We start from the raw sequence: 55,586 nt of genomic DNA, 5'->3' as shown, positions 1-55,586 counted from the left end.
ACCGTCGTGCTGCTGATCGCGTCCGGGTTCGACACCGCGCACCTCACCGACCACGGCGGCTTCGCGCCCTACGGCTACGGCGCCGTGCTCTCGGCGCTCGCCGGCGGCGGCATCGTCTACTCCGTCAACGGCTTCCAGGCACCGGTCGACTTCTCGGGCGAGGCCCGCAACCCGCGGCGCACGATCCCGCTCGCGGTCCTGGGCAGCATCGCCGCCGCCGTCCTGCTCTACCTCGGCCTGCAGCTCGCGTTCATCGGCGCGGTCCCCGACGCGGCGCTCGTCGACGGCTGGCAGGGCGTGAACTTCGAGTCCCCGTTCGGCGAGCTCGCCGTCGCCCTGAACCTCGGTTTTCTGGCAGCGCTGCTCTACGCCGACGCCGTCGTCTCACCCTGCGGATCGGCCTACGTCGGCGTCGCCGTGAACTCCCGGCACACCTACGCGCTGGCGAAGAACCGGCTGCTGCCGCGGGCGCTGATGCGGGTCCACGAGGGATCGGGCGTGCCGCGGCGGGCGCTGCTGCTGAACCTCGCGGTGATCGTGGTCTTCCTGCTCCCGTTCCGGGGCTGGCAGGACATCGTCTCGGTGATGGGCACGCTCTACCTGCTGCTCTACCTCGCCGCGGCCGTCGCCGCCGAGGTGTTCCGCCGCCGCGAGCCCGACCGGCTCTCGGGATGGGTGCCGGGGTTGCGCTGGATCGCCCCGATCTCCTTCGTGCTCGCCACGCTGTTCATCTACTGGTCGGGCTTCGAGGACCTCCGCCTCGCCCTGCCGCTGACCCTGCTCGGCGTGCCGCTGTTCGTGGTCCTCTGGCGCAGCGACCGCATCGGCTCGCTCGTCGGCGAGCTGCGCCGCGGGGCGTGGCTCGTCGTCCACCTGCTCGTGCTGACCCTGCTCTCCGGGCTCGGGAGCTTCGACGGTGCCGATCTGATCCCGGCGCCGTGGGACACGCTCGTGGTCGCGGTCTGGGCGCTGGCGGTCTTCCCGGTCGCGGTGCGCTCCGGGGTCCGGGAACCGACGGAGTCGGCGGCGACGTCCACCGCGGGGTCCTAGCGTCGGGGCTCCGGGAGGACGGTCGACGGCGCGCCGACCGGCTACGGGCGGGCGCGGACCTGGCCCCAGCGCTCCCAGTGCACGACCTGCTCGACGGGCTGCCGGCGCGGCGTCGACCAGCGTCCGCGCACGGGATAGCCCAGCGGCACGAGGCCCATCGTCGCCACGTCGTCCGGCAGCCCGAGCAGCGTGTCGATCTCCCGTTCGCCGGTGATGAGGTGCAGCGAGGTCAGCACGCCGCCGATGCCGTACGCCCGGGCGGCGAGCAGCAGCTGCTGCACCGCGCCGTAGATCGACCCGCCGAGCCGCTTGTCGGTCGAGTCCGCGGCGCCGTGCAGCACCGGCACGACGAACACCGGGGCCTCGGCCAGGTGGTACGCGAGGTGGTCGGCGGCGCGGAAGGACGCGGGGCTCAAGCCGTCCGCGCCGCCGTCTCGGGTCGGGTCGAGCAGCTCCTCGCGGCGCACCCCGTAGATCTGCTCCCAGCCCTGGCGGTAGTGCTCGGCGATCTGCGCCTTCACCGCCGGGTCGGTGACCACCACCCAGCCCCAGGTCTGCCGGTTGCCGCCGGACGGGCCGCGGATCGCGGTGTCGAGCAGCTCCCACAGGACCTCGTCCGGGATCGGTGTCTCCGCGAGGTACCGCCGGGCCGGGGTGGTGCGCAGCCCCTCGAGCAGATCGATCGGGTCGGACACGGTGCCTCCCAGCGGGGTGATCGACTCGTCCACCACCCTAGGCGCTGTCCCCCCCGTGGCCGGGGCGCCGCGGACCGGAGCACGGGAGCGGAATTCGGGAATCTCGCTCACACGGGGGAGCAGCGGGACGATGGACGCCCACCACCGCGCGCACGGACGAGGACGACCATGCTCAAGCTCTCCCTCGACGCCATGTCCCGCCAGCAGCTCGCCGCCGCGCGCAGCAGTTCCGCGGGCCGTGCCGCCCACACGGTCGTCGGCGGGCACGCCAACGTCATGCGCCAGACCGTGATCGCGCTGACCGGCGGCCGGGAGCTCGGGGAGCACGAGAACCCGGGGGAGGCCAGCCTCGTCGTGCTGCACGGGCGCGTGCGGCTCGTCTCGGAGAAGGACGCGTGGGACGGGCGCCGCGGCGACCTGCTCGTCGTCCCCGACGCCCGGCACCGCCTCGAGGCCGTGGAGGACGCCGTCGTCCTGCTGACCGTGGCGAAGGTCGGCGACAAGTGAGCGGGCGCCCCCCGCGCACGTGAGCAGTTCGGAGTGCTGCAGCACTCCGAAGTGCTCACATGCGGCGGAGCCGCGCCTCAGAAGTAGCCGTTGGTCGGCAGCGCCTCGCCGGTGACGAGGCGGCGCCCGAGCGCGCTCGCCTTGTAGGCCGCGGGATTGTGCAGGGTGATCGTGCGCAGGTTGCGCCAGTGGCGGTCGAGGTTCCGCGCGCGGCTGGACGCGGACGCGCCGCCGACGTCGAACAGCGCCGTCGCCGCCTCGAGCGCGACGCGGTCGAGGTGGACCTTCACCGACGTGTGGGCGAGCGTCGCCGCCAGGGCGTTCTCCTCGCTCGGGTCGGTCAGGACCTTGTCGATCGCCTCGGCCGCGGCGAGCACCGCCGACTCGGCCACCCACGCGGTCGCGGCCAGCTCGCCCACCTTCTGGTGCAGGATCGGGTCGTCGACGGCCCGCGGTGCGGCGGCGTGCTCGAACGTGCGGCTCCGGGTCCGGACGACCTCGGCCGCGTCGGTGACCACCGAGCGCAGGATCCCGGCGACGAGCGCGTGCAGGTAGAGCTGCAGGAACGGGACGTCGCCCGGCGGGCGCGGCTGGAGGCGCGGGCGCACCGCGAGGACGTCCGCGGGCTCGACCGCGACGTCGGTGAACGAGGTCGTGCCGGTACCGGTGCGGCTCTGCCCCATGCCGTCCCAGTCGTCGACGACGGACACGCCCGTGCGGTCGGCGCGGACCATCACGGTCGCCACCCGGTCGCCCTCGACCCGGGCGGCGACCGCGATCCAGTCCGCGTAGAGCGTGCCGGTGCTGTAGTACTTCGTGCCGTTCAGGACGAGCCGGCCGTCGACCTCGTCGAGGCGGGTGTCGAACTCGTGACCCCCGGCCGCCGAGGGCCCGGTCTCCGAGATCGCGTTGCCGAACACCGTCCCGGCGCGCACCTCGTCGAGCCAGCGGCGTCGCACGTCCGGATCGGGCAGGCGCAGGAAGCCGAGCACCTGGCTGTAGTGGGTGCGCAGGACGTGGGCGACGATCGGGTCGGCCTCGGCGAGGTCGATCACGAAGGCGAGCAGCTCGCGCACCGACGAGCCGGCCCCGCCCTCGTCGACGGGCAGCGACAGCGCGCCGAGACCGGCCTTCGCGACGGCCGCGACCTGGTCGAACGGGCTCTCGTCGCGCCGTTCGCGCTCGGCGGCGCCCGCCGCGATGTCCGCGAGCAGGGCCGTGACCTCGGGCGGGTTCACGCCGGCGCCCCCACCGGCGTCCGCCGGGCCACCTCCGCGTGCACGAGCGGCAGCAGGTCGCGCCCGTAGGCGACGGCGTCGTCGAGAGGGTCGTAGCCGCGGATGAGGAACGTCGTGACGCCGATGTCGTGGTAGTCGAGCAGCGCCGCCGCGACCGTCTCCGGCGTGCCCACCAGCGCCGTCGAGTTCCCGGCCGCGCTGGTGGCGGCCGCGGTCGGCGTCCACAGGCAGCGGTCGTGCAGCTCGCCGCGCTCGGCCGCCGCGAGCAGGCGCTGGGAGCCGGTGTTCGTCGGCGGCTGGTGACCGCGGCGGTGGGCCATCCGCCCGGTGAACGAGCCCGCGCCGCCACCCGCCTCGGTGATCTTCTCGAGGATCGTGTGCGCACGCTCCCATGCCTGCTCCTCGGTGGCCCCGAGGATCGGGCGGAAGGAGACGCTGATGCGCGGGAGGGTCTCGCGGCCGGCGGCGTGGGCGGCGGCGTGCACCGACGCGATCTGCTCGGCGGTCTCGGGCAACGGCTCGCCCCACAGCGCGAACACGTCGGCGTGCTTCCCGCCCACCCGGTACGCGTCCGCGGACGAGCCGCCGAAGTACACCGGGATGCGGGGCTGCTGCAGCGGGCGCGCCGTCGCGTGGACGTCGCGGACGTCGTAGAACTCGCCGTGGTGGTCGAAGGGCTCGGTCGCGGTCCAGGTGCGGGTGACGACGTCGAGGTACTCGTCGGTGCGCCGGTAGCGGCTCTCCTTGTCGAGGTGGTCGCCGTCGCGGGCCTGGTCGGCGTCGCTGCCGCCCGAGATCGTGTGCAGGGCGACGCGTCCGCCGGAGAACTGGTCGAGCGTCGCGAACGCCCGCGCGGCCATCGTCGGGGCCATGAAGCCCGGGCGGTGGGCCACGAGGAAGCCGAGCTGCTCGGAGTGCGCGGCACCGAACGCCGCGACCTGCAGCCCGTCGGCGGTCGAGGCGCTGGCGCCGACCAGCACCTTGTCGAACCCGCCCTCGTCGTGGGCGCGGACGAAGCGGCGGACGACGTCGGGGTCGATCGTCGGGCCGGACGCCGGGTGGATCTCCGACACGTGCTGCGTCCCGATCATCCCGATGAACTCGACCATGCGGACCTCCTGCGGTGCTCGGCGCGATCGTCCCCGGCTACCCCGGGTGCGCTGCGCGCACGTGAGCAGTTTCGCGTGCTCCAGCACGCCGAAGTGCTCACGTGCGCGCCAGCGCACCCCGCCGGGCGAGCTCGGGCAGGACGCCCTCGCCGACGCGGTAGGCCTCCTCGAGGTGCGGATAGCCGGAGAGCACGAACTCGTCGATCCCCAGCGCGTGGTACTCCTCGATCCGGTCGGCGACCTCGCGGTGGCTGCCGACCAGGGCCGTCCCCGCACCACCGCGCACGAGCCCGATCCCGGCCCAGAGGTTCGGGCTGATCTCGAGGTCGTCGGTCGAGCCGCCGTGCAGGGCGCGCATCCGCTGCTGGCCGACCGACTGGCTGGTCGCGAGCGCCGCCTGCGCCCGCTCGATCTCGGCGGGGTCCAGCGCGTCGAGCATCCGCTGCGCCTCGGCCCAGGCCGCCTCGGCGGTGTCGCGCGTGACGACGTGCAGGCGGATGCCGAACCGCGGCTCGCGGTCGTGCTCGGCGGCGAGCTTGCGCACCCGCTCGATCTTCTCGCTGACCAGGTGCGGCGGCTCGCCCCACGTCAGGTAGACGTCGGCGTGCCGGGCGGCGACGGGCAGGGCGGCGTCCGACGAACCGCCGAAGTAGATCGGCGGGACGGGGTCCGGCGGCGCGTAGGTCGAGGCGCCCACGACCTCGTAGTGCTCGCCGGCGAAGTCGGCGGGCTCCGCGCCCCAGGCGCCGCGCAGCACGGAGAGGAACTCGTCGGTGCGCGCGTAGCGGGTGTCGTGGGCGGCCCAGTCGCCGAAGCGGCGCTGCTCGACCTCGTCGCCGCCGGTGACGATGTTGAGCAGCGCCCGCCCGCCCGAGATCCGCTGGAACGTGCTCGCCTGCTGCGCGGCGAGCGTGGGGGAGATGAGCCCCGGCCGGAAGGCGACCAGGAACTTCAGGGTGCGCGTCTCCCGGATCAGCGCCGCCGTCGTCAGCCAGGCGTCCTCGCAGAAGGTCCCGGTCGGCGTGAGCACCCCGTGGAAGCCCAGCCGTTCGGCGGCGTGGGCCACCTCGGCGAGGTAGTCGACGTCCGGCGGCCGCGCCGCGTCCCCGGCCTCGCCGCGGTCGGCGTGCCGCCGGGCGACGATCGTCCGGGCGTCGCCGGAGGTGGGCAGGAACCAGTGCGGGATGATCACGAGCGGTCCTCGAAACGGCGGTCGACGATGTCGGCGAAGCGGACACGGCCGGGGATGACGCCGGCCTCGGTGAAGGCGTCGGCGAGCTCCTGCTGGGAGCGCACCAGGCGGTCGTCCAGGGCCACGGGCAGGTCGGGGCCCCGCGACGCGGCGAGCTCGGTGACACGCAGCGGGAGCCGGGTCTCCTGGGCCCAGGCCCGCGCGCGTTCCTCCCGGTGCTGGTCAGAGAAGACCATCGCCCGGCGGAGCCGATCGGTGAAGTCCGCGAGCGCCGCCTGGTGGACGGGATCGGCGAGGGCGGCGTTGCTCGCGACGAGGAACGAGTAGCCGTTGGCCGTGCCCTCGCCGTCGGCCAGCACGCGCGCACCGGTCTCGAGCTGCGCCTGCGCGGTGTACGGGTCCCAGATCGCCCACGCGTCGACCCGGCCCTGCCGGAATGCGGCGTACCCGTCAGCGGGCTGCAGGTAGGTGAGGTCGACGTCGTCGAGCGTCAGCCCGGCGGCGCGCAGTGTCGACAGCAGCTGGCCGTGCGCCGAGGTGCCCTTGCCGACCGCGATGCGCTTGCCGCGCAGGTCGGCGACGCTGCGGATCGGGGACCCGGGCGGGACGAGGATCGCGTCGCTGACGACGTTGCCCTGCGACGCCGAGATCAGCTGCACCCGGGCCCGCGCGGCCGCGGCGAAGATCGCGGGCGTGTTGCCCGTCTGGCCGACGTCGATCGCGCCGGCGCGCGCGGCCTCGATGAGCGGCGGTCCCTGGGTGAACGTCGTCCACTGGATGCGGTACGGGGTGTCGAGCAGCCCGGCCGCGCGCAGCAGCGACTGCGAGCCGCCCTTCTGGTCGCCGACCCGCAGTGTGATGCCGGCGGGATCGGCGGGCGGCTGCACCGGCGGCCGTGTCAGCGGCACCGACGAGCAGCCGCCCAGCACGAGCAAGAGACCCAGGAGCAGCAGGAAGCTACGCCGCATCGTCGACCACCCCGAGCTCGCGGAGCACCTCGTGGCGCAGGGCGCCGATGTCCTCGCGGGGGCGCGGGCCCGGCGCGTGGTCGGCGACGATCCGCCCGCCGTCGAGCACGAGCACGCGGTCGGCGAGCACCAAGGCCTCGTCGACGTCGTGGGTCACGAGCAGGACGGCCGGGCCGTGGCGCTCCCAGAGGTCGAGCACGAGACGGTGCATGGCGATCCGGGTCAGCGCGTCGAGGGCGCCGAACGGCTCGTCGAGCAGCAGGAGGTCGGGCTCGCGGACCAGGGCACGCGCGAGCGAGGCGCGCTGGGCCTCGCCGCCCGACAGCGTCAGCGGCCAGGCGTCGGCGCGGTCGGTCAGCCCGACCTCGCCGAGGGTCGCCAGGGCCGTCTCGCGCGCGTCGGGCCGGTGCAGTCCGAGGGCGACGTTGTCGGTGACGCTGCGCCAGGGCAGCAGCCGGGGTTCCTGGAAGGCGACCGACACCGAGCCGGGCACCTCCACCTCGCCGCCGACGCCGTCGTCGCCGGCGTCGTCGAGCCCGGCCAGGACGCGCAGCAGCGTGCTCTTGCCCGACCCGCTGCGGCCGAGCAGCGCGACGAATTCTCCCGGCTCGACGGTGAGGTCGAGGCCGTCGAGGACCGTGCGGTCGCCGAACGCGCGGGTCAGGCCGCGCACCGTCGCCGCGCTCACGGCTCGACGCTCCCGACCCGCCAGGCGAGGGCCCGGCGCTCCAGGCGGCGCACCAGGGCGTCGGTGCCGAGGCCGAGCAGGGCGTAGACGACGAGGCCGACGACGATGACGTCGGTGCGCAGGAACTCCCGCGCGTTCATGATCATATAGCCGAGGCCGGAGTCGGCTGACACCGTCTCGGCGACGACGATCGAGAGCCAGGCGATCCCCATCGCCAGGCGCAGGCCCGTCAGGGCGCTCGGCAGCGCGCCGGGCAGGACGACGTGACGCAGCTGCTCGCCGCGGGCGAACCCGGAGACGCGGGCGGCCTCGAGCAGCCTGGGGTCGACGCCGCGGACGCCGGCGTGGACGTTGAGGTAGATCGGGAAGAGCGCGCCGAGGGCGACGAGCAGGATCTTCGGGGTCTCGTCGACGCCGAACCACAGGATGAACAGGGGCACGAGCGCCAGGTGCGGCAGCGTGCGCAGCATCTGCACCGGCGGGTCGACGAGCACCGCGCCCCAGCGCGAGAGGCCCGACAGCAGGCCGAGGGCGACGCCGACACCGATCCCGAGCGTGAGCCCGACGGCCACCCGCAGCAGCGAGACGACCAGGCCCTCGGGCAGCTCGCCGCTGGCGGTGACGTCGACCGCGGCGGTGAGCACGCGCCACGGGGAGGCGAGCTCGTCCTCGGCGAGCAGGCCGGAGCTCGAGGCGAGCTGCCAGACGACGAGGATCGCGACCGGGCTGATCCAGCGGTGCCAGGCGGCGCCACGGGTGGGACGTCGGGTGTCTGGCGTGACGGATGGTGCGGTGGAGGCGGCGCGCGGGGGCGCGCCGCTCTGGAGGGTGGACACACGGGCTCCCGGGAGGGACGGCGGAGCAGGGCGGCGTGTGTCAGCGACAGGTGGCGTGCGCGAGGCGCATGAGATCGACGTGGCGGCGCCGCGTCAGCACTGCCCCGATGTCCACGTCTCGATCGTGGGCGATCTCCGGCACGGAGCGCAACCGCACTGTGACGCTCACGTACGCCGCCGACCCGTCGTTGCGGCCGATCGGATGCCTGCGGTGAGATGTGTGCATGGATCGCCGCGCCCTCGAGCCGTTCTGGCCGAGCCGGCGCGTCGTGGAGTTCGACCAGTGGTGTCGCCGGGCCGCGTGAGCGTCCCGGGCCGTGGTCACGCGCCCTGATCCGTTCGCGCGGCCGGATCGTCGTGCCCACCTTCCTCCACCGAACTCTGGAGATCCCGCGTGTCCGTCACCGACGAGTACCTGAAGAACAACGAGAGCTACGTCGCGAGCTTCCCCGGCGAGCTGCCCCTGCCGCCCGCCCGCAAGACCGCCGTCGTCGCCTGCATGGACGCCCGCGTGAACCCCTACGGCGCGCTCGGCCTGCACGAGGGCGACTCGCACGTCATCCGCAACGCCGGCGGCGTCGTCACCGACGACACGATCCGCTCCCTCGCGATCAGCCAGCACCTGCTCGGCACCGAGGAGATCGTGCTGATCCACCACACGGACTGCGGCATGGTGACCTTCACCGACGAGCAGTTCGCGGAGATCCTCGAGAAGGAGGCAGGCGAGCGCCCGTCGTGGTCGGCCAACGCGTTCCCCGACCTCGAGGCGGACGTCCGCGACTCGATCAAGCGCATCACCGACAGCCCGTTCGTCAAGAACAAGGGCTCGGTGCGCGGGTTCGTGCTCGACGTCGCGACCGGGAAGCTCACCGAGGTGAGCTAGCGCTCTCGTGAGCACTTCGGAGTGCTCCGGCACTCCGAAGTGCTCACGTGCACGTCAGTGCACCTGCGCCACGAGCGGGCGCCCGACCAGGCCCGCGCCGAGGGTGTCGCCCGCCTGCGTGTCGATCAGCAGGAACGACCCGGTGGCGGCGATCTCGTCGTAGGGGTCGAGCGGCAGCGGCTCGGAGACCGTCAGCGACACCTGGCCCATGTCGTTGATGGCGAGCTCGCCGGGGTCCTCGTCGACGGTGAGCGTGTCCGTGTCGAGCTTGTGGGTCACCGCGCCGACGATCGCCTGCACCGTGCGCGTGCCGTGCTTGAGCAGCAGGCGGGCGCCGGGGCGCAGCGGCTTCTCGTGCAGCCAGGCGAGCGTCGCGTCGAACTCGGTGACGGGCTCGGGCGCGCCCGGCGCGGCGAGCAGCGCGCCCCGGGCGATGCCCAGGTCGTCGGCCAGGCGCAGCACGACGCTCTGCCCGTCGTGCGCGGCGTCGAGCGCGCCGTCGAAGGTGTCGATGCCCTCGACGCGGGTGCGCTGGCCGTCGGGCAGGACCTCGACCTCGTCGCCGACGCGCACCGTGCCCGCGGCGACGAGCCCGGCGTAGCCGCGGTAGTCGGGGTGGTCGTCGGTGCGCGGGCGCACGACGTACTGCACGGGGAAACGGAACGGCGCGGTGTGGTCGGCGCCCTCGACCGGTACTGCCTCGAGGTGCTCGAGCAGCGTCGGGCCCTCGTACCAGGGGGTGTTCTCGGAGCTCAGGACGACGTTGTCGCCCTTCTTCGCCGACAGCGGGATCGCGACGACGTCGTCCTCGGCGTACCCGAGGGCCTCGGTGAGCCCGACGAACTCCTTGGCGATCCGCCAGTACGTGTTCTCGTCGAAGTCGACGAGATCCATCTTGTTCACAGCGAGCACGAGGCGCGGGACGCGCAGCAGGCCCATCACGGCGACGTGGCGGCGGGTCTGCTCGACGATGCCGTTGCGGGCGTCGACGAGCAGGACGCCCAGCGACGCCGTCGAGGCGCCGGTGACCGTGTTCCGGGTGTACTGCACGTGGCCCGGGGTGTCGGCGAGGACGAACGACCGGGTGGGCGTCGCGAAGTAGCGGTAGGCGACGTCGATCGTGATGCCCTGCTCGCGCTCGGAGCGCAGGCCGTCGACGAGCAGCGAGAGGTCGGGGTCACCGCCACCCTGGGTGGCGCGCTCGACGGCCTCCATCTGGTCGGCGAGCACCGACTTCGTGTCGTAGAGCAGGCGCCCGACCAGCGTGGACTTGCCGTCGTCGACGCTTCCCGCGGTCGCGAGCTTGAGCAGGTCCGGCATCAGAAGTAGCCCTCTCGCTTGCGGTCCTCCATGGCGGCCTCCGAGAGGCGGTCGTCGGCCCGCGTGGCGCCGCGCTCGGTCAGGCGGCTCTCGCGCACCTCGTCGAGCACCTCGTCGAGCGTCGTCGCGGTGGACGCGACGGCGCCGGTGCAGGAGCCGTCGCCGACCGTGCGGTAGCGCACGGACAGCGTCCGGACCTCCTCGCCGTCGCGCGGCCCGCCCCACGGCCCGCTGGTGAGCCACATGCCGTCGCGGGCGAACACCTCGCGCTCGTGCGCGTAGTAGATCGACGGGAGCTCGACGCCCTCGCGGGCGATGTAGCGCCAGACGTCGAGCTCGGTCCAGTTCGACAGCGGGAACACGCGCACGTGCTCGCCGGGCTTGTGGCGCCCGTTGTAGAGGTTCCACAGCTCGGGGCGCTGGCGCGACGGCTCCCACTGCCCAAAGGCGGTGCGCAGGCTGAACACGCGCTCCTTGGCCCGGGCCCGCTCCTCGTCGCGCCGTCCGCCGCCGAACACGGCGTCGTGGCGGTGCTCGGCGATGGCGTCGAGCAGCGGCGTGGTCTGCAGCGGGTTGCGGGTGCCGTCGGGGCGCTCGGCGAGCCGCCCGTCGTCGATGTAGTCCTGCACCCGCGCGACCTCGAGGTCGAGCCCGTAGCGCGCGACGACGGTGTCCCGGAAGTCGATGACCTCGTCGAAGTTGTGCCCGGTGTCGACGTGCAGCACCGGGAACGGGATCGGCGCCGGCCAGAACGCCTTCTTCGCCAGGTGCACCAGCAGCATCGAGTCCTTGCCGCCCGAGAAGAGGATCACCGGGCGGTCGAACTCGCCGGCGACCTCGCGCATGACGTGGATCGCCTCGGACTCCAGCGCGTCGAGCTGGTCGGTACCCGTCGTCGGGATGGCGGCGGCGGTCATCCGTGCAGCCCGCACTCGGTCTTCGTGAACCCGGCCCAGCGTCCGCTGCGCGGGTCGGCGCCCGGCGCGGGCTTCGCGGTGCACGGCGCGCAGCCGATCGACGGGTAGCCCTCGCCGACCAGCGGGTTGACCAGGATCGCGTGGTCGCGGATGTAGGCGTCCATCTGCTCGTCGGTCCAGTGCGCGATGGGGTTGATCTTCACGAGACCGTGGCGCTCGTCCCAGGTGACCAGGGGCGTCGTCGCCCGGGTCGGGGCCTCGACGCGGCGCACGCCCGTGACCCACGCGTCGTAGTTCGCCAGCGTCTTCTTCAGCGGCTCGACCTTGCGCATCCCGCAGCACGCGCCGGGGTCGCTCGCGAAGAGGTCCTTGCCGTACGCCGCGTCCTGCTCGGGAACGGTCAGCTCGGGCTCGGCCTGCACGATCCGCACGCCGTAGACCTGGGCGACGGCGTCGCGCGTGCCGAGGGTCTCGGCGAAGTGGTAGCCGGTCTCGAGGAACAGCACGTCGACGCCGGGACGGGCGGCCGCGCCGAGCTCGACGAGCACGGCGTCCTGCATGTTCGACGCGACGATGAGGTCCGCGCCGTAGGTCTCGGCGGCCCACGTGAGGATCTCGCGCGTCAGCTCCTCGTGACCGATCTCGCCCTCGCGGGCGGCGAAGCGCTCGCCCGCGGCGAGGGCCTCCGTGCGCAGGTCGTCCTGGGCGCCGGTCGTGGTGGTCATGCTGGTCCTCTCACCGGCGACTGCGCCGGGGTGACGACGAAGGTGCTGCGGCAGTCGGCGCACTCCCAGGCGCCCTCGGGCTCCTCCCGCGGGCGCAGGTCCTGCTCTCCGCAGTACGGGCAGTACTGCAGGGCCAACCTCATGAGAGCTGCGCCTCTTCCGCACGGAGGACCCACTGGGCGAAGCGCTCGCCCGGCTGGTGCTCCTCGGCGTAGTGCCGCACGACCCGCTCGACGTAGTCGCCGAGCTCGGCGGAGAGCACCTTGTGGCCGCGCAGCTTGCGCCCGAAGCCGGCGTCGAGGCCGAGCCCGCCGCCGAGGTGCACCTGGAAGCCCGCCGCCGGGTTGCCCTCGGCGTCGTTGACGATCTGGCCCTTGAGCCCGATGTCGGCGACCTGGACCCGGGCGCAGGAGTTCGGGCAGCCGTTGAGGTGGATCGACACCGGGTGCTCGAGGGTGTCCTGGACGTCCGCGAGCCGGCGGTCGAGCTCCTCGACGAGCTCGCCGGCGCGGTTCTTGGTGTCGACGAAGGCGAGCTTGCAGAACTCGAGGCCGGTGCACGCCATGGTCGCGCGCCGCCACGGCGTGGGGCGGGCGGGCAGGCCGAGGTGGTCGAGGGTGGTGGTGAGCGCGTCGAGCTTGTCGCTCGGCACGTCCAGCACGAGGATCTTCTGGTACGGGGTGAGCCGCACGCGCCCGGAGCCGGCCTCCTCCGCGGCCTTGGCGACGCCGACGAGCGTCGAGCCGCTGGTGCGCCCCGCCGGCGGGGCGACGCCGACGTAGTGGTTGCCGTCGACCTGGTCGTGGACGCCGATGTGGTCGATGGTGCCGGCGATCTCCTCGGGCGCGGGACCGTCGATCAGCCTGCGGTGCAGGTACTCGTCCTCCATCACCTGCCGGAACTTCTCGGGGCCCCAGTCGGCGATGAGGAACTTGAGGCGCGCCCGGGTGCGCAGCCGCCGGTAGCCGTAGTCGCGGAAGACGGAGGTGACGGCGTGCCACACGTCGGCGACCTCGTCGAGCGGCACCCAGGCGCCCAGGCGCACCGCGAGCTTCGGATTGGTCGACAGCCCGCCGCCGACGTGGAGGTCGAAGCCCGGGCCGTGCTCGGGGTGGACGACGCCGACGAAGCTGACGTCGTTGACCTCGTGCGCGACGTCCTGCTGCCCGGAGATCGCGGTCTTGAACTTGCGGGGCAGGTTCGCGAGCGAGCGGTCACCGATGAAGCGCTCGACGATCTCGTCGACCGCGGGGGAGCCGTCGATGACCTCGTCCTTGCTGATGCCGGCGACCGGCGAGCCGAGCACGACGCGCGGGCAGTCGCCGCAGGCCTCGGTGGTGTAGAGGTCCACGGCCTCGAGGCGACGCCAGATCTCGGGGACGTCCTCGACGCGGATCCAGTGCAGCTGGATGTTCTCGCGGTCGGTGACGTCGGCGGTGTCGCGGGCGAAGGTCTGCGAGATCTCGCCGATGACGCGCAGCTGCTCGGTGGTCAGCCCGCCGCCGTCGACCCGGATGCGCATCATGAAGTGCCGCGCGTCGAGCTCCTCCTCCTCGACGTGCCCGGTGTCGGTGCCGGGGAAGCCCTCGGCCCGCTGGGTGTAGAGCCCCATCCACCGGAAGCGCCCGCGCAGGTCGGCCGGGTCGATCGAGTCGAAGCCGCCGTGGGCATAGATGTTCTCGATGCGGGCCCGCACGTTGAGCGGGTGGTCGTCCTTCTTGGACTGCTCGTTCTTGTTCAGCGGCTCGCGGTAGCCCAGCGCCCACTGGCCCTCGGCCTTGCCCTTACGAGCTCGCGGGGGCTTCGCCGTCGGCGGCGCGTCCTCGGTCGCTCCGGTGTGCCGCAGCGGGGTGGTCTCCGCGTACGACTCCTCGGAGGTCGCGGCGTTCTCGGACGACGGGGCGTCGGCCATGGTTCGGGTGTCCTCCGGGGTGGTGCACGGCCGCGCGCGAGCACACGTCGAGGCGGACCTCGAGGTGGACGCGCGACAGCCGCTGGGGCGTGGTGGCGGGGGCTCGCGCTCAGCAGGCGCGGCAGAGGGCGCTGGCGAGGCGCACGAGGTCGACGTGACGTCGACTCACGAGGAGGTCGCCCGGCGCGCACATGACCACGAGCCTGCCACGAGCAGGGGGTCGGTTTCCACGTGACGTTCAGCTACTGGGCGAACGGCACCGCGGCCGGTGCGGCGTCGACGGTGCCGGCCGGGTGCGACCACAGCCCGCGTCGGCCCAGCTCGGGCAGGACGCCCTCGCCCACCCAGTACGCCTCCTCGAGGTGCGGGTGACCGGACAGGACGAACTCGGTGATCCCGAGGTCGTGGTACTCCGCGATCCGGTCGGCGACCTCGGTGTGGCTGCCGACGAGCGCCGTGCCTGCGCCGCCGCGCACCAGGCCCACGCCCGCCCAGAGGTTGGGGGCGACCTCGAGGTCGGCGGCGGTCTTCGCGCCCCCGGAGTGCAGGGCGCGCATCCGCCGCTGGCCCTCCGACTCGCTGCGCGACAGGCCCGCCTGCACCTTCTCGATCATCTCGTCCGGGATGCCGCGGAGGTACTGCTCGGCCTGCGCCCACGCGGCGTCGGACGTGTCACGGGCGATCACGTGCAGCCGGATCCCGAACCGGACCTCGCGCCCCTGCGCGGCGGCCAGGCCTCGGATCCACTCGACCTTCTCGCGCACCTGCTCGGGCGGCTCGCCCCAGGTCAGGTAGACGTCGACGTGCTGCGCGGCGACCTCGCCGGCCTTCGGCGACGACCCGCCGAAGTACACCGGCGGCACCGGGTCGGGCACGCGGGTCAGGGCGGCCTCGTCGACGTGGACCTGCTCGCCGTGCAGGGTCACCGTCTCGCCGGCCCAGAGCCGGCGCACCACCTCGAGGAACTCGCCGGTGCGGACATAGCGGTCGTCCTTGCCCAGGTAGTCGCCGTAGGCGCGCTGCTCGGCGGGCTCGCCGCCGGTGACGACGTTGAGCAGCAGGCGCCCCTGGGAGTGCCGCTGGAACGTGGCGGCCTGCTGCGCGGCGAGGGTGGGGGAGAGGACCCCGGGCCGGAAGGCGACGAGGAACTTCAGCCGCTCGGACTCGGCGACGAGCATGGCCGTGGTGAGCCAGGCGTCCTCGCACCAGGCGCCCGTGGGTGTCAGCGCGCCCTCGAACCCGACGGTCTCGGCGGCGCGGGCGATCTGGGCGAGGTAGCCGATCTCCGCGGGACGGACGGCGTCGGCGGCCGTCGTGGCCACGCCGTGCCCGCCGCCGACGAGGCCGCGCGAGTCCCCGTAGGTGGGCAGGAACCAGTGGGCGGTGATGCTCATGGGATCTCCTACAGCGTCTCGAGGGGCTTCGCGCGCAGGGCGGCGACCGTGCTGACGGCGCCCGCGAGCGCGAGGTAGCCCGCGGCGAGCCAGGGTGTGCCGCCACCGGCGGCGAGCAGCGAGGTGAGGATCAGCGGCGTCAGCCCGGAGGCGTAGATGCCGCCGCCCTGGAAGGCCAGGGACATGCCGGTGTAGCGGGTGCGGGTGGGGAAGACCTCGGCGAACAACGTCGACTCCGCGCCGCTGGACAACCCGTAGGACAGCCCGAGCATGACGAGCAGCACCGCGGTCACGGCGACGATCGACCCCGTCCCGAGCAGGGCGAACGCCGGGAAGACCCCGATCACGAGGAGGACGCACCCGAGCGCGAACACCTTGCCGCGCCCGATCCGGTCGCCCCACGCCCCGGCGAGCGGGACCACGATCGCGCTGAGGATCGCGGCCGCGGTGACCGCGACCAGCACCTCGGTGCGCGGCATCTTCAGCGTCGCCACCGTGTAGGTCAGGACGAAGACGCCCCACGTGTTGAAGGACGCGCCCTCGGCCCATCGCGCGAGCAGCGTCCAGCCGAGGTTGCGCCGCGACGGCGGGTCGCGCAGGACGTCGACGGCCGGCACGCGTGAGACCTCGGCGGCGGCCTGCATGCGGCGGAACGCCGGTGTCTCCATCACGGCGAGCCGCACGACGAGCCCGACCCCCACGAGCAGGAGGCTCGCGATGAACGCGATCCGCCAGCCGTAGGTGAGGAACGCCGCGTCGTCCATGACGAGCCCGAGCAGCGCGAACACCCCGGTGCCGAGCGCGAGACCCAGACCCAGGCCGATCTGCGGCGTCGCGCCGTAGAGCCCGCGCCGTCCGTTCGGTGCGTACTCGACGGCCATGAGCACAGCGCCGCCCCACTCGCCGCCGATCGCGATGCCTTGGACCACCCGGAGGACGACCAGCAGGATCGGCGCCGCGACGCCGATGGCGGCGTAGGTCGGGAGGAACCCGATCGCCGCCGTCGCGAGGCCGGTCAGCGCCATCGTCACGATCAGCGTCTCGCGCCGCCCGAACCGGTCGCCGATGTGCCCGAAGATCAGCCCGCCGATGGGCCGGGCGACGAAACCGACCGCGAACGTCGCGAACGAGAGCAGCGTCGCGACCGTCGGGTCGCCGTTGCCGTAGAACAGCTGCGGGAAGACGATCCCCGCCGCCGTCGCGAACAGGAAGAAGTCGTACCACTCGATCGTCGTGCCGATGAGGCTCGCGACGAGCACCGTGCGGGGGCTGGTGGTGGTGGTGTCCTGGGCGGCGGCAGGGGCCGTCGTGGTCATGGGTGTCCTCTGTGCGGTGGGCGCGGGGTGGGGTCAGCGCGCCGGACACAGAGCGCTCGCCAGCCGCACGAGATCCACGTGGCGACGGGCCACGAGGAGCAGGCGGTTCGCGGGCACGGTCCGACCGTGCCATCCGGGGCACGGCGCCTCCACCGGGAGACCGTCTCCGGTGACCTTCGCCGCAGTCCGGGGCGGGCACACTGGAGCGGTGCCCTCCGTCCCCCCGTCCGGCGAGCCGGCGCCGGCCGACGGCGCCCTGCCGCCCGCGTCGCTCGACGGGCTCGGCACACGCCCCTTCGGGGTCTACGTGCACGTGCCGTTCTGCGCGACGCGCTGCGGCTACTGCGACTTCAACACCTACACGGCCACCGATCTGGGGCTGACGTCCTCCGACGATCCCGCCTCGCCGGCCTCGTGGCTCGAGGGGCTGCGCCGGGAGCTCGATCTCGCCGCCTCCGTGCTCGGCGGGCCGCCGCCCGCCGACACCGTCTTCCTCGGCGGCGGGACGCCGTCCCTGCTCGGCGCCGAGGGCCTCGTGTCGGTGCTCGACGCCGTCCGCGGCACGTTCGGGCTGCGTGACGGTGCCGAGGTCACCACCGAGGCCAACCCCGAGTCGACGACGCCGGAGCTGCTCGCGGCGATCGCCGAGGCCGGCTACACCCGCCTGTCGCTGGGCATGCAGTCCGACGTCGACCACGTCCTCGCCGTCCTCGACCGCCGGCACACGCCGGGGGCGGCGGTCTCGGTGGCGGGGGCCGCGCTGTCCGCCGGGATCGAGCACGTCAACCTCGACCTCATCTACGGCACGCCCACCGAGACCGAGGACGACCTGCGTCGCTCACTGGACGCCGTCCTCGCGTCGGGTGCCGACCACGTCTCGGCGTACTCGTTGATCGTCGAGGAGGGGACCGCGCTGGCGCGGCGGGTGGCCCGGGGCGAGCTGCCGATGCCCGACGACGACGTCCTCGCCGACCGCTACGAGATCGTCGACGACGTCCTGTCCGCCGCCGGTCTCGGCTGGTACGAGGTGTCGAACTGGGCCCGCTCGGGCGAGGCCCGCTGCCGCCACAACCTTCTCTACTGGGGCGGCGGCGACTGGTGGGGCGCCGGTCCGGGCGCGCACTCGCACGTCGGCGGCACCCGCTGGTGGAACGTGCGCCACCCCGCCCGCTACTCGGCGGCCCTGGCCGACGGGCGCTCGCCCGCGGAGGCCCGCGAGCTCGTCAGCCCGGACGAGGCGCACCTCGAGCAGGTGCTCCTGGAACTGCGCACGGTCGACGGGCTGCCGGTCTCCGCCCTGGCGCCGACCGGGCGGGACGCGGGCGACGAGGCCGCCCGCGACGGGCTGCTGGACCCCGCCCACTGGGCGGGCGGGCGCGCGGTGCTCACCCGCCGTGGCCGCCTGCTCGCGGACGGTGTGGCTCTGGCGCTCGCGGAGCGTTGAGGGAGGGGGCGTGCCGGGGTGCTCTCCAATTCGATCTCCCGGGAGTGTCACCAGGTACGTCGTGATCGCCGCCGCCGTTGATCAGGAGCGCGTCGTGCACCCGGGCGCGCGGGCGCCGGTGGATGACGCGCCCGTGATCTCCCCGGCGACCCCGTAGGCGGCCCTTGAGCCGGCGAAGGGCACGTTCGGCAGGTCGGCAATGCGTTCGATCATGCGCGGCGTGCCGCTCGCGCCCGGTGCGAGCGATACCAGCCAGTAACCCGGCGCCCGATGTCGCGGTCACGGTCGTCCGGCGCGATCGGGGCCGCGCAGATCGGGGACCGGTGGCCAGGCGTCCGTCCCCCGGACCGGATGGGTGATCTCGTAGACGACGAGGAAGCGAGTGATCGCCGCCTCCACTCGGACGCCGTGCGGTGTGGGGTCCCAGTCGGGGCCGGTGATCTCGCCGGACAGCTCGTCGGCCATGACGTCGTCGACCTGCTCGCGCAGGGCCATGGACGGCGTGTCCGTGCTCTGCAGGGCGTGGAGGAGGTCGGGCGCCCGGTGGCCGAGCACGGTGCGGAGGGTCTCGCTGGTCTCGTCGTCCAGCCGATCCAGCGTGCTCATCGGTTCCTCCAGCCGTTCGATGTCCTGGCCCAGGTCGTGACGACCTCTCCGCGCTCGTTGAGGGAGACGACAGCATCTCGTCCCTCGTAGCGGTAGGTGTCGTTGTCCTGCGGCACCGGCGTCGTCAGGGGATGTGCGACGGCATCGGCGATCGCCTCGTCCGAGACGCCGGTCCCCCCGTCGCGTCCCTCCGCGCGCCGCCGCCCGTGCTCCGTCATCCCGTGGACCTCGGTGGGCGCGTCGAACGGGAGCCCGTCGACGTCGGCGTCGACCCGGAACGGCGCGACGCGGTCGTCGCCGAGGGCGTGCTGGGTGAGGTCGATCGTCCCCGCGCCGGCGAGCCCGACGCCGGCCGTGACCGCCGCGAGCGAGGCGCCGGTGAGCGGGACCCCGACGGGGGAGCCGACGCCGGTCGCCGTCGCCGCCGTCCCGCCGAGGACTCCGGCGGCGCCGAGAGCAGCGAGAGCGCCGCCGCCGAGTACGGCGAGGCCCGACAGGGGGTGCTGGAGGGCGGCGTTGCCCAGCGACGCGGCGAGGTTGCCTCCCTCGCCGAGGACGGAGCCGAGCCCCCCGGACTGCGGTGTGTGGCCGGCGCCAGGACACCGGCGGCCTCCCGGAGGGCCCGGGCCGCCGCCTCGTTCGCGGCGAGGGCCCGGCCCGCCGCCGACGTCATCAGCGCCAGGGCGTCGGGAGAACCGGTGTCCGCCTCGGCGAGCGCGACGGCGCGCTGGGCGGTCCGCAGCTCCTCGGCGCAGGCCCACAGGGGGTCGACGACGCCGGCGAGGGCGTCGGCTGCCCGCCGCACCGTGTCGGCATCGCCCTCGACGCGAGCCAGTGCTGCCGGGGCGGCGAGTCCGGCCCAGTCGGCGGTGATCGCGCGGCTGTGCGCCGTCATCGCCGCGTGGACCTCGCCCAGCGCTCGTGACGCCCCGGCGAGCTCGTCCGCGGCCGCGAGCAGGGCGTCGGGGTCCCCGGCGAGCGGCATCAGCGCGGGGGCGCCACGCCGGGGAGCGAGATCGGCGGACCGCCGTCGAGCCCCGCGGCCGTCTGCTCGTCCGTGGCCCGGTACCGCGTGCTCGCGGCGTCGAGGGCGTCGGCGGCGCCGGTGATGCTGCTCGTGACGGCCCGGAGCAGTGTGTCCACGGCGCCGGCGAGCGTCGTCGCGGCGTCCTCCAGCGGGCCGTCGCCGGCGGCCCCCGCCGCGGCGGTCGCGCCCGCTGCAGACCGGGCGAGGGCGGCGCGGCAGCGGCCCGCGTCGTCGCGCAGCAGTCCCGCGCCGCGCCGCAGGTCCTCGGGACGCACCTCGAGCCCGTCCGACATGTCCGGGATGCTCACACGCCGAGGTCGGCGCCGGGGGCCGTTCCGCCGAACTGGCCGCGACCGTCCGGACCCCGCGCGCCGGTCGCCGACGAGCTCCCTGTCGACGACCGGGGGTTGAGTGCCCCCGACGCCAGATTGCTGACACGGGCCCGGACACGGGGGACCGCCACCGACGGACGGGACGATCCGACTCGCCTACGATGGAGGGTCGGGACCGGACGGACGCGAGGGACCGGGGAGGTGGGCGCGGTGAACGCCGAGGAGCGCCGCGTCGCCGTCCTGCGCGCGATCGTCGCGGACTTCGTGGCCACCAACGAGCCGGTGGGTTCCAAGGCCATCGTGGAGCGTCACAACCTGGGCGTGTCCAGTGCGACCGTGCGCAACGACATGGCGACGCTGGAGGAGGAGGGCTACATCGCGCAGCCCCACACCAGCGCCGGGCGCATCCCCACCGACAAGGGCTACCGCCTCTTCGTCGACCGGCTGCACCAGGTCAAGCCGCTCTCGCCCGCCGAGCGCCGCGGCATCACCACGTTCCTCGAGGGCGCGGTCGACCTCGACGACGTCCTCAAGCGCAGCGTACGGCTGCTCGCCCAGCTCACGCGGCAGGTCGCCGTCGTCCAGTACCCGACGCTGACGCGCTCGACGGTGCGCCACCTCGAGGTGGTGCGGCTGACGCCGGCGCGGCTGATGCTCGTGCTGATCACCGACACCGGGCGGGTCGACCAGCGCGTGGTCGACCTCGGCGACGTCCTCGACGAGGAGGACGTCGCGCGCTTGCGCGCGCTGCTCAACAACGCCCTGGTCGGGCAGCCGCTGGCGACGGCGTCCGCGCGGATGTCCGAGCTGCCCGAGAACGCCCCCGACGGGCTGCGCTCGCCGCTGCTGTCCGTCGCCGCGGTGCTGCTCGAGGCGCTGCTCGAACGCCCCGAGGAGCGGCTCGTGCTCGGCGGCACGGCCAACCTGACCCGGGCGGGCACGGACGCGACGGCGCTGCGGGGCATGCTGGAGGCGCTCGAGGAGCAGGTGGTGGTGCTGCGGCTGCTGACCTCGGCGAGCGACGCCCCCACCGTCACCGTGCGCATCGGCGAGGAGAACGAGTCCGAGGACCTGTGGAGCGCCTCCACGGTGTCGATCGGGTACGGAGCGGGGACTACGGCCCTGGGCGGCATGGGCGTCGTGGGGCCGACCCGCATGGACTACCCCAGCGCGATCGCGGCGGTGCGTGCGGTGGCGCGCTACGTCGGTGAGATCGTCGGGGGACGCTGAGCGCCCGCCGCGAGGCACGGCGCCGGCACGGATGAGACAGGACGGACGAGGACCAGCGTGGCGAAGGACTACTACGGAATCCTGGGCGTGTCCCGGGACGCGGACGAGGGCGAGATCAAGCGGGCCTACCGCAAGCTCGCCCGCGAGCTGCACCCCGACGTCAATCCCGACGACGAGACGCAGGCGCGCTTCCAGGACGTCAAGAACGCCTACGAGGTCCTGACCGACCCGCAGAAGCGGCGCATCGTCGACCTCGGGGGCGATCCGCTGGACTCCGGCCGCGGCGGCGGCGCGGGGGCCGGCGGGTTCTCCGCCGCGGGCTTCGGCGGCCTCGGCGACATCATGGACGCGTTCTTCGGCGCCGCCGGCGGCACCGGCGGGCGGGGGCCGCGCAGCCGGGTCCAGCCCGGCGAGGACGCGCTGATCCGCATCGACCTCACGCTCGAGGAGTGCGCGACCGGCGTCGCCCGCGACCTCACCGTCGACACCGCGGTGCTCTGCGAGAAGTGCCACGGCGGCGGCGCCGAGCCCGGCACCCGCACCGAGACGTGCGACACCTGCGACGGCCGCGGCGAGATCCAGAACGTGCAGCGCTCGTTCATCGGCCAGGTCGTCACCGCGCGGCCGTGCCCGGTCTGCCGCGGCACCGGCGAGATCATCCCCAGCCCCTGCGCGCAGTGCGGCGGCGACGGCCGCGTGCGCTCGCGGCGCACGGTCACCGTGCAGGTCCCGGCGGGTGTCGGCGACGGCATGCGGATCCGGATGGCCAACCAGGGCGAGGTCGGCCCCGGCGGCGGCCCGGCCGGCGACCTCTACATCGAGGTCTCCGAGGAGCGCCACGAGTACTTCACGCGCGACGGCGTCGACCTGCACTCCCACCTCAGCCTGCCGATGACCGCGGCGGCGCTGGGCGCCACGCTCCCGCAGCGCACCCTCGAGGGCGAGGAGGAGCTGACGATCGAGCCCGGGACGCAGCCCAACACCACGCTGACGCTGCGCGGGCGCGGCATGCCGCGGCTGCGCTCCACCGGGCGCACCGACGGGCGGGGCGACCTGCTCGTGCACCTCGACGTGCAGGTCCCCGACCGTCTCGACACCCGCCAGACCGAGCTGCTCAAGGAGCTGGCCGAGCTGCGCGGCGAGGAGCGCCCGGAGCTGCTGGCCCACCGCAACGGGCTGTTCGGGCGCCGGCGCTCGGGCGGCCGCACGCGGTGAGCCGTCGCGGGCGAGCGGGGGGATTTCCTGACGTTCAACGCCAGCCTGGACGCCAGGCTGACAACCCCGCCGACTGGACCCGGCCCGCGCTGTTCTGGGTCGACGAGGTGCCCGAGGCCGGCGAGGTCGTCCTCGACGGGGCCGAGGGTCGCCACGCCGCCGACGTGCGCCGGGTCCGGCGGGGCGAGGTCGTGCTGATCGGCGACGGGATCGGGACGCGGGCGCGCGTCGAGGTCGTCGAGGTCGCCAAGAGCACGGTGACGACGACGGTGCTCGAGCGCCGCGTCGATCCGGGTCCCGCGCTGCGCGTGACCCTCGCCCAGGCGCTGGCGAAGGGGGACCGCGGCGAGCTCGCCGTCGAGCTGGCGACCGAGGCCGGCGTGGACGCGGTGGTGCCCTGGCGCGCGGCGCGCAGCGTCGCCCGCTGGGACGACGGCACGCGCGGGGAGAAGGCGCTCGCGCGCTGGCGGTCGACCGCCCGCGAGGCGGCCAAGCAGGCGCGGCGCGCCCACGTGCCCGACGTCGCCCCGCCGCTGACCACCCCCGACCTCGCGGCACGCGACGCCGACGCCGTCCTGCTGCTCGAGGCGACCGCGAAGGAGTCGTTCGCGACCGTCCCGCTGCCCGGTCAGGGCGAGCTGGTGCTGGTCGTCGGCCCGGAGGGCGGCGTCACCGACGAGGAACGGGCGGTGCTCGCCGAGGCCGGCGCCTTCGAGGTGCGCCTCGGGCCCGACGTGCTGCGGACCTCGACCGCGGGCGCGGTCGCGCTCGGTGCGCTGGGGGCGCGCACCGGCCGGTGGGGGTGACCCCGGACGTGCGCCTGCCCCGGCGGCGCCTGCTCGGCGGCCTCGCCGGGATGACCGCGCTCGCGGGGCTGGCGGGGATCGGGGCCTGCGGGCGCGCCCCCGCCTCGGATCCCGGCATCGCGGTGCCGCCGACCCGCCCCGGCACGCCCGGGACTCAGCGGCTGTCCTACGGCCCCGACCCGGCGCAGTACGGGGTGCTGCACCTGCCGCCGGGCGACACCGGTGACCTGCCCGTGGTGGTGGTCGTCCACGGCGGCTACTGGCAGGCGGCCTACGGGCTCGAGCTCGGCACGCCCCTCGCGGTCGACCTCACCAACCACGGAATCGCGGCCTGGAACGTCGAGTACCGCCGCGTCGGCGCCGGCGGCGGTTGGCCGTCGACGTTCACCGACGTCGCCACGGCGGTCGACGTGCTGCCCGGCGCGGTCCAGAAGGCCGCCGCGGGGCGCCTCGACCTCGACCGCGTCGTGCTCCTCGGGCACTCCGCCGGCGGCCAGCTCGCCGTCTGGGCCGCGAGCCGCGAGCGCCTCGACGCCGGCGCGCCCGGCGCCGACCCGCAGGTGCGCCCCGTGGGCACGGTCAGCCAGGCCGGGGTGCTCGACCTCGTCGCCGGAGCCACCCAGGGTCTCGGCGGCGGCGCGGTCGCCCAGCTCCTCGGGGGGACACCGGACCAGGTCGCCGACCGCTACGCCCTCGCCTCGCCCACCGCCCTCGTCCCCGCCGCGGCGCCGGTGGTGTGCGTGCACGGCGACGTCGACGTCACCGTCCCGCTCGACCAGTCCCAGCGCTACGTGACCGCGGCGACCGCCGCGCGCGGCGACGCCCGGCTGCGCGTGCTGCCGGGCGCGGACCACTTCGCCGTGATCGACCCGGACCACGCGGCGTGGGCGGCCGTGCGCGCGGAGGTCGAGGGGTTGCTGTGAACGGCGCCGCGAACCCGGCACGCCGGGCGCTACGATGGAGGGCAGGCCAGATCGTCGGCGAGGAAGCAGGACAGTTCAGCACGTGACCGGTGACGGAACCTCCCGGATCGTGGTGCCCGAGGCGGCGCTCCTCGCGCTCCTGGGCAAGCGCGACGAGAACCTGCGCGAGGCCGAGAGCCTGCTGGCCGCCGACGTCCACGTCCGCGGCAACGAGCTCACCCTCTCCGGCGACCCGGCGGACGTCGCCTTCGCCGAGCGGGTGTTCGCCGAGCTGGTGGTGCTCGCCAGCCGCGGCCAGCAGATCGACCCCGACGCCGTGCGCCGCTCGGTGCGCATGCTGCAGGAGGACACCGACGACGCGGCGGACGGCGGCTCCCCGTCGCCGGCCGAGGTCCTCAGCCTCGACATCGTGTCCCGCCGCGGGCGCACCGTCCGGCCCAAGACGCTCAACCAGAAGCGCTACGTCGACGCGATCGACGTCAACACGATCGTCTTCGGCATCGGCCCGGCGGGCACCGGCAAGACCTACCTGGCGATGGCCAAGGCCGTGCAGGCGCTGCAGGCCAAGCAGGTCAACCGGATCATCCTGACGCGGCCTGCCGTCGAGGCGGGGGAGCGGCTCGGCTTCCTGCCCGGGACGCTGTCGGAGAAGATCGACCCGTACCTGCGGCCGCTCTACGACGCGCTGCACGACATGCTGGACACCGACGCGGTACCGAAGCTCATGGCAGCCGGCACGATCGAGATCGCGCCGCTGGCGTACATGAGAGGCCGCGCGCAGCCGGTGGACTCGCCGGTCCTCACTCCCGACGGGTTCCGTGCGATCGGGGAGCTCCGGATCGGCGACCTCGTGACCGGACGGGACGGCACCCCGACGCCGGTGACGGGCGTCCACCCCCAGGGCCGCAAGCAGGTCTACCGCGTGTGGACGCAGGACGGCGTCTCGACGCGGGCCTGTGGGGAGCACCTGTGGTTCGTCACGACGCCCGACGACCGCCGCCACGGCAAGGCCGGTCGCGTGCTCCAGACCCAGGAGATGATGGGCAATCTCCGCTGGTCGCACGCCCACCGCTACGAGCTCCCCCTGGTGTCGCCCGTCGCGATCCCCGACCAGCCGGTCCCGATGGATCCGTATGCCCTCGGCCTGCTCCTCGGCGACGGCTGCATCACCGACCGGACGACGCCGAGCTTCTGCACGAAGGATCCCGAACTGGCGGAGGCGCTCGACGCCGCGCTCCCCGACGTCGACGTGACCCACAAGTCCGGTCTGGACTACGTCCTCGAGCGCGCGGGCGGTGGCGGCCGTGGCAGCGTCATCACCGCCAACCCCGTCTCCGCGGTCCTGCGCGAGCTCGGGCTGGCCGGGACGAACTCCTCGACCAAGTTCGTGCCGGATTCCTACGTGCGCAACGGCGTGGACGTGCGACTGGCCGTGCTGCAGGGCCTGTTCGACACCGACGGCGGTCCGGTGCGCCAGGGCGGCCGGACCTGTCGCGTCCAGTACACGACGTGCTCGCCGCGCCTGCGGGACGACGTCACCCACCTGGTCCGGTCCCTCGGCGGGGTCGTCTACGAGCGCACCCGCTACGCCGCGGGCCGCACTCCGGGGAGGGCGGCGGGACGGCCGGTGCACTACCGCTCCGACGCGTACGTCCTCGACGTGCGGCTCCCGACCGAGATCGCGCCGTTCCGCTTGACCCGCAAGCGCGAGGCCTACGAGGCCACCGGCGGTGGCCGGCCGCATCGCTACATCGACAGCATCCTGCCGGACGGTCAGGCCGAGTGCGTCTGCATCTCGGTCGCCGCCGAGGACTCGCTCTACGTCACCGACGACTTCATCGTCACGCACAACACCCTGAACGACGCCTTCATCATCCTCGACGAGGCCCAGAACACCACGCCGGAACAGATGAAGATGTTCCTCACGAGGCTGGGCTTCAACTCGAAGATGGTCGTCACCGGCGACGTCACCCAGGTCGACCTGCCGGGCGGGTCGGCCTCCGGGCTGCGGGTGGTCCGGGACATCCTCGATGGGGTGGAGGACGTGGAGTTCTCCGAGCTGACCTCGCACGACGTCGTGCGTCATCGGTTGGTCGCGGACATCGTCGACGCCTACAGCCGATACGACGAATCCCAGCAGCGTCGCCCCCAGGCCGTGTCCAACGCGCCGCGCACCGGGCCGCCGGTGGGCCCGCGCAACCGCGAGCGCCGGGGACGATGACGCCTCCCACGAAGCGGAGCGGAGCTGGGCAGACACAGCGCCCCGACACCGACGGGACCGACATGAGCATCGAGATCGCCAACGAGTCCGGCGTCGACGTGGCCGAGGGCCCGATCGTCGAGGTGGCCCGGTACGCCCTCGACCGCATGGGCGTCAGCCCGCTCGCCGAGCTCTCGATCATGCTCATCGAGCTGGAGCCGATGGCCGAGCTGCACGAGCGCTGGCTCGACGAGCCCGGGCCCACCGACGTCATGTCGTTCCCGATGGACGAGTACGACTCCGCGCGGCGTCCCGACGCCCCGTCGTCCGGGCCGGCGCTGCTCGGCGACATCGTGCTCTGCCCGGCCTTCGCCGCCGACCAGGCCGCGGCCGCGGGCCACGGCCTCGAGGACGAGCTGCACCTGCTGACCGTGCACGGCGTGCTGCACCTGCTCGGCTACGACCACGCCGAGGCCGACGAGGAGCGCCAGATGTTCGCCCTGCAGGCCGAGCTGCTCGCCGACTGGCGCACCGCCCGGGCCGAGGCCGAGCGCGCCGCCCGCGAGCAGGAGGCCGCCGCCGCCCGCACGGCGCGGGCAAGGGCGAAGGACGACCGCCTCCTCGGCACCGTCGGGCTCGGCGACGACCCGGGGAGTGCCTCGCAGTGACGTCGGGGCTGGTCGGCCAGCTCGTCGCCGCGATCCTGCTGGTGCCGCTCGCGGGGGTGTTCGCCGCCGCCGACGCGGCCCTCTCGACGGTCTCGCGGGCCCGGGTGGACGGGCTGGTGCGCGAGGGCGCCACCGGCGCGAAGGCGCTGGCCGCGATCGTCGCCGACCGGCCGCGTCACCTGAACCTGCTCATGCTGCTGCGGCTGACCTGTGAGGCGGCCGCCGCGGTGCTCGGCGCGTTCGTCGCGCTGCAGCTCATCGGCCCCGACTGGCTCGCCCTGCTCGTCGCGGGCGCGATCGTCGTGCTCGTCTCCTATGTGCTCATCGGGGTCGGTCCGCGCACGCTGGGCCGCCAGCACCCCTACGGCATGGCGCTCGCCGTCGCGGGGCCCGTCCGGCTGCTCGCGCGCCTGCTCGGGCCGCTGGCGACGTTGCTGATCGTCGTCGGCAACGCGATCACGCCCGGCGTCGGGTTCCGCGAGGGCCCGTTCTCCTCGGAGGTCGAGCTGCGCGAGCTGGTCGACATGGCCGAGCGCGGCGGGCTCGTCGACGACGACGAGCGGGCGATGATCCAGTCGGTGTTCGACCTCGGCGACACCCGCGTGCTCGAGGTGATGGTGCCGCGCACCGAGATGGTGTGGATCGAGCGGGACAAGACCGTGCGCCAGGCGCTGGCCCTCGCCCTGCGCAGCGGCTACTCGCGCATCCCGGTCATCGGCGAGAACGTCGACGACACCGTCGGCGTCGTCTACCTCAAGGACCTCGTGCGGCGGACCGTCGACGGCGACGCGCCCGCCGACCGGGCCGGCGCGGTCGCCGAGGTCATGCGTCCGGCGAGCTACGTGCCGGACTCCAAGCGCGCCGATGCCCTGCTGCGCGACATGCAGCGCGACCGCAACCACATGGCGCTCGTGGTCGACGAGTACGGCGGCACCGCGGGGCTGGTGACGATCGAGGACCTGCTCGAGGAGATCGTCGGCGAGATCACCGACGAGTACGACGCCGCCGAGCACCGTCCGCTCGACCACCTCGACGAGCACAGCTGGCGGGTCGCCGCGCGGCTGCCGGTCGAGGACCTCGAGCAGGCCGCGGACGTCGAGTTCGACGTGGAGGACGTCGACACGGTCGGCGGGCTGCTCGCCCAGCGCCTCGGCCGCGTGCCGCTGCCCGGTGCCGAGGCCGAGATCGCCGGCCTGCGCCTGCGCGCCGAGGGCGGCGAGGACGCCCGCGGCCGGATGCGCATCCGCAGCGTGCTGGTGTGGCGCCCCGTCGACGAGGAGGCCGATCACCACCCCGCGGACCGGGCCGACGAGCCGACCCGCGACGATGCCCGGCAGACCGTGCCCGCCGGGAACCCTCGGGCCACCGGGAACGGCGAGCACACCGACGACCCGCGGCGTCGCGACGGCGACCTGGCCCAGACCGGGGCCCCGACCGGCGCCCGCGACGGAGAGGACGACCGTGGCTGACGCCGCCACCCCGCCCGCCGGAACCGTGGCCCCCAGCCCGCGCCACGACGTCGTCGTCGTGGGCGGCGGCATCGTCGGCTTCGCGGTGCTGCACGAGCTGCTCGCCGCCGGGCACACGTCCGTCGCGCTGGTGGAGCGCGAGCGCACCGCGGGCACGCACCAGACCGGCCGCAACTCCAACGTCATCCACTCCGGGCTCTACTACGCGCCCGGCTCGCTGAAGGCGCGCCTGGCCGTCGCCGGGTGCGCGGAGACCAAGGAGTTCTGCGCCGAGCACGACCTGCCCTGGCAGGAGTGCGGCAAGGTCGTCGTCGCGACCGACGAGGCCGAGCTGCCGCGCATGGCCGAGCTGGTGCGCCGGGGCCGCGCGAACGGCGTCGAGGTCCACGAGCTCGACGAGGCCGGTGTCCGCGACCGCGAGCCGGCGGTCGCGGCGCTCGCCGGGCTCTGGGTGCCGTCGACGGGCATCTGCGACTACGGCGCGATCACCCGCAGGCTCGCCGACCTCGCCGCCGCGCGGGGCGCCGTGCTGCACACCGGGCGCGCGGTCCGTTCGGTGACCCGCCGGCGCCGCGACGTCGTCGTCCACACCGACCGCGGCGACCTGCTCGCGGGCCAGGTGGTGGTGTGCGCCGGGCTGCGCTCCGACGAGATCGCCCGGGCCTCGGGCTTCGACCCCGGCGTGCGGATCGTGCCGTTCCGCGGCGAGTACTCCGACCTGGTCGGCCCGATCGGCGACCAGGTGCGCGGGCTGGTCTACCCCGTGCCCGACCCGGCGTTCCCGTTCCTCGGCGTGCACGCGACCCGCGGTGTCGACGGCTCGGTGCACGTCGGCCCGAACGCCGTGCTGGCGCTGGCCCGCGAGGGCTACGACTGGCGCACGCTGCGGGTGCGCGAGCTCGCCGGGACGCTCGCCGACCCCGGCTTCCTCAAGCTCGCCGGCCAGCAGTGGCGCTACGGGCTCGGCGAGATGTACCGCTCGCTGTCGCGGTCGGCGATGGCCGCCGCCGTGGCCCGGATGCTGCCCGGCGTGACCGCGGACGACCTCGCCCGGCCGCACGACGTCGCGCGCCGGGCCGGCGTGCGCGCGCAGGCGATCCGCCCCGACGGGTCGCTCGTCGACGACTTCCTGTTCGTGCAGGACGGGGACGCCGCCGACGGCCCGAGCGTGCTGCACGTGCTCAACGCGCCCTCGCCGGCGGCCACCGCGGCCCTGCCGATCGGCCGCGAGATCGTGGCGCGGCTCGAGGGGAAGCACGTTGACGCCGCCTGAGCACGAGTTCCGGTCGGGGTTCGCGTGCTTCGTGGGCCGTCCGAACGTCGGCAAGTCGACGCTGACGAACGCGCTGGTCGGGCAGAAGGTCGCGATCACGTCGTCGCGCCCGCAGACGACCCGGCACGCGATCCGCGGGATCGTGCACCGCGACGACGGCCAGCTCGTCCTCGTCGACACCCCCGGGCTGCACCGCCCGCGGACGCTGCTGGGGGAGCGGCTCAACGACGTCGTGCGCACGACCTGGGCCGAGGTCGACGTCATCGGCTTCTGCGTGCCGGTCGACCAGGAGATCGGGCCGGGCGACCGGTTCATCGCCTCGGAGCTGGAGAAGATCGCCGGCAAGACCCCGCTGATCGGGATCCTCACCAAGACCGATCTCGTGCGGCCCGAGGTGATCGCCGAGCGCCTGCTCGCGCTGCAGGAGCTGGCCGATTTCGCGGAGATCGTCCCGGTGTCCGCGGAGTCCGGGCACCAGGTGTCGTTGCTGGCGGACCTGTTGCTGGCACGGATGCCGCCGGGTCCGCCGCTCTACCCCGAGGGTGACCTCTCCGACGAGCCCGAGGAACGGCTGATCGCGGAGTTCGTCCGCGAGGCGGCGCTCGAGGGCGTCCGCGACGAGCTCCCGCACTCGCTGGCCGTGGTCGTCGAGGAGATGACGCCGGGCAAGGTGCTCACCGTGCGCGCCGAGATCTTCGTCGAGCGCACGTCGCAGAAGGCGATCGTGATCGGCCGCGGCGGCTCGCGGCTCAAGGACGTCGGCACCCGCGCCCGGACACAGATCGAGAACCTGCTGGGCGAGAAGGTGCACCTCGACCTGTTCGTCAAGGTCGCCAAGGACTGGCAGCGCGACCCGCGCCAGCTCCGCCGCCTGGGGTTCTAGAGCTCGCGAGGTCTTGTCAGCCTGGCGTCCACGCTGGCGTTCAACGTCAGAAAAGGCACCACGATCATGTGAGCAGCGCGAACAGGGGCGCCAGCTGACCGGTGTCGACGTACTCCTCGATCCGGGTGCACCGCCCGTCCGCGATGTGCAGCACCGCGGCCGCCGGTGCGCGCAGCGTCGACCCGTCCGGCAGCGTGCCCGTGACGACGTACTGGGCGTACCCGTCGCCGGTGCGTACGTCGGTCATGGTGAAGTCCGGGACCACGGCCCGGATGGCCTTCAGCGTCGCGAAGGTGTCCGGCACCGTCGGGGCCTCGACCTCGTCGAACGAGTGCCACGTGATCGCGCCGGGGGCGAACAGGCCCTCCGGCGGCTCGGACGAGGGGTGGGCCAGGGCTTCGGCGACCCGGCGCTCGATCGTTCCGCTCATGACGCCGATCGTCCCCGACCGGCGGCCACTGCTCCATCCCGCGGAGCCCTCGGGGTGGGACGATGAGCCCGTGGGCTTCTATCGCGACACCGGGGTGGTGCTGCGGCTGCAGAAGCTCGGTGAGGCCGACCGGATCGTCACCTTCCTGACCCACCGGCACGGCAAGGTGCGCGCGGTCGCCAAGGGCGTGCGCCGCACGAGCTCGAAGTTCGGCGCCCGGCTGGAGCCGTTCGGCCACGTGGACCTGCAGCTGCACACGGGCCGCACCCTCGACATCGTCACCCAGGTGCAGACGCTCGACGCGTTCGGCGGCGGGCTGACCGTCGACTACCCGCGCTACACCGCGGGCTGCGCGCTGCTCGAGACCGCCGACCGGCTCACCTCGGAGGAGGGCGAGCCGGCCCGCGACCTGTTCCTGCTGCTCGTCGGCGCCCTGCGCGGGCTCGCCGGCGGCACCCGCGACCCGTACCTCGTCCTCGACGCCTTCCTGCTGCGCGCCATGGTCATCGCGGGCTGGGCCCCGGCGATCACCGAGTGCGCCCGCTGCGGGCGCGAGGGCGCGCCGTACCACCGGCGGTTCTCGGTGCCCGCCGGCGGCGCGGTGTGCGAGGGCTGCCGGCCGTCGGGCGCCGTCGTCCCCTCCGAGCCGACGTGGCGCCTGCTCGAGGCCCTGCGCGACGGCGACTGGACCACCGCCGAGGACACCGACGCCGCCGCGCGCCGCGACGCGGCGGGCCTCGTGGCCGCCCACCTGCAGTGGCACCTGGAGCGGACCCTGCGCTCGCTACCGCTCGTCGATCGACGGGGGGCCGTCCCGCGCGTGGACCTCGGCGGGGGGATCCCGGTCGGGGATGGCGACGAGGACGATCCGGACGCGGACCACGCCCGTCCGGACGTCGCATCGGGTGGAGAGCCCCTCCGCCCGGAACCAGGAGTCGCCCTGTGAGCCCCCGCGCGCGCCGCGTCCGCGGACGCACCGACGACCGCCGGCTGCGCGGTCCCGGTGACCCGACGATCATGGCGCCGACCCCGCACCCGAGCGGCGCGACCCCGCCCCCGATCCCCGCGGAGCTGGTGCCGAACCACGTCGCGCTGGTGATGGACGGCAACGGGCGGTGGGCCAACCAGCGCGGGCTGCCCCGCATCGAGGGCCACCGGCACGGTGAGGCCCAGCTGCTCGACGTCGTGCGCGGCTGCATCGACATCGGCGTGAAGTGGATCAGCGCGTACGCGTTCTCCACGGAGAACTGGCGTCGCAGCCCCGACGAGGTGCGCTTCCTGCTCGGCTTCAACCGCGACGTGATCCGCCGGCGGCGCGACGAGATGCACGCGATGGGCGTCCGCGTGCGGTGGTCCGGGCAGCGGCCCCGGCTCTGGCGCAGCGTGATCAAGGAGCTGGAGATCGCCGAGGAGATGACGCGCGACAACGACGTCGTCACGCTGACCATGTGCGTCAACTACGGCGGGCGCGCGGAGATCGTCGGCGCCGCCCGTGAGCTCGCGCGCCGGGCCGCGCGCGGCGAGATCGACCCGGAGCGCATCGACGAGAAGGCCCTCGCCCGTCACCTCGACGAGCCCGACATGCCCGACGTCGACCTGTTCCTGCGCAGCTCGGGGGAGCAGCGGACGTCGAACTTCCTGCTCTGGCAGTCGGCGTACGCCGAGATGGTCTTCCTCGACACGCTCTTCCCCGACTTCGACCGCCGCCACCTCTGGGAGGCGTGCGAGATCTACGCCCGGCGCGACCGCCGCTACGGGGGCGCGATGGACAGCGCCGAAGGGACGGGCACCTCGTGAGCCGGGAGGCCGCCACCACCGCGAGCCTGCTCATCACCGCCCGGGAGGCGATGGAGCAGTTCGTGGACGTGCACGTCGACGACGACGGGGCGCTGTCGTTCCGCCACGGCGGCGTGCCCTGCGCGATCCAGGGGATCGAGCTCGTCGAGGGCCTCGCCGTGCTGAGCCTGACGTGCGTCGTCGCCTGGGATCTCGCCGACGCCGACGTGCCCCGGCAGGTCGCCGAACGCGCCGGTCAGGGCCTGTTCGGCACCCTCGGCGCCGTCGCCACCGACCGCGGGTGGGACGTGACCCTGCGCTACGCCTTCCCGGCCGAGGGCCTCTCCGTCGGTGCGCTCGGCACCCTGCTCATGCTCGTCGTGTCGACGGCCTCCCAGGTGCGGGCGGATCTCGTCGACGCCGACTGACGGCAGGCTCGGCGTCCGTTGTGCGCGACGCAACAGACGTCAGGAATCTGTCGAAAGCAGGACGAATCTGCCCATAAGACCCGTAGACTCCGCCGACCGCCGTCCATCCGGAGAGGAGGGGCGTCCCCGGTGGAGATCACGGCCGGGAGACGCGACGCGTGATGACACAGGATCTCTCGTCACCGCCGGGCCCGTCGGCGGCCGAGCCGGAGGAGCCCGCGACCACGGGGGCCGCCTCCGCAGCGGACAGGAGGCACGGCACCGACTGGGTCGTGTTCGGCGTGGGCGCGGCGCTCGCCGTGATCTTCGTCGTGTGGGGTGTGGTCGGCACCGAGAGCCTCAGCACGATCTCGGGCGCGATGCTCGAGGGGCTCATCCGCGGGGGTGGCTGGGGCTTCATCCTCGCCGCCACCGGCTTCGTGGTGTTCGCGCTCTGGTTGGCCTTCAGCCGCTTCGGCAAGATCAAGCTCGGTCGTGACGACGAGCAGCCCGAGTTCCGTACGGTCTCGTGGATCGCCATGATGTTCAGCGCCGGCATGGGCATCGGGCTGATGTTCTACGGCGTGGCCGAGCCGCTCTCGTTCTTCACCGAGCCGCCGCCCGGCTCGGCGCCGCCCGGCGACCAGGTCGAGGCCCTGCGCACGGCCATGGCGACCTCGCTGTTCCACTGGACGCTGCACCCGTGGGCGATCTACGCGGTGGTCGGCCTCGCGATCGCGTACTCGACGTTCCGCAAGGGGCGACGCCAGCTGATCAGCTCGGCGTTCATCCCGCTCATCGGCGAGAAGGCCGCCAACGGCACCGTCGGCCGGGTCATCGACATCATCGCGATCTTCGCGACGATCTTCGGCTCCGCCGCGTCGCTGGGTCTCGGCGCCCTGCAGATCGGCGGCGGGCTCGACGCCACGGGCTTCCTGCCCGGCGCGGGCAACGAGGTCCTCGTCCCGCTGATCGTGGTGCTCACCGCGGCGTTCGTGCTCTCGGCCGTCTCCGGCGTCGCCAAGGGCATCCAGTGGCTGTCGAACATCAACATGGTGCTGGCCGGCGTGCTGGCGCTGTTCGTGTTCGTCGTCGGCCCGACGGTGATCATCCTCGACCTGCTGCCGACCGCGGTCGGCGCGTACTTCGGCGACTTCGCCGAGATGGTCGGGCGCACCGAGGCCACCGGCGGCACCGCGATGCTCGACTGGCTCAGCAGCTGGACGGTCTTCTACTGGGCCTGGTGGATCTCCTGGACGCCCTTCGTCGGCATGTTCCTGGCGAAGATCAGCCGGGGCCGCACGATCCGCCAGTTCGTCGGCGGCGTGATCCTGGTGCCGAGCCTCGTGAGCCTCGTGTGGTTCGCGATCTTCGGCGGCACGGCGATCAGCCAGCAGCAGGCGGGCCTCGACCCGGCCGCCGCGGGCACCGAGCAGCAGCTCTTCGCCGTCCTGCAGGCCTACCCGTGGGCGACGTTCACCGGGCTGCTCGTGATGGTCCTGGTGGCGATCTTCTTCGTCTCCGGCGCCGACGCCGCGTCGATCGTCACCGGCACGCTCTCGCAGCGCGGCACCGACGAGCCCTCGCGCTGGGTGGTCATCTTCTGGGGTTCCACGATGGGCGCGGTCGCGATCATCATGCTGCTCGTCGGTGGCGAGGACGCGCTGTCGGGCCTGCAGAGCCTCACGATCCTCGTGGCGGCGCCCTTCGTCGTGATCATGGTGTTCCTCTGCATCGCGTTCATGCGCGACCTCAACCACGACCCGATCGTCCTGCGCGAGCGCAAGGGCCTCGAGGTCATGGAGCAGGCCATCGACCACGGCACCGACAAGCACGGCGAGGACTTCTACCTGCGCGTCCAGGCCTTCCCGGCCACGAGCGCCAGGCGCCAGGCCAACGGCGAGGCGACCGGGCCGACGTACGCCGAGGTCTACGGCGTGCAGGACCCGTTCTCGACGGGTGAGACCCCCGTCGTGCCGGCGGACCCGGAGGAGGCGCGGGCCCAGGCCCGTGCGGTGCCCAAGGACGACGACCCGGGTGGCACCGAGGTCGTCGACACGGGCCCGGGCGCCCAGGCCGAACCGGCGGGTCGTCCGAGCGCCGACCGGGAGTAGACACGCACGATCCAGGGAGCCGGGTCCCCGCGGGGGCCCGGCTCCCGGCGTGTGGGGTCGACGCCGCTGGCTCGGGCGTGGGTGGGGGAGCGAGGGACGCCCTCACTGCGTCGGACGCAGCGAGGGAGGCCTTCGCTCCGGAGCGGGTTCCCCGAGGCGTGCCGAGAGGCACGCTGTGCATGATCATCGGGGTCGCGCGGCTGCCGAACGTGCCCCTCGACGACGGTCGGCGTCGACGTCGCCGCCCCGGGCGCACCTCCCGGCGTGTCACGTCAGCGAGCCTGTGGCGATCCTGGCGTCACACGCCAGGAAAGCCGCATTGCTCGCACACCCCGTGTGCGTGCGCTCAGCGGGGCGCAGCGGCGCGGCAGTCGGCGCAGATGCCGAGGATCTCCACGGTGTGCGAGATCTCGGCGAACCCGTGCTGGGTGGCGACGCGGTCGGCCCAGTGCTCGACGGCCGGGCCCTCGACCTCGATGGTCTTGCCGCACGCGCGGCAGACGAGGTGATGGTGGTGGTGCTCGGAGCAGCGGCGGTAGGACGCCTCGCCGGTGCCCGTGCGCAGGACGTCGACCTCGTCGGCGTCGGCGAGGGCCTGCAGGGTGCGGTACACCGTGGTCAGGCCGATGCCCTCGCCGCGGCGCCGGAGCTCCTCGTGGATCTCCTGGGCCGAGCGGAAGTCGTCGAGCTCGTCGAGCAGCCCGGCGATCGCGGCCCGCTGGCGCGTCGCGCGCAGCCCGGGCACCGACGGGGCGCGCGAGCCGGAGGCCGTCACGACTCCTCCTCCACGTGGGCGACGGCGTCGACGACGATGTGCGCGAGGTGGTCGTCGACGAGGCGGTAGACGACCTCGCGCCCGCGCCGGTCGCCGCGCACCACGCCGGCGGCCTTGAGGACGCGCAGGTGCTGGCTGATCAGCGGCTGGGTCACGGCGAGCGCGTCGACCAGCTCGTGGACGCAGCGCGGCGAGGCGCGCAGCTGCAGCACGATCGCGATGCGCACCGGGGCGGCGAGGGCCCGCAGCAGGTCGCCCGCGGCGGCGAGCGCGACGGACGCGGGGATCTCCGGCGCGGGGACGTCGTGGGTGTCGTCGTCGTGGACGACCGGGAGGTCGGGAACCGCGGTCCGGCCGGGCGGCGCGCTCATCGCACGACCAGCCCGACGGTGATCGCCACGAGGATCGCGAGGACGAGCACGCGCACCGCCCGCTCGGCGGGGGTCAGCCGCGGCCACGTGGTGGCGAGCAGGACGGCCACGGCGATCGCGAGGGCGCCGAGGAGCACCGCGCCGGTGAACCCGCCGATGATCACCCCGGCCGCGAAGACGACCGCCACGACCGCGAACACCGCGACCGGGGGCACGCGCGCGAGCGGGCCGTCGCCGGGCACCATGCGTCCGCGGCGACGCGCGAAGGGGGAGCGCGCCCGTCCCGGTCCGCGACCGCTCACGGATACCTCCCGCTGCTCGTCGAGTGCTCCCTTCCGATAATGGCATCCGTTGTCGATCGACGGGGGACAGGAGGGCCCGATGCTGCTGGTCTGTCGCTTCGCGCCGGGGGAGGGGAGCGCGGAGCCGTTCCTCGAGCGCGCGCGCCGGGCGGTCGCGCTGCTGGCCGCCCAGCCGGGCTGCGAGAGCGTGGACCTCGGCCGCGCGATCGAGGAACCGGGGCGCTGGGTGCTCGTCGCCCGGTTCACCACGGTCACCTCCTACCGGCGCGCGCTGCAGCCCTTCGACGTCCGCGAGCACGTCGTCCCGCTGCTCTCCGAGGCGCTGACCGACGAGCCCGCCGCCCACGAGCGCGCCCTCGTCGCCGGTCCCGACGGCGTCACCGAGCACCCGAGCCTGCTCTCCGATCGCTGACCCGCCGCTCGCTACGCTGGGTGTACCCGCCAGCCAGGCGAGGCCAGCGTGATCCACCTGCGATTCCCCGGAGTTCCACCGTGCCCACCCCCACCGGCAGCGCCCGCATCGAGACCGTGGTCAACCTCTGCAAGCGCCGCGGTTTCGTGTTCCCGTCCGGGGAGATCTACGGCGGCACCCGGTCGGCGTGGGACTACGGCCCGCTCGGCGTCGAGGTCAAGGAGAACCTCAAGCGCCAGTGGTGGAAGGCCGTCGTCAACGGCCGCGACGACGTCGTCGGGCTCGACTCCAGCGTCATCCTCCCGCGCCAGGTCTGGGTCGCCTCGGGCCACGTGGACGTGTTCACCGACCCGCTGGTCGAGTGCACCAACTGCCACCGCCGCTTCCGCGCCGACCAGCTCGCCGAGGACTTCGCCGAGCGCACCGGCGGCCCGTCGCTGGAGTCGACCGACGCCGACGGGAACACGCTCTACGACCTCTCGGGCGTCCCGTGCCCGAACTGCGGCGTGCGCGGCGAGTACACCCCGCCGCGCGAGTTCAACATGATGCTCAAGACCTACCTCGGCCCGGTGGAGTCCGAGGAGGGGCTGCACTACCTGCGCCCCGAGACCGCGCAGGGCATCTTCGTCAACTTCGCCAACGTGATGTCGACGTCGCGCAAGAAGCCGCCGTTCGGCATCGGCCAGGTCGGCAAGAGCTTCCGCAACGAGATCACGCCCGGCAACTTCATCTTCCGCACGCGCGAGTTCGAGCAGATGGAGATGGAGTTCTTCGTCGAGCCCGGCTCCGACGAGCAGTGGCACCAGTACTGGATCGACGAGCGCACGCGCTGGTACACCGACCTGGGGATCTCCGCGGACAACCTGCGGCACTACGAGCACCCCAAGGAGAAGCTCTCCCACTACTCGAAGCGCACCGTCGACATCGAGTACCGCTTCGGCTTCAACGCCGGGCAGGAGTGGGGCGAGCTCGAGGGCATCGCCAACCGCACCGACTTCGACCTGACGACGCACTCCAACCACTCGGGCGTCGACCTGTCCTACTACGACCAGGCCACCGACTCGCGCTACCGCCCGTACGTCATCGAGCCCGCCGCCGGTGTGGGGCGCTCGCTGATGACGTTCCTGCTCGAGGCCTACACCGAGGACGAGGCCCCGAACGCCAAGGGCGGCGTCGACAAGCGCACCGTGCTGCGCCTCGACCCCCGGCTGGCACCGGTCAAGGCCGCGGTGCTGCCGCTGTCGCGCAACGCCGACCTCTCGCCGGTGGCCCGCGACGTCGCCGCCCGGCTGCGTCGCCACTGGAACGTCGAGTTCGACGACGCCGGCGCGATCGGGCGCCGCTACCGCCGTCAGGACGAGATCGGCACACCGTTCTGCGTCACCGTCGACTTCGACTCGCTGAACGACCAGGCGGCCACCGTCCGCCACCGCGACGAGATGACGCAGGAGCGCGTGGCACTCGACCAGCTCGAGTCCTACCTGGGCGCCCGCCTCATCGGTTGCTGAGCCGCGCTCGCCTACCCTGGACGGCGTGAGCGACCGCAGCGAGGTGGCCGGGGTGCTGGCGCGGGGCGACGAGGCCCGGGCGGTGGTGCGCGTGCTCGACCGGCACGGGTTCGGCACCGTCGAGCCCGGTCAGTTGCTGGTCGCCGGCGCCGACGGCTCGCTCGGCGGGGGGCTGCTGCGCGGCGCGCTCGACGCGCGCGCCGAGGCCCTGGCGCGGGACGCGCGGTCGGGTCCGGCGACGATCGAGGCGCACGTCGCCGAGGACGACGCCGTCGCCGCCGGGTTGGCCTGCGCCGGCGGGGCGACGCTGCTGGGGCACCCGCTCGACGCCGCCCCGGCGCGGGCGCTGGCGGCGGCCTTCGCCGACGGCGTGCCGGCCGCGCTCGTGTCGCGGGCGGACGGCTCCGCGTCGATGGCCCTGACCGGCGGCGAGCTCGACGCGGTCGAGGGCTCGCTGGGCTTCGCCGCGGTCGACGCCGCCGCCGCTTCCCACGCCCGGACGCTGCTGCGGCGCGGGGCCACGGTCACCGAGCGTGCGACGCTCGAGGCGGGCGCCGACGTGCTCGTCGACGTCTGGGTGCCCGTGCCGACCGTGGTGATCGTCGGCCCGGGGGCGATCGCCGACGCGCTCGCCGCGCAGGCCGGGCTGCTCGGGTGGGCGGCGGGGCGCGCGGACACCGTCGAGGAGGCCGACGCCGCCGTCGCCGCCTTCACCGACGCCGACGTGCTCGTCCTGCTCGACCACGACCCCGCCTTCGACGCGGTCCTGCGCACGGGGCTGAAGGGCCGGGGCTTCCTCGGCGCGCTCGGGTCGCGGCGCACCCAGGCGGCGCGGCGCGAGCGCCTGCTCGGCGCCGGTGTCACCGAGGCCGAGCTGGAGCGCATCCACGGCCCGGTCGGGCTCGACCTGGGCGCCCGGACGCCCGCGGAGACCGCCGTCTCGATCGTCGCCGAGGTCCTCGCTGCCCGCAGCGGACGCGACCCGTCGGTGCTGGGCCGCTCGGCGGGACCCATCGGCGCATGAGCCGTCCCACCTCCCCCGCCGGCCCCCGCCCCGCCCCCGACCCGCCGAGCACCACCCGCGCCGCGCTGCGCTGGGCGCCACGGGTGGTCGTCGGCGCGCTCGTCGTCGCGGTGCTGCTGGTCGGCGGCACGGCGGTCCGGGTCTGGCAACTCGGCCGGGTCGACGAGCGCCAGCCCGTGGACATGATCGTCGTCCTCGGGGCCGCGCAGTACGACGGCCGCCCGTCCCCGGTGTTCCGGGCGCGCCTGCAGCACGCCCTCGAGCTGTACGAGCAGGGTGTCGCGCCCCGGATCGTCACGGTCGGCGGCGCCGCGCCCGGCGACGCGTTCACCGAGGCCCAGGCCGGCGAGCAGTGGCTCGTCGAGAACGGCGTCCCGGGGCAGGCGCTGCTGCCGGTCGACGACGGCCGCGACACCTACGAGAGCTTCGAGGCCGTCGCGAACGTCGCGGAGCAGCGCGGGTGGTCCTCGGCGGTGCTGGTCAGCGATCCGTGGCACTCGCTGCGGTCGCGGACGATGGCGGACGACGTCGGCCTCGACGCCACGACGTCGCCGACCAAGCGCGGGCCGGTGGTCCAGACCCGCGAGACCCAGTTCCGCTACATCGTGCGCGAGACCGGCGCGTTGATCTACTACCACCTCACCCACGGGTCCACCGACTTCTCCGACACCGGCGTGGGCTAGCCGTGACGACGCCGGGCACCCCGGGGCACCGCGGCGCGCGGTTGTTCGACGAGGCCCCCAAGCCCGGCCGCGACCGGCGCTCGCCGTTCGCCCGGGACCGCGGGCGCGTCCTGCACTCCGCGGCCCTGCGCCGCCTCGCGGGCAAGACCCAGGTCGTCGGCCCCGACGAGGACGCGGCGGTGACCGGCGTCCCGCGCACCCGCCTGACGCACTCGCTGGAGGTCGCCCAGATCGGGCGCGGGATGGCCGAGGACCTGGGCGCCGACCCGGACGTCGTCGACACCGCGGGCCTGGCCCACGACATCGGCCACCCCCCGTTCGGGCACAACGGCGAGCGGGCGTTGCACGAGCTGGCCGCCGACGCCGGGGGGTTCGAGGGCAATGCGCAGACGCTGCGGATCCTCACGCGGCTCGAGCCCAAGGTGCTCGACGACGACCGGTGCCGCGGGCTCAACCTGACCCGCGCGGTCCTCGACGCGTGCCTCAAGTACCCGTGGAGGCGACGAGGAGGACAGCGCAAGTTCGGTGTCTACGCCGACGACCTGCCGGTGTTCACCTGGGTGCGCGAGGGCGCGCCCGCCGACCGTCGCTGCGTCGAGGCGCAGATCATGGACTGGGCCGACGACGTCGCCTACTCCGTGCACGACCTCGAGGACGGCATCCTCGCCGGGCGCATCGTGCTGGGCTGGCTCGCGAGCCCCGTCGAGCGCGCCGAGCTCGCGGCGCTGGCCGCCGAGGCGTTCTCCGCCGCACCGCGGTCCGACCTCGAGCACGCCGCCGGGGTGCTGGCCGAGCTGCCCGCCGTCCGGGCGGCCGCGGCCCACGGCGCCCACGACGGCTCCCTGGCGGCGACGGCGGCGCTCAAGCGGTTGACCAGCGAGCTCGTCGGCCGCTTCGTCGCCGGCACCGTCGACGCCACCCGCGACGCGCTCGGCGACGAGCTCGTCCCCGCCGGTCACGGGGCGGACCTGGTGATCCCCGCGCCCATCGGTGCCGAGGTCGCCGTGCTCAAGGCCGCCGCGCTGCGCTGGGTGATGCGCGACCCCGCCCGCCTCGCCGTGCAGCAGCGCCAGCGGGCCCTCGTCACCGAGCTGGTCGAGCGCCTCGTCGCCGGCGCCCCGCACGCCCTCGACCCGGCCTTCGTCCCCGCGTGGGAGGCCGCCGCCGACGACGCCGGGCGGCTGCGCGTGGTGGTCGACCAGGTCGCGGTGCTCACCGATGCCGGCGCCGGGCGCTGGTGCGAGCGTCTGCGCGCGAGCCGCCCCGCCGCCGGCTGACGAACTCCGGACCGCCCGCCCGCGTGACGGCACCTGGTCGCAGCGTGTGCCCGCCGGCTGACGGTCCCCGGAACGCAGCGAACGCCCCGTTCGCTGCTTCTATGCGCACGAGATACCCGTTCGCTGCGACACCCGCGCGAGGCTCGGCCGCACGGCTGGGAGGATGCGCGCCGTGCAGCTGATCACCGTCGACGGCCACACCCCGGCGATCGCCGAGGGAGCGTGGGTCGCGCCCGGCGCGGTCGTCGCGGGCCGCGTCACGATCGGGACCGAGACCGGTGTCTGGTACACGGCCGTGGTGCGCGCCGACACCGCCGAGGTGACGGTGGGGGAGGGCACGAGCATCCAGGACGGCACCGTCGTCCACGCCGACCCCGGCTTCCCCGCCGCGATCGGCAGCAACGTCACCGTCGGGCACCGCGCCGTCGTCCACGGCTGCACCGTCGAGGACGACTGCCTCGTCGGGATGGGCGCGGTGATCATGAACGGCGCCGTGGTGGGCCGGGGATCCGTCGTCGCCGCGGGCGCGGTGATCTCGCAGGGCGTGGTCGTGCCGCCGAACTCGCTGGTCGCGGGCGTCCCCGGCAAGGTGCGTCGGGAGACCACCGACGACGAGCGGAACATGATCGGTCTGAGTGCCGCGACCTACCGCCACCTGCTCGGCGTGCACCGCGACGCCACGGCCTGACCCGACTCAGGAGACGTGCTCGGGCGCCGACCCGCACCACGTCCGGACGGCGTCGCGTGCGCGCGCGACGAGCTCGGGGCCGTCGTCGCCGGCCCACGCGACGTACCCGTCGGGCCGCACGAGCAGGACGTCGGGTTGCCCCGTCGCCGTCGTGCCCCGGACCGCGCGGACGGTGGGCCCGTCGCCGATCGCCTCGGCGGTGGCCCCGGACACGGTCGCGTCGACGAGCACGAAGCGGCCCTCGCGGAGCAGGACGTAGAGGCGGTCCGGCGCGCAGGCGAGGTCGGGCGCGCGCCGGGCCGCCCAGGGGTGCGCGTGCCGGTCGCGCGGGTAGGAGATCCCGATCCCGCTGAGCCGGCCCACGAGCGTCCGCCGGGCCGGGCCGACCCGCACGATCGTGCGGATGGCCGCGGTCTGGAGGACCTTGCGGACGCGGGAGTAGCCCAGCACGAGGTTGTTGAACGCGTCGGTGAGCGCGAGGACCTGGGCACCGACGCGCTGGCGTTCGGTCTGGTAGCTGTCGACGAGCCGGCGCGGCGCCCGGCCGTGGAACTCCGCGGCGAGCTTCCACCCGAGGTTCACCGCGTCGCCGAGGCCGGTGTTCATGCCCTGACCGCCCAGCGGCGAGTGCACGTGGGCGGCGTCGCCGGCGAGCAGCACCCGGCCGACCCGGTAACGCGCGGCCTGACGACGCTCGGAGAGGAACCGGGTGCTCCAGCGCTGCTCGAGCATCCCGAAGTCCGTGCCGGCGATGCGGCGGAACGCGGCGCGCATCTCGTCCATCGGCAGCGGCACGTCGAGCGGGACCTGCTCGCGCTCGCGGTCCCACGCGATCGCGCGGAACCAGCCGTCGCCGAACGGGACCACGATCACCGCGCCCGCGGCGCCGGTCTCGGCGAACATCGCCTCCTCGGGCGGCGCGGCCAGGCGGACGTCGGCGAGCAGGATGTGCGTCTCGTACTCGGCACCCGTGAACGGGACGCCGACGAGGTCGCGGACCGCGCTGTGCGCGCCGTCGCAGCCGACGACCCAGCGCGCCGCGGCGTGGTCGCCGTCGGCGAGGTCGAGGACCACGCGCTCGTCGGTCTGGCGCAGCCCGGTCACCTCGACGCCGCGGACGATCTCGACGCCGAGCTCGGCACAGCGTCGCTCCAGGACCCGCTCGGTGGCGCTCTGCGGGGCGATGAGGATCATCGGGTAGCGGGAGTCGAGCTCGCGGAGGTCGACGGTCGCGCCCGGGGCGGGGGCGATCTCCCGGACCGGGATGCCGCGCGGCAGGAGCTCGTCGGCGAGCCCACGGGCGTCGAGCAGCTCGAGGGTGCGGGCGTGGACGGCGAAGGCGCGGGTGAGGTTCGACGTCTCCGCGCGGCGTTCCAGCACCCGGCAGCGCACCCCGCCGAGGGCCAGCTCGGCGGCGAGCATGAGACCGGTCGGCCCGGCCCCGACGACGATCGCGTCGGTGGTGTGCATGGGGTCTCCCGTGCAGATCAGGTGAGGTGCAGCCAGGCGGCGACGAGGAACAGCGCGAGGGCGGCCCAGGTCGCCGCGGCACGGATCCAGTTGAGGCGCCGCCAGCGGGCGCGGGCGTCGCGCCAGTCCGGCGGCGGAGCGGCGGGATCCCAGGCAAGGATCACCTCGTAGGTCGGTTCGGCACCGAACCGGGAGGTCAGCAGAGGCTCGGCGACGATCAGCACGAGGCCGAGGGCGGTGAGCACGAACAGCGTCCCGACCGGCAGCGCCACCAGCGCCACGACCGGGGCGAGCACCATCGCCGCGACGAGCACGTAGTTCGTGGGCGAGCGGCGCGCGACCGGCAGGAACCGGCCCATCCCGTCGGCGAAACCCGGCCCGTCCATCCCGGAGTACACCGGGTGCAGCACCGTGGTGAGCATCAGCAGGAGCCCCGACCACAGCGCGGTGGCGACGACGGCGGCCAGCAGGCCGAGGGCGGCGAGCACGTCAGCCGACCAGCACGCGACGGGGCACGGCGAGCGCCAGCAGCGGCACCACGAGCGAGACCCCGACGAGCAGCAGCGAGAAGGTCGTCACCGCGGCGGGCGGGATCAGCACGAGCTTGAAGGAGTCGATCGCCGTGTGGACCAGCGCCGGCGCCCACACCGTGCCGCGGCCCGTCTCGAAGAGGTACGCGAACGGCACCGTGGTCGTCGCGGCGACGGCCATCGCGCCCAGGCCCACGGCCGGGCCCGAGGTGACCAGGATCGGGACATGGGTGGCGGCGAGCAGCGGCATCGTCCACGCCACCGCCGCGGGGAACGACCGTCCGACGCGCAGCCGCCGGAACGCGTAGCCCCGCCAGACGACCTCCTCGGCGACGCCGTGCAGTGCGAACAGCCCGACGAGCACCCACACCCAGTCGGCGCGCAGCGCGACCGGCGTCCCCGTGACGACGCCGGTCAGCGGATAGACGAGCAGGACGAGTCCGGCGACGACCGCGGCGACGACCAGCGCCCGTGCCCCGGGGCGTCCGAGCCCCAGCCGGCGCAGCGCGCCCCCGGGACCGTGCTGCACCCGCTCGACGACCACCGCGGCGATGAGGACGACCGCCAGGACGAGCAGCCCGCCGCGGGCCGACGGGTCCAGCGACGCCGCGGCCTGGAGCACCGCCCAGAGCACGGCGAACCCGACGAGGAAGCGGACCCATCCGCCCGGTCCGCGCACCGGCGCATCGGCATCCGGTGGCGCGCCCGCGACGACCATCGGTCCCCCCGGAGTCGGACGAACGGGACGCCGCGACCCTTCCGTCCGGTGCGGCCGCCCGCATCACCCGAGCCGGATGACCCGCGTCAGACGCTCACGGGCTCGGCGGGCGCGGGCGCGGGTGCGGACGCGACGGGGACGGGCGGCGTGGTCGCGTGGCGGACGGCCCAGGCGAGGACGTGGTCGGCGATCTCCTCCCAGCCGGGGGCCGCAGGGAGCAGGTGGGGCTTGCTCCCGAACTCGACGACCTCGGTGACGGTGCTCTGCGCCCGATAGTGCGCGGCGTTCGACCACTGGACCTTCGGCGGCATGATGTGGTCCCGGCTGCCGGCGACGAACAGCAGGGGCGCCCGGTCCTCGTTGCTGTAGTCCACCCAGGTGCCCTGGTGGCCCGGGGTGAGGTTCGCGAGCGCACTCTCGAACAGGATGCGCCCGGAGACCGGCACGGCGTAGCGCTCGTAGAGGGCGCGGGCCTCGGCCTCGGGGAAGGTGTTGGTGAACGCGTAGTTCCAGTGCTCGAAGTCGTAGCGCACGGCGCGGTGCCGGTTCGCGGGGTTCTTGAGCACCGGGAACGTCGCCTTCACCTGCGAGAGCGGCACGACCGGCACGCCCTCGGTCGGCGCCGAGTTGAGCGCCACGCCCGCGGCGCCGAACCCGTGGTCGAGCAGGATCTGGGTGAACGCCCCGCCGGCGGAGTGCCCGATGATGATCGGCGGGGAGGAGAGCCCCCGGAGGACCTCCTCGAGGTGCTCGACGATGGCCGGGATCGTGACGGCCTCGACGGGCGCGGGATCGGCGTTGAGCGACTCGACCTCGGCCTCGAATCCGGGGTAGGCCGGGGCGAGCACCCGGTAGCCCTTCGCCTCGTAGTGCGCGATCCACTGCTCCCACGAGCGCGGCGTCACCCAGAAGCCGTGGACGAGGACGATCGTGTCGGGGGTGGTGCTCATGGGCGGCCCTTCGTCGTCGGTGGCCCGATCGGCGGAGCGTGATGGGTCGTTCGTGACGATAGGTAGAGGATCAGCGCCGGAGTTGTCCCAGCGTGCGCGACTGTTGTCCTTCCGTGCCGTTCACGGCGGGACCTGTCGTCTACTCTGAGTGGCCATGCTCGTGCTCGACTCCCGGGACGCCCCCGCGGCCGAGCGCGCCGAGCTGGTCGCGACACTCATGGCCGAGTCCAGCGCCGCGACGGTGACCCTCGCCCCGCACGACGAGCTCCACGCGCGCATGGAGCTCTGGCAGCTCGGTAGGCTGCACCTCTTCCGCAGCGCCTCGTCCGGGATGGCGATGTCGAGGGACGCCCGGCGGGCGCGGCGGGACGAGGCGCCGATCGTCGCGCTCGCGGTCCAGGAGCAGAGCACGGCTCGTCACGAGCAGTTCGGGGGTCGGCGCTCCGTGCCGCCCGGCGGGCTGATGATGGTCGACCTCACGGCCCCGTTCGCGTTCTCCTGGGCGACCACGGTGCGTCACGGGCCCTCCAGGTGCCCCTCGACGCGCTCGGGCTGCCCGTCGACACCGTTCGTGCCGCGTCGGCCGTGCTCGACACGAGTCCGCTCGCCACCCTCGTGAGCCGGCACGTCGTGGACCTGTTCGGTGAGGCGGATCGGTTGGCCGCCGGCGACCAGGCGGCCGCGATCGGCGCCGCGAGCATCGACCTCGTCCGGGCCCTGCTCGCGACGACGGCGGCGGGTGAGCGCTCGGCGTCGTCGGCCCGTTCGGTCCACGACGAGACCCTCCTCGTGCGCATCCACGAGTTCGTGCGCCAGCGCCTCCGCGACGCGGACCTCGGGCCGGACGAGATCGCCGCGGTGCACAACATCTCGCGCCGCCGGCTGTTCGGTCTCTTCGCGGGCGCGGGGACCAGCCTCGAGCAGACGATCATCACGCGGCGTCTCGACGCCGCCCACGACGAGCTCGGCCGCCCGGGGTCCGCCCACAAGTCGGTCGCCACGATCGCCCACGAGTGGGGCTTCCGCGACGCCGGGCACTTCTCCCGGCGGTTCCGGCGGGCCTTCGGGGTGACGCCACGCGAACGCCGCGCCGCGGCGCTCGAGGGCGGCTAACGCCCGTCAGGCGTCGGCGGCGTCGTCGCCCGCGTGCCCCATCGCGTCGAGGATCAGCTGCTCGCCGTGGGCGGCGTGGCGGCGGGCCAGCTCCTCGGCGTGCGCCGCGTCGCCGCGGGTGATCGCGTCGAGGATCGCCGCGTGGTCCTCCCACACCCACGCCGGCGAGCCGCCCTGGAGCAGGACCTCGCCCATGACGCGCTGGACGTTGCGCCACATCACCGCGGTGCTCTCGGTGAGCAGCGGGTTGCCGGCGGCCTCCACGACGGCGCGGTGGAACTCGACGTCGGCGGAGATCATCCGCGCGAAGGCCCGGTCGGCGAAGGCCCGCTCGCCCAGGTCGACGATCCCGGCGGCGTCGGCCAGCCACGACTCGGAGCGCCGTTCCGCGGCGAGGCGTGCCGCGTAGCCGTCGAGCAGCTCGCGCAGGTCGTAGAGGTGGCTGACGAACTCGCGGTCCAGAGGGGCGACCTCGAGCCCTCGCCGGCCGAACTCGCGGACCAGGCCCTGGTTGCGCAGCAGGAGGAGCGCCTGCTGGATGGGCTGGCGCGAGACGTTGAAGCGGCCCGCCAGCTGCTCCTGGCGCAGGGGGGTCCCCGGCGTCAGCTTGCCGGTGCAGATGTCGTCGACGATGGCGTCGAACACCTGCTCGGTGCGGGACGGGGGAGTCGGGAGCGCCGTCATGGGCATCGTCCCCGGACGCTGCCCCGGCTCGGCTCCGCGAGCGGCACGGATCCTCCTCGGAGGTCCTTCTCGGTCGGTGTTCCGACTGCCCAGCGTAGCGCCTGGCCGGATCGCGGATCTGCCCCTCGCGCTTGACTTCTGAATTCAGAATGCGGCACGGTACGTGTGGGAGCGGTCACGTGGCGCCGATCACGGGAAGCGGAGACGGAATGCCCCCGGTCACACGGGCCAACCGGCCGCTCCGCGCCCGGACTGTCTCGAGAAGGAGGAGCGGATGGCGGAGAACGGCCCCGTCGTCGTTGCGGACCTGGTCGCGCGGTTCTTCCGCGACCACGGCGTCGATCGAGTCTTCGGGCTGCAGGGCGGCCACATCCAGCCGGTCTGGGACCAGCTCGCGCGGCTCGGCGTGCGCATCGTCGACGTGCGCGACGAGGGCTCGGCCGTGCACATGGCGCACGCCCACTCCGAGCTCACCGGCGAGACCGCCGTCGCGCTCGTGACCGCCGGGCCGGGCGTGACCAACACCGTCACCGCCGTCGCGAACGCGTCGATCAGCCGCATCCCACTGCTCGTCTTCGGCGGCTGCCCGCCCCGCCCGCAGGCCAACATGGGGCCGCTGCAGGACATCCCGCACACCGAGATCCTCGCCCCCGTCACCCGGCTGTCGCGCACGCTGCGCCAGCACGACCAGGTCCTGCGCGAGCTCGACGAGGCCTGGGCCCGCGCGTCCGGCGACCGCGGCGAGCCCGGCCCGGTCTACGTCGAGATCCCTACCGACGTGCTGCGCCAGGAGGTCGCGCCCGCGCTCGTCACCGACGAGCACCTGCGGGCCAAGCCCCGCCGGCGCCCGCAACCGCACCCCGACGACGTCGCGGCGGTGGCCGACCTCGTCCGGAGCGCGAGGAAGCCCGCGGTCATCAGCGGTCGGGGCGCCCGCGTCACCGACGGGCGCGAGCTGGTCCGCTTCCTCGACGCCAGCGGTGCCGCGTACCTCGACACCCAGGAGTCCCGCGGCCTCGTCCCCGCGGACCACCCCGCGGGCGTCGGATCGGCCCGCTCGGCGGTGATGCGCGACTGCGACCTGCTCATCACGGTGGGCCGCCAGCTCGACTACCAGCTGGGCTTCGGCTCGCCGGCGGTCTTCCGGAACGCCACGGTCGTACGGATCGCCGACACCGCCAGCGAGCTCATCGACAACCGCCGCGGCGAGGTCGAGATCCTGGCCGACCCGGCCGCCGCGATGACCGCGCTGACCGCCGCCCTCGAGGGCCACACGCCCGACACGAGCTGGCGCGACGAGCTGCGCGCCAAGCACGAGAAGCGCTCGGCGGAGTACAAGGCGACCCTGGCCGAGACGCCGGCCGGCTCCGACGGGCGCATGCACCCCAACCGCATCTTCGCCGCGCTCGACGCCCTCGACGGGACCCCGAGCCTCGACCTCGGCGAGACGATCATGGTCGCGGACGGCGGCGACCTGCTGTCGTTCGCACGCCTCGGGATCACCCGCTGCGCGCGCTACCTCGACCCCGGTGCCTTCGGCTGCCTGGGCGTCGGCACGCCGTTCGCGATCGCCGCCGCGCTGGCCCACCCCGAGCGCCCCGTCGTCACCGTCACCGGCGACGGCGCCTTCGGCATCACGGCCACCGACATCGACACCGCGGTCCGGCACGGCGCGAAGATCGTCGTGATCGTCTCCAACAACGCCGCGTGGAACATCGAGCGCTACGACCAGCAGGAGAACTACGGGCTGGTGGTCGGCACCGAGCTCGACTTCTCCGACTACGCGGCGCTGGGCCGCAGCCTCGGCGCGCACGGCGAGCGCGTCACCGACCCCGCGGAGCTCCCGGACGCCCTCCGGCGTGCGCTCGAGAACGCACCGGCCGTCGTCGACGTCGTGACCAGCCGCGACGCGCCGTCCCCCGACGCCGACAAGGGCCTGGGATTCGTGCCCGACTACCAGGCCCTCACGCCCTGGAACGACGCCGAGATCGAGCGGAGGAAGGTCTGAGATGAGCGCGCAGATGGAGGAGTGGCACTTCCCGGCGGGCTACGACCAGGACTACCTGCCCGACCCGTCGTCGCCCTACTGGTTCCCGCACCGCGAGACGATGGACCCCGAGGAGCGCAACGCCGCGATCCTCCCGCGGCTGCGCGAGGTCATGGAGTACGCGTACTCGACCTCGTCGTTCTACAAGAACAAGTGGGACGCGGTGGACTGCAAGCCCGCCGACATCACGTCGTGGGAGGCCTTCGAGCAGGTCCCCGTCGTCACCAAGGCCGAGATGCGCGAGGCGCAGGCCGAGCACCCGCCCTTCGGCGACTACCTGTGCATCGAGCCCACCGACGTGCACCACATCCACGGCACGTCGGGCACCACCGGCCAGCCCACCGCCTTCGGCATCGGCCGCCGCGACTGGGAGGTCATCGCCGACAATCACGCCCGCATCCTGTGGGGGATGGGCGTGCGCCCCGGTGACACCGTGTTCGTCGCCGCCCTGTTCAGCCTCTACCTCGGCTCGTGGGGCGCGATGGCGGGCGCGGAGCGGCTGCGCTGCCGGGTGCTCCCGTTCGGGGCCGGCGCGCAGGGCATGACCTCCCGCGCGGTGAACTGGCTGGCCCGGCTCAAGCCGACCGCGTTCTACGCGACGCCGTCGTACGCCCTGCGCCTGGCCGAGGTCGCCGAGCAGGAGAAGATCGACCCGCGCGAGTTCGGTCTGAAGGTCATGTTCTTCTCCGGGGAGCCCGGGGCGTCGGTGCCGACCGTGCGCAAGGCCATCGAGGACGCGTTCGGCGCGACGGTGATCGACTGCGGGACGATGGCCGAGATGACGCCGTTCATGTCGGCGTCGGCCACGGCGGAGACGCCGGACGGCATGCTGCTCTGGCAGGACATCGTCTGGCACGAGGTCTGCGACCCCGACTCGTTCCGCACCGTGCCGTTCGGCTCCGAGGGCACGCCGGTCTACACGCACCTCGAGCGCACGTCGCAGCCGATGATCCGGCTCGCGTCGAACGACCTCACGCGCTGGGTGCTGGAGGACAACCCCTGCGGGCGCACCTACCCGAAGCTGCCCGACGGGGTCTACGGCCGGATCGACGACATGATCCACATCCGCGGCGAGAACGTGTACCCCACCGAGGTCGACAACTACCTGCGCGGCGTCGACGGGTACGGCGGCGAGCACCAGATCATCGTGCGCCGCACCGGCGTCATGGACGAGATGATCGTCCGCGCCGAGACGACCCATCCCGAGGGCCGGCGCGAGGAGTTCGAGAAGAGCACCGGCTCCGGCCTGCAGTCGTTCCTCGGCGTCCGCGTGACCTTCGAGTCGGTCGACGCCAACACCCTCGAACGCGCCGAGCACAAGTCCCGCCGCGTCGTCGACGAGCGCGAGCACACGAAGCGCTGACCCCTGTGTGAGCAGTGGGCGCCCTGATAGAGGCGCCAACTGCTCACATCACCCACCCGGACCCACTCAGCACAGCCCACAGCGAGGTGGCCCACTCCATGTCCCTGACGCTCGACACGACCGCACGCACGGCCCAGCACGCGCAGATGTTCATCGGCGGCGACTGGGTGTCGGCGTCGTCGACGTTCCCCACCGTCGACCCGAACACCGGCGCGGCGATCGGGGAGGTCCCGCGCGGTGACTCCGCCGACGTCGACCGCGCCGTGGCGGCCGCGAAGGCCGCCGCTGTCGACTGGCAGTTCACCGATGCCCTCGGCCGCGCCGCACTGTTGCGCGCGCTCGCCGAGAAGGTCACCGAGAACGCCGAGGAGCTCGCGCGCCTCGAGGCGCTCGACTCCGGCCACTACCTCGCCAAGGCGCAGGAACTGGTCGGCGCCATCCCGATCTGGCTCGACTACTTCGCGAGCATCGCGGACAAGGTGGGCGGGCGCACCATCGAGGTGCCGGGCAACAAGCTCTCGTTCACGCTGCTCGAGCCGCTCGGCGTGACGGCCCACATCGTGCCGTGGAACTACCCGCTGCTGATCCTGGTGCGCTCGTGCGCGCCGGCGCTCGCGCTGGGCAACACCTGCGTGGTCAAGCCGGCCGAGGACACGTCGCTCTCGGCGCTGAAGTTCGCCGAGCTGGTCTCCGAGGCGGGCTTCCCCGACGGCGTGTTCAACGTCGTCACGGGCTACGGCGGCGAGGCCGGTGCCGCGCTCGCCGCGCACCCCGACGTCGCGGGCATCACCTTCACCGGCTCCACCGAGACCGGCAAGCAGATCTCCAAGCTCGCCGCCGACCACATCGCCCAGGTCAATCTCGAGCTCGGCGGGAAGTCGCCGACGGTGGTCTTCGCCGATGCCGACCTCGACGAGGCCGTCGAGGTCGCCGTGCAGGGCTTCTGCTCGCACACCGGGCAGGTCTGCGTCGCCGGGACCCGGCTGTTCGTGCACGCCGACGTCGAGCAGGAGTTCCTGGCCAAGCTCACCGCACGGCTCGACCAGACCCAGGTCGGCGACGGGTTCGCCGACGGGACGCAGATGGGCCCACTGGTCTCGAAGAAGCAGTACGACCGCGTCACCGAGTACATCGAGATCGGCAAGTCGGAAGGCACGCTCTTCTACGGCGGCGGTCGTCCGGCCGGCACCGACGACAACGGCTACTTCGTCGAGCCGACCGTCTTCACGGGGGTCCCGAGCTCCGCGCGGATCGCGAAGGAGGAGATCTTCGGACCGGTCGCCTCGGTGTTCACCTTCACCACCGAGGACGAGCTCGTCGAGGCCGTGAACGACTCGATCTACGGCCTGTTCGCGGTGCTGCTCGGCAAGGACATCACCGCGCTGCTCTCCACCGCCCGCCGGCTGCAGGTCGGCGGCGTGATGATCAACGACTGGTTCGGCGAGCTGCCGATGACCCCGCACGGCGGTCACAAGCAGAGCGGGAACGGCCGCGACGAGGGCCTGGAGGCCGTCCACGGCTACACGCAGGTCAAGCACGTCACCGTCAACCTCGACCCGCTGCGTGCGGCGACCGACTGGGCCGGCGCGCCGCTGTAGAGGCGCGAGACCTTCCACCAGAGAGGAGATCCTCGTGAACGACGCACTGGGAGAGAAGCCGGCACCGTTCGGCGCTCCGGAGACCACGGCCACGCCGGGGGAGGCGGGCGGCTACTTCGAGACCGGCCGGCCTCGGCTCGGCGGGCTGCAGAACCCGGTCCGGTTCACCGACCTGCAGGCGGCGGTGATCGACGCGGCCGCGGACACGATCATCCCGCCGCACCCGGACTGGCCGACCGCGAGCGAGCTCGACCTCGTGACGTTCGTCGGTCGCTATGTCACGCCGAGCGGCTACCAGAACAAGCACTTCCCGTTCGCCAACCAGGACGACTTCGCGGCCGGTCTCGACCGGCTCGGCCAGGCGTTCGTCGACGGGTCCGTCGCCGACCGCACGGCCGCGATCGCGGCGCTGGAGAAGGCCGAGGACCCGCTGTTCGAGCAGCTGCGGGCGCTCGTCTACTACGGCTACTACTCACGGCCGGTCGTCACGCAGGCGATCAACCGCAACCTCCCGGCCGGCCGCGACTACCACGGTCCGCCGCTGCCCTACGGCTACCTGCAGACCACGGAGCCCTGGGACGAGGAGCTGCTGACGCAGGCGCAGGAGAACGGCTCCTACCTCGAGACCGAGGACGTCGTCCGCGTCGACCTGTCCCAGCTGTCCTGGACGAAGTGAGGAGCGCACCATGGCGACGTACGAGGAGACCGACGTCCTGATCATCGGGGCGGGCCCCGGCGGGGCGGGCAACGCGCTCAAGCTGGCCAAGGCCGGCCTCAAGGTGGTCTGCCTGGAGCAGGGCCCGTGGGTCAAGCCGACCGACCACCCGCACTACCACGACGAGTGGGAGCTCGAGAAGCAGCGCGGGTGGGCCTACGACCCCAACGTGCGCCAGCTGCCGGAGGACTATCCGGTCACCGGCACCACCACGCCGTACATGATGAACAACGTCGGTGGGTCGACGGTGCACTACGCAGGCCACTGGCCGCGCTACAAGCCCGTCGACTTCCGCAAGGGCACCGAGCACGGCCTCGAGGGCACGATCGACTGGCCGATCTCCTACGAGGACCTCGCCCCGTTCTACGACGAGAACGACGAGATCTACGGGATCTCCGGGCGCATCGGTGACCCGTCGTACCCGGACCGCAAGCAGGCCGTCCGCGACCCGGAGGTGCTGCCCGGCAAGCTGGGCCTGAAGTACGCCAAGGCGTCGCGGGACCTGGGCTGGCACTGGTGGCCCTCGGACAATGCGGTCATCACCGTCCCGCGGGAGAACCGCGAGGCCGACCAGGCGATGGGCAACGAGCTCTCGGGCAGCCCGACGGGCTCGCTGTCGACCCCGGCGAATGCGCACTGGCCCTACGCGATCCGCTACGGCGCGGACCTGCGCACGATGGCGCGGGTCGAGACGATCAACGCCGAGAACGGCCGCGCGACCGGCGCCACCTACATCGACCGCAACACCGGCGAGCGCCACGAGGTCCGCGCCAAGATCGTGATCCTCGCCGCCAACGGCATCGGCTCGCCACGCCTGCTGCTGCAGAGTGCGCAGAAGGACTTCCCGAACGGGCTGGCGAACTCGAACGGGATCGTCGGGAAGTACCTCATGCACCACGTGTTCGCGTTCTGCGACTCGTGGTTCGACGAGCCCGTCGAGGGATTCAAGGGCTCGTTCGGCGCGCCCCTGTACTCGCACGAGTTCTACCACACCGACATGAGCCGGGGATTCGTCAACGGCTTCGGCATGCAGGTGGCGCGCAGTTTCGGCCCGGCCTACGCCGCGATGGGCACGCACACCGGCTTCACCGCGCCGTGGGGCGAGAAGCACCGTGAGTTCTTCGACGGCCACTTCGCCAACCACCTCATGGTGTTCATGTTCGGCGAGGACCTGCCGGTGGAGTCGAACGCGGTCACGCTCGACCCGGAGGTCAAGGACTCGTCGGGCCTGCCGGCCGCGCACGTGAACTACGAGCTGCACCCGAACGACATCGCGCTCGCGAAGTACGGCATCGACAAGATCTTCGAGGCCACCCGCGCGGTCGGGGCGACCGAGACGAACGACACCGGCGTGCTCTACCCGCCGCCGGCCTGGCACCTCATGGGCACCTGTCGGATGGGCAACACCCCCGACGACTCGGTGCTCAACAAGTGGTGCCAGACCTGGGACCTGCCCAACCTGTTCGTCGTCGACGGCAGCACGCTCACGACCGGCGGCGCGGTGAACCCGACGTCCACGATCGGTGCGCTCGCCTGCCGCAGCGCGGAGTACATCACGCGCAACTTCCACGACATCACGTCGCAGAAGACGACGCCGAGCAACGCCGACGCACCCACCATGTGACCTCCGGTCATGTGAGCAGTTGGGGGCGCCCCAACCCGCCCCCCCGCGCCAAAAACCCGGGGGCCCCCCGGGCCACCCCCCCCCCCCCCCCCCCCCCCCCCCCCGCCGGGGGGGGCCCGGGGCCCCGCCCCCCCGCCGCCGCGCCCGCGGGGGGCGCGCCCACGACCCGGGGAGTGCCTCG

57 protein-coding genes and 3 pseudogenes (1 of these 60 running past the window's edge) are annotated in these 55,586 nt (G+C 73.7%); 32 read left to right on the top strand and 28 right to left on the bottom strand.

All coding sequences use genetic code 11. The features are described from left to right. A protein-coding gene (locus tag ACR9E3_RS21035) for an APC family permease (protein ID WP_460382612.1) crosses the window boundary here: on the top strand, window positions 1–1,050 show its 3' portion. It extends 393 nt beyond the left edge of the window; the window shows 1,050 of its 1,443 coding nt (coding positions 394–1,443); its start codon lies beyond the left edge, outside the window; it ends in the stop codon at window positions 1,048–1,050. A 41-nt stretch (window positions 1,051–1,091) separates the two neighbouring features. Here the strand turns inward: ACR9E3_RS21035 and ACR9E3_RS21030 are convergent, their stop codons facing one another. Next, a complete protein-coding gene (locus ACR9E3_RS21030; protein WP_460382482.1) occupies window positions 1,092–1,745 on the bottom strand; it encodes a nitroreductase family protein in 654 nt (217 codons plus the stop codon). A 168-nt stretch (window positions 1,746–1,913) separates the two neighbouring features. Between ACR9E3_RS21030 and ACR9E3_RS21025 the strand changes: the two genes are divergently transcribed. Then, window positions 1,914–2,252 (top strand): cupin domain-containing protein, encoded by a 339-nt coding sequence (locus ACR9E3_RS21025; protein WP_460382481.1) that lies wholly within the window; start codon window positions 1,914–1,916, stop codon window positions 2,250–2,252. 77 nt (window positions 2,253–2,329) lie between these two features. On the opposite strand, the gene ACR9E3_RS21020 is transcribed toward ACR9E3_RS21025, so the two are convergent. The 6 genes from ACR9E3_RS21020 to ACR9E3_RS20995 all read right to left on the bottom strand — a co-directional run bounded on the left by ACR9E3_RS21020 (window position 2,330) and on the right by ACR9E3_RS20995 (window position 8,283). After that, the gene (locus tag ACR9E3_RS21020) at window positions 2,330–3,490 is read right to left on the bottom strand and encodes an acyl-CoA dehydrogenase family protein (protein WP_460382480.1); all 1,161 of its coding nucleotides are present in this window, start codon (window positions 3,488–3,490) and stop codon (window positions 2,330–2,332) included. After that, the gene (locus ACR9E3_RS21015) at window positions 3,487–4,599 is read right to left on the bottom strand and encodes an LLM class flavin-dependent oxidoreductase (RefSeq protein ID WP_460382479.1); all 1,113 of its coding nucleotides are present in this window, start codon (window positions 4,597–4,599) and stop codon (window positions 3,487–3,489) included. The genes ACR9E3_RS21020 and ACR9E3_RS21015 overlap by 4 nt, the downstream gene beginning before the upstream one ends. Window positions 4,600–4,696: 97 nt before the next feature. Next, the gene (locus ACR9E3_RS21010; protein WP_460382478.1) at window positions 4,697–5,791 is read right to left on the bottom strand and encodes an LLM class flavin-dependent oxidoreductase; all 1,095 of its coding nucleotides are present in this window, start codon (window positions 5,789–5,791) and stop codon (window positions 4,697–4,699) included. Continuing rightward, window positions 5,788–6,759, bottom strand: a complete 972-nt coding sequence (locus ACR9E3_RS21005) for an ABC transporter substrate-binding protein (protein WP_460382477.1) — start codon at window positions 6,757–6,759, stop codon at window positions 5,788–5,790. Before ACR9E3_RS21005 ends, ACR9E3_RS21010 begins: the two co-directional genes overlap by 4 nt. Next, the gene (locus ACR9E3_RS21000) at window positions 6,749–7,447 is read right to left on the bottom strand and encodes an ABC transporter ATP-binding protein (RefSeq protein ID WP_460382476.1); all 699 of its coding nucleotides are present in this window, start codon (window positions 7,445–7,447) and stop codon (window positions 6,749–6,751) included. The genes ACR9E3_RS21005 and ACR9E3_RS21000 overlap by 11 nt, the downstream gene beginning before the upstream one ends. Continuing rightward, window positions 7,444–8,283 (bottom strand): ABC transporter permease, encoded by an 840-nt coding sequence (locus tag ACR9E3_RS20995; RefSeq protein ID WP_460382475.1) that lies wholly within the window; start codon window positions 8,281–8,283, stop codon window positions 7,444–7,446. The genes ACR9E3_RS21000 and ACR9E3_RS20995 overlap by 4 nt, the downstream gene beginning before the upstream one ends. Window positions 8,284–8,677: 394 nt before the next feature. On the opposite strand from ACR9E3_RS20995, the gene ACR9E3_RS20990 reads away from it, so the two are divergent. Beyond that, a complete protein-coding gene (locus tag ACR9E3_RS20990) occupies window positions 8,678–9,166 on the top strand; it encodes a beta-class carbonic anhydrase (RefSeq protein WP_460382474.1) in 489 nt (162 codons plus the stop codon). Window positions 9,167–9,220: 54 nt separating this feature from the next. Here the strand turns inward: ACR9E3_RS20990 and ACR9E3_RS20985 are convergent, their stop codons facing one another. From ACR9E3_RS20985 to ACR9E3_RS20945, 9 genes are all read right to left on the bottom strand, one after another. Then, window positions 9,221–10,486, bottom strand: coding sequence for a sulfate adenylyltransferase subunit 1 (locus tag ACR9E3_RS20985; RefSeq protein ID WP_460382473.1), 1,266 nt, complete (start codon window positions 10,484–10,486; stop codon window positions 9,221–9,223). Next, window positions 10,486–11,403: a sulfate adenylyltransferase subunit CysD gene (cysD, locus tag ACR9E3_RS20980; protein WP_460382472.1), complete on the bottom strand. Its 918-nt coding sequence runs from the start codon at window positions 11,401–11,403 to the stop codon at window positions 10,486–10,488. The genes ACR9E3_RS20985 and cysD overlap by 1 nt, the downstream gene beginning before the upstream one ends. Beyond that, window positions 11,400–12,128: a phosphoadenylyl-sulfate reductase gene (locus ACR9E3_RS20975; RefSeq protein ID WP_460382471.1), complete on the bottom strand. Its 729-nt coding sequence runs from the start codon at window positions 12,126–12,128 to the stop codon at window positions 11,400–11,402. The genes cysD and ACR9E3_RS20975 overlap by 4 nt, the downstream gene beginning before the upstream one ends. Next, window positions 12,125–12,271 (bottom strand): Insertion element protein, encoded by a 147-nt coding sequence (locus ACR9E3_RS20970; protein WP_460382470.1) that lies wholly within the window; start codon window positions 12,269–12,271, stop codon window positions 12,125–12,127. The genes ACR9E3_RS20975 and ACR9E3_RS20970 overlap by 4 nt, the downstream gene beginning before the upstream one ends. Further along, complete coding sequence (locus ACR9E3_RS20965; RefSeq protein ID WP_460382468.1) at window positions 12,268–14,040, bottom strand: nitrite/sulfite reductase; 1,773 nt, start codon at window positions 14,038–14,040, stop codon at window positions 12,268–12,270. The genes ACR9E3_RS20970 and ACR9E3_RS20965 overlap by 4 nt, the downstream gene beginning before the upstream one ends. 109 nt (window positions 14,041–14,149) lie before the next feature. Continuing rightward, a complete protein-coding gene (locus ACR9E3_RS20960) occupies window positions 14,150–14,233 on the bottom strand; it encodes a putative leader peptide (protein ID WP_352232012.1) in 84 nt (27 codons plus the stop codon). A gap of 49 nt (window positions 14,234–14,282) precedes the next feature. After that, window positions 14,283–15,434, bottom strand: coding sequence for an LLM class flavin-dependent oxidoreductase (locus ACR9E3_RS20955; RefSeq protein ID WP_460382467.1), 1,152 nt, complete (start codon window positions 15,432–15,434; stop codon window positions 14,283–14,285). Window positions 15,435–15,442: 8 nt separating this feature from the next. Beyond that, entirely contained in the window at window positions 15,443–16,750 is a 1,308-nt protein-coding gene (locus tag ACR9E3_RS20950) for an MFS transporter (protein ID WP_460382465.1), read from the bottom strand. A gap of 33 nt (window positions 16,751–16,783) precedes the next feature. Then, window positions 16,784–16,867 (bottom strand): putative leader peptide, encoded by an 84-nt coding sequence (locus ACR9E3_RS20945; RefSeq protein ID WP_460382611.1) that lies wholly within the window; start codon window positions 16,865–16,867, stop codon window positions 16,784–16,786. A 91-nt stretch (window positions 16,868–16,958) separates the two neighbouring features. Here ACR9E3_RS20945 and hemW point away from each other — a divergent pair, with 91 nt between their 5' ends. After that, window positions 16,959–18,194: a radical SAM family heme chaperone HemW gene (gene hemW / locus ACR9E3_RS20940; protein ID WP_460382463.1), complete on the top strand. Its 1,236-nt coding sequence runs from the start codon at window positions 16,959–16,961 to the stop codon at window positions 18,192–18,194. 279 nt (window positions 18,195–18,473) lie between these two features. On the opposite strand, the gene ACR9E3_RS20935 is transcribed toward hemW, so the two are convergent. The 3 genes from ACR9E3_RS20935 to ACR9E3_RS20925 form a co-directional block, all read right to left on the bottom strand. Beyond that, complete coding sequence (locus ACR9E3_RS20935) at window positions 18,474–18,800, bottom strand: hypothetical protein (RefSeq protein WP_460382462.1); 327 nt, start codon at window positions 18,798–18,800, stop codon at window positions 18,474–18,476. Beyond that, the gene (locus tag ACR9E3_RS20930) at window positions 18,797–19,561 is read right to left on the bottom strand and encodes a hypothetical protein (protein WP_460382460.1); all 765 of its coding nucleotides are present in this window, start codon (window positions 19,559–19,561) and stop codon (window positions 18,797–18,799) included. The genes ACR9E3_RS20935 and ACR9E3_RS20930 overlap by 4 nt, the downstream gene beginning before the upstream one ends. A gap of 223 nt (window positions 19,562–19,784) precedes the next feature. After that, window positions 19,785–20,120: a type VII secretion target gene (locus ACR9E3_RS20925; protein ID WP_460382459.1), complete on the bottom strand. Its 336-nt coding sequence runs from the start codon at window positions 20,118–20,120 to the stop codon at window positions 19,785–19,787. A 249-nt stretch (window positions 20,121–20,369) separates the two neighbouring features. Here ACR9E3_RS20925 and hrcA point away from each other — a divergent pair, with 249 nt between their 5' ends. The 11 genes and pseudogenes from hrcA to era all read left to right on the top strand — a co-directional run bounded on the left by hrcA (window position 20,370) and on the right by era (window position 30,826). Next, window positions 20,370–21,389, top strand: a complete 1,020-nt coding sequence (hrcA, locus tag ACR9E3_RS20920; protein WP_285654086.1) for a heat-inducible transcriptional repressor HrcA — start codon at window positions 20,370–20,372, stop codon at window positions 21,387–21,389. 57 nt (window positions 21,390–21,446) lie between these two features. Continuing rightward, window positions 21,447–22,604: a molecular chaperone DnaJ gene (dnaJ, locus tag ACR9E3_RS20915; RefSeq protein WP_460382457.1), complete on the top strand. Its 1,158-nt coding sequence runs from the start codon at window positions 21,447–21,449 to the stop codon at window positions 22,602–22,604. Window positions 22,605–22,711: 107 nt separating this feature from the next. Continuing rightward, window positions 22,712–23,410, top strand: a complete 699-nt coding sequence (locus ACR9E3_RS20910; protein WP_460382456.1) for a 16S rRNA (uracil(1498)-N(3))-methyltransferase — start codon at window positions 22,712–22,714, stop codon at window positions 23,408–23,410. Then, window positions 23,401–24,333 carry an alpha/beta hydrolase family protein gene (locus tag ACR9E3_RS20905; protein ID WP_460382454.1) on the top strand — a complete coding sequence of 311 codons (933 nt, stop codon included), beginning with the start codon at window positions 23,401–23,403 and terminating at the stop codon, window positions 24,331–24,333. The genes ACR9E3_RS20910 and ACR9E3_RS20905 overlap by 10 nt, the downstream gene beginning before the upstream one ends. A 34-nt stretch (window positions 24,334–24,367) precedes the next feature. Beyond that, window positions 24,368–25,108 (top strand): annotated as a pseudogene (locus tag ACR9E3_RS20900) (PhoH family protein); the annotation flags it as partial. Beyond that, window positions 25,097–25,924 (top strand): annotated as a pseudogene (locus tag ACR9E3_RS20895) (LAGLIDADG family homing endonuclease); the annotation flags it as partial. The pseudogenes ACR9E3_RS20900 and ACR9E3_RS20895, both read left to right, overlap by 12 nt. A 261-nt stretch (window positions 25,925–26,185) precedes the next feature. After that, window positions 26,186–26,554 (top strand): annotated as a pseudogene (locus ACR9E3_RS20890) (PhoH family protein); the annotation flags it as partial. Between the two features lie 62 nt (window positions 26,555–26,616). Further along, on the top strand, window positions 26,617–27,201 hold the full coding sequence (gene ybeY / locus ACR9E3_RS20885; protein ID WP_460382453.1) for an rRNA maturation RNase YbeY: 585 nt from the start codon (window positions 26,617–26,619) through the stop codon (window positions 27,199–27,201). Further along, the gene (locus tag ACR9E3_RS20880) at window positions 27,198–28,670 is read left to right on the top strand and encodes a hemolysin family protein (RefSeq protein ID WP_460382451.1); all 1,473 of its coding nucleotides are present in this window, start codon (window positions 27,198–27,200) and stop codon (window positions 28,668–28,670) included. Before ybeY ends, ACR9E3_RS20880 begins: the two co-directional genes overlap by 4 nt. Beyond that, window positions 28,663–29,943 (top strand): L-2-hydroxyglutarate oxidase, encoded by a 1,281-nt coding sequence (gene lhgO / locus ACR9E3_RS20875; protein WP_460382450.1) that lies wholly within the window; start codon window positions 28,663–28,665, stop codon window positions 29,941–29,943. The genes ACR9E3_RS20880 and lhgO overlap by 8 nt, the downstream gene beginning before the upstream one ends. Beyond that, the gene (gene era / locus ACR9E3_RS20870) at window positions 29,930–30,826 is read left to right on the top strand and encodes a GTPase Era (RefSeq protein WP_460382449.1); all 897 of its coding nucleotides are present in this window, start codon (window positions 29,930–29,932) and stop codon (window positions 30,824–30,826) included. Before lhgO ends, era begins: the two co-directional genes overlap by 14 nt. A gap of 64 nt (window positions 30,827–30,890) precedes the next feature. Here the strand turns inward: era and ACR9E3_RS20865 are convergent, their stop codons facing one another. Then, window positions 30,891–31,256, bottom strand: a complete 366-nt coding sequence (locus ACR9E3_RS20865; RefSeq protein WP_460382448.1) for a nuclear transport factor 2 family protein — start codon at window positions 31,254–31,256, stop codon at window positions 30,891–30,893. 70 nt (window positions 31,257–31,326) lie between these two features. On the opposite strand from ACR9E3_RS20865, the gene recO reads away from it, so the two are divergent. From recO to ACR9E3_RS20845, 4 genes are all read left to right on the top strand, one after another. Then, a complete protein-coding gene (gene recO / locus ACR9E3_RS20860; RefSeq protein WP_460382610.1) occupies window positions 31,327–32,202 on the top strand; it encodes a DNA repair protein RecO in 876 nt (291 codons plus the stop codon). A gap of 71 nt (window positions 32,203–32,273) precedes the next feature. Next, window positions 32,274–33,053, top strand: coding sequence for an isoprenyl transferase (locus ACR9E3_RS20855; RefSeq protein WP_460382609.1), 780 nt, complete (start codon window positions 32,274–32,276; stop codon window positions 33,051–33,053). Next, window positions 33,050–33,460, top strand: a complete 411-nt coding sequence (locus ACR9E3_RS20850; RefSeq protein ID WP_460382446.1) for a hypothetical protein — start codon at window positions 33,050–33,052, stop codon at window positions 33,458–33,460. Before ACR9E3_RS20855 ends, ACR9E3_RS20850 begins: the two co-directional genes overlap by 4 nt. A 161-nt stretch (window positions 33,461–33,621) precedes the next feature. Further along, window positions 33,622–35,553, top strand: coding sequence for a BCCT family transporter (locus ACR9E3_RS20845; RefSeq protein WP_460382608.1), 1,932 nt, complete (start codon window positions 33,622–33,624; stop codon window positions 35,551–35,553). A gap of 346 nt (window positions 35,554–35,899) precedes the next feature. Here the strand turns inward: ACR9E3_RS20845 and ACR9E3_RS20840 are convergent, their stop codons facing one another. From ACR9E3_RS20840 to ACR9E3_RS20830, 3 genes are read right to left on the bottom strand one after another with little or no spacing between them, the layout of a single operon-like run. After that, window positions 35,900–36,328 carry a Fur family transcriptional regulator gene (locus tag ACR9E3_RS20840; RefSeq protein WP_460382445.1) on the bottom strand — a complete coding sequence of 143 codons (429 nt, stop codon included), beginning with the start codon at window positions 36,326–36,328 and terminating at the stop codon, window positions 35,900–35,902. Beyond that, window positions 36,325–36,699, bottom strand: coding sequence for an ArsR/SmtB family transcription factor (locus ACR9E3_RS20835; RefSeq protein WP_460382444.1), 375 nt, complete (start codon window positions 36,697–36,699; stop codon window positions 36,325–36,327). The genes ACR9E3_RS20840 and ACR9E3_RS20835 overlap by 4 nt, the downstream gene beginning before the upstream one ends. Continuing rightward, window positions 36,696–37,001 (bottom strand): DUF6703 family protein, encoded by a 306-nt coding sequence (locus tag ACR9E3_RS20830; protein WP_460382443.1) that lies wholly within the window; start codon window positions 36,999–37,001, stop codon window positions 36,696–36,698. Before ACR9E3_RS20830 ends, ACR9E3_RS20835 begins: the two co-directional genes overlap by 4 nt. A gap of 79 nt (window positions 37,002–37,080) precedes the next feature. Here ACR9E3_RS20830 and ACR9E3_RS20825 point away from each other — a divergent pair, with 79 nt between their 5' ends. The 6 genes from ACR9E3_RS20825 to ACR9E3_RS20800 all read left to right on the top strand — a co-directional run bounded on the left by ACR9E3_RS20825 (window position 37,081) and on the right by ACR9E3_RS20800 (window position 42,593). Next, on the top strand, window positions 37,081–37,413 hold the full coding sequence (locus ACR9E3_RS20825; protein ID WP_460382442.1) for an antibiotic biosynthesis monooxygenase: 333 nt from the start codon (window positions 37,081–37,083) through the stop codon (window positions 37,411–37,413). Between the two features lie 80 nt (window positions 37,414–37,493). Continuing rightward, complete coding sequence (locus tag ACR9E3_RS20820; RefSeq protein ID WP_460382441.1) at window positions 37,494–38,921, top strand: glycine--tRNA ligase; 1,428 nt, start codon at window positions 37,494–37,496, stop codon at window positions 38,919–38,921. Window positions 38,922–38,946: 25 nt separating this feature from the next. Continuing rightward, a complete protein-coding gene (locus ACR9E3_RS20815; protein ID WP_460382440.1) occupies window positions 38,947–39,945 on the top strand; it encodes an XdhC family protein in 999 nt (332 codons plus the stop codon). Beyond that, window positions 39,942–40,628, top strand: a complete 687-nt coding sequence (locus ACR9E3_RS20810) for a YdcF family protein (RefSeq protein ID WP_460382439.1) — start codon at window positions 39,942–39,944, stop codon at window positions 40,626–40,628. Before ACR9E3_RS20815 ends, ACR9E3_RS20810 begins: the two co-directional genes overlap by 4 nt. Before the next feature lie 2 nt (window positions 40,629–40,630). Then, entirely contained in the window at window positions 40,631–41,905 is a 1,275-nt protein-coding gene (locus tag ACR9E3_RS20805; protein WP_460382438.1) for a deoxyguanosinetriphosphate triphosphohydrolase, read from the top strand. 178 nt (window positions 41,906–42,083) lie between these two features. Further along, window positions 42,084–42,593: a gamma carbonic anhydrase family protein gene (locus ACR9E3_RS20800; protein WP_460382607.1), complete on the top strand. Its 510-nt coding sequence runs from the start codon at window positions 42,084–42,086 to the stop codon at window positions 42,591–42,593. Between the two features lie 6 nt (window positions 42,594–42,599). Here ACR9E3_RS20800 and ACR9E3_RS20795 read toward each other — a convergent pair whose 3' ends face one another. From ACR9E3_RS20795 to ACR9E3_RS20780, 4 genes are all read right to left on the bottom strand, one after another. Then, a complete protein-coding gene (locus ACR9E3_RS20795) occupies window positions 42,600–44,063 on the bottom strand; it encodes an FAD-dependent monooxygenase (protein ID WP_460382437.1) in 1,464 nt (487 codons plus the stop codon). Window positions 44,064–44,080: 17 nt separating this feature from the next. Beyond that, window positions 44,081–44,551, bottom strand: coding sequence for a hypothetical protein (locus ACR9E3_RS20790; protein WP_460382435.1), 471 nt, complete (start codon window positions 44,549–44,551; stop codon window positions 44,081–44,083). Window position 44,552: 1 nt separating this feature from the next. Next, window positions 44,553–45,272 carry a lysostaphin resistance A-like protein gene (locus ACR9E3_RS20785; protein ID WP_460382434.1) on the bottom strand — a complete coding sequence of 240 codons (720 nt, stop codon included), beginning with the start codon at window positions 45,270–45,272 and terminating at the stop codon, window positions 44,553–44,555. Between the two features lie 125 nt (window positions 45,273–45,397). Further along, window positions 45,398–46,261, bottom strand: coding sequence for an alpha/beta hydrolase (locus ACR9E3_RS20780; RefSeq protein WP_460382433.1), 864 nt, complete (start codon window positions 46,259–46,261; stop codon window positions 45,398–45,400). 154 nt (window positions 46,262–46,415) lie between these two features. Between ACR9E3_RS20780 and ACR9E3_RS20775 the strand changes: the two genes are divergently transcribed. Both ACR9E3_RS20775 and ACR9E3_RS20770 read left to right on the top strand, forming a co-directional pair. Continuing rightward, window positions 46,416–46,880, top strand: a complete 465-nt coding sequence (locus ACR9E3_RS20775) for an AraC-like ligand-binding domain-containing protein (protein WP_460382432.1) — start codon at window positions 46,416–46,418, stop codon at window positions 46,878–46,880. Further along, on the top strand, window positions 46,847–47,374 hold the full coding sequence (locus tag ACR9E3_RS20770; protein WP_460382430.1) for a helix-turn-helix domain-containing protein: 528 nt from the start codon (window positions 46,847–46,849) through the stop codon (window positions 47,372–47,374). Before ACR9E3_RS20775 ends, ACR9E3_RS20770 begins: the two co-directional genes overlap by 34 nt. A 6-nt stretch (window positions 47,375–47,380) precedes the next feature. Here the strand turns inward: ACR9E3_RS20770 and ACR9E3_RS20765 are convergent, their stop codons facing one another. Continuing rightward, window positions 47,381–48,058: a GntR family transcriptional regulator gene (locus tag ACR9E3_RS20765; protein ID WP_460382429.1), complete on the bottom strand. Its 678-nt coding sequence runs from the start codon at window positions 48,056–48,058 to the stop codon at window positions 47,381–47,383. Window positions 48,059–48,332: 274 nt separating this feature from the next. On the opposite strand from ACR9E3_RS20765, the gene ACR9E3_RS20760 reads away from it, so the two are divergent. The 5 genes from ACR9E3_RS20760 to ACR9E3_RS20740 all read left to right on the top strand — a co-directional run bounded on the left by ACR9E3_RS20760 (window position 48,333) and on the right by ACR9E3_RS20740 (window position 55,405). Then, window positions 48,333–50,066 (top strand): thiamine pyrophosphate-binding protein, encoded by a 1,734-nt coding sequence (locus ACR9E3_RS20760; protein ID WP_460382427.1) that lies wholly within the window; start codon window positions 48,333–48,335, stop codon window positions 50,064–50,066. A 1-nt stretch (window position 50,067) separates the two neighbouring features. Continuing rightward, window positions 50,068–51,468, top strand: a complete 1,401-nt coding sequence (locus ACR9E3_RS20755; protein ID WP_460382426.1) for a phenylacetate--CoA ligase family protein — start codon at window positions 50,068–50,070, stop codon at window positions 51,466–51,468. Between the two features lie 98 nt (window positions 51,469–51,566). Further along, entirely contained in the window at window positions 51,567–53,066 is a 1,500-nt protein-coding gene (locus tag ACR9E3_RS20750) for an aldehyde dehydrogenase family protein (RefSeq protein ID WP_460382425.1), read from the top strand. 34 nt (window positions 53,067–53,100) lie between these two features. Then, on the top strand, window positions 53,101–53,742 hold the full coding sequence (locus tag ACR9E3_RS20745; RefSeq protein WP_460382424.1) for a gluconate 2-dehydrogenase subunit 3 family protein: 642 nt from the start codon (window positions 53,101–53,103) through the stop codon (window positions 53,740–53,742). A gap of 10 nt (window positions 53,743–53,752) precedes the next feature. After that, complete coding sequence (locus ACR9E3_RS20740; protein ID WP_460382423.1) at window positions 53,753–55,405, top strand: GMC family oxidoreductase; 1,653 nt, start codon at window positions 53,753–53,755, stop codon at window positions 55,403–55,405. Window positions 55,406–55,586: the final 181 nt, after the last annotated feature.

The organism is Actinomycetospora sp. C-140, from assembly GCF_054796175.1.
The sequence above is the reverse complement of the archived record's forward strand: the minus strand, read 5'-3'. Positions and strand labels throughout refer to the sequence as shown.

Excerpts from the sequence above, each read along its gene's own strand:
- ACR9E3_RS20810 (WP_460382439.1), top strand. The coding sequence starts at position 39,942 with ATGAGCCGTCCCACCTCCCCCGCCGGCCCCCGCCCCGCCCCCGACCCG.
- ACR9E3_RS20845 (WP_460382608.1), top strand. The coding sequence starts at position 33,622 with ATGACACAGGATCTCTCGTCACCGCCGGGCCCGTCGGCGGCCGAGCCG.
- ACR9E3_RS21015 (WP_460382479.1), bottom strand. The coding sequence starts at position 4,599 with ATGGTCGAGTTCATCGGGATGATCGGGACGCAGCACGTGTCGGAGATC.
- ACR9E3_RS20825 (WP_460382442.1), top strand. The coding sequence starts at position 37,081 with ATGCTGCTGGTCTGTCGCTTCGCGCCGGGGGAGGGGAGCGCGGAGCCG.
- ACR9E3_RS20795 (WP_460382437.1), bottom strand. The coding sequence starts at position 44,063 with ATGCACACCACCGACGCGATCGTCGTCGGGGCCGGGCCGACCGGTCTC.
- ACR9E3_RS20955 (WP_460382467.1), bottom strand. The coding sequence starts at position 15,434 with ATGAGCATCACCGCCCACTGGTTCCTGCCCACCTACGGGGACTCGCGC.
- ACR9E3_RS20760 (WP_460382427.1), top strand. The coding sequence starts at position 48,333 with ATGGCGGAGAACGGCCCCGTCGTCGTTGCGGACCTGGTCGCGCGGTTC.
- ACR9E3_RS21025 (WP_460382481.1), top strand. The coding sequence starts at position 1,914 with ATGCTCAAGCTCTCCCTCGACGCCATGTCCCGCCAGCAGCTCGCCGCC.
- ACR9E3_RS20970 (WP_460382470.1), bottom strand. The coding sequence starts at position 12,271 with ATGAGGTTGGCCCTGCAGTACTGCCCGTACTGCGGAGAGCAGGACCTG.
- ACR9E3_RS20950 (WP_460382465.1), bottom strand. The coding sequence starts at position 16,750 with ATGACCACGACGGCCCCTGCCGCCGCCCAGGACACCACCACCACCAGC.
- ACR9E3_RS20985 (WP_460382473.1), bottom strand. The coding sequence starts at position 10,486 with ATGCCGGACCTGCTCAAGCTCGCGACCGCGGGAAGCGTCGACGACGGC.
- ACR9E3_RS20780 (WP_460382433.1), bottom strand. The coding sequence starts at position 46,261 with ATGAGCACCACCCCCGACACGATCGTCCTCGTCCACGGCTTCTGGGTG.
- ACR9E3_RS21005 (WP_460382477.1), bottom strand. The coding sequence starts at position 6,759 with ATGCGGCGTAGCTTCCTGCTGCTCCTGGGTCTCTTGCTCGTGCTGGGC.
- ACR9E3_RS20740 (WP_460382423.1), top strand. The coding sequence starts at position 53,753 with ATGGCGACGTACGAGGAGACCGACGTCCTGATCATCGGGGCGGGCCCC.
- ACR9E3_RS20865 (WP_460382448.1), bottom strand. The coding sequence starts at position 31,256 with ATGAGCGGAACGATCGAGCGCCGGGTCGCCGAAGCCCTGGCCCACCCC.
- ACR9E3_RS20975 (WP_460382471.1), bottom strand. The coding sequence starts at position 12,128 with ATGACCACCACGACCGGCGCCCAGGACGACCTGCGCACGGAGGCCCTC.
- ACR9E3_RS20750 (WP_460382425.1), top strand. The coding sequence starts at position 51,567 with ATGTCCCTGACGCTCGACACGACCGCACGCACGGCCCAGCACGCGCAG.
- ACR9E3_RS20960 (WP_352232012.1), bottom strand. The coding sequence starts at position 14,233 with ATGTGCGCGCCGGGCGACCTCCTCGTGAGTCGACGTCACGTCGACCTC.
- ACR9E3_RS20765 (WP_460382429.1), bottom strand. The coding sequence starts at position 48,058 with ATGACGGCGCTCCCGACTCCCCCGTCCCGCACCGAGCAGGTGTTCGAC.
- ACR9E3_RS20855 (WP_460382609.1), top strand. The coding sequence starts at position 32,274 with ATGGCGCCGACCCCGCACCCGAGCGGCGCGACCCCGCCCCCGATCCCC.
- ACR9E3_RS20755 (WP_460382426.1), top strand. The coding sequence starts at position 50,068 with ATGAGCGCGCAGATGGAGGAGTGGCACTTCCCGGCGGGCTACGACCAG.
- ACR9E3_RS20925 (WP_460382459.1), bottom strand. The coding sequence starts at position 20,120 with ATGTCGGACGGGCTCGAGGTGCGTCCCGAGGACCTGCGGCGCGGCGCG.
- ACR9E3_RS20835 (WP_460382444.1), bottom strand. The coding sequence starts at position 36,699 with ATGAGCGCGCCGCCCGGCCGGACCGCGGTTCCCGACCTCCCGGTCGTC.
- ACR9E3_RS20775 (WP_460382432.1), top strand. The coding sequence starts at position 46,416 with ATGCTCGTGCTCGACTCCCGGGACGCCCCCGCGGCCGAGCGCGCCGAG.
- ACR9E3_RS20965 (WP_460382468.1), bottom strand. The coding sequence starts at position 14,040 with ATGGCCGACGCCCCGTCGTCCGAGAACGCCGCGACCTCCGAGGAGTCG.
- cysD (WP_460382472.1), bottom strand. The coding sequence starts at position 11,403 with ATGACCGCCGCCGCCATCCCGACGACGGGTACCGACCAGCTCGACGCG.
- ybeY (WP_460382453.1), top strand. The coding sequence starts at position 26,617 with ATGAGCATCGAGATCGCCAACGAGTCCGGCGTCGACGTGGCCGAGGGC.
- ACR9E3_RS20935 (WP_460382462.1), bottom strand. The coding sequence starts at position 18,800 with ATGAGCACGCTGGATCGGCTGGACGACGAGACCAGCGAGACCCTCCGC.